Source organism: Micromonospora sp. WMMD964, assembly GCF_029581455.1.
Classification (GTDB): Bacteria; Actinomycetota; Actinomycetes; order Mycobacteriales; family Micromonosporaceae; genus Micromonospora.
This window is the reverse complement of sequence record NZ_CP120860.1, coordinates 3483887-3541557: the sequence shown is the minus strand read 5'-3', so window position 1 is coordinate 3541557 and position 57671 is coordinate 3483887. Positions and strand designations below refer to the sequence as shown.

The window sequence follows — 57671 nt, the reverse complement described above, 5'->3', positions numbered from 1 at the left end:
AGGCGGCGTCCCAGCGCAGCAACGCCTGCACCGGGGCGAGCGCGCCGTCGGCGACCACCACCACCCGCCCGGCCGGAGCCGGTCGGGCCAACGCCGCCGCAGCCAGCCAGCGACGCAGCGCCTCCTCACCGGCCCGCAGGTCGGCCCGGGTCAGCAGGGCCCACGAGTCGAGCAGCAGCACCGCTCCGTAGCCGCCCTCGGCGACCGGCTCGGCACCGGGGGTGGCCACCACCAGGGCCGCGCCGCCGGGAACGTCGGTCAACACCTCCTCGCGCCCCGAGGTGCGTACCGGCACACCGGCGAACGCCCGGCCCAACTCCTCGGCGGTCCGCCGGGCGCCGGTCACCGCGGCCCGCAGCCGCCGCCCACCGCACTGCGGGCAGGCGTACGCGGCGGCCACCCGGGCGCACCACCGGCAGGCCGGGGTGCCACCGGCCGACGGCAGCGCGAGCGGGCCGGCGCAGTGCGCGCAGCGGGCCGGGGTGCGGCAGTCGGCGCAGGAGATCGACGGCAGGTAGCCGCGCCGGGGCACCTGCACCAGCACCGGCAGGTCCTGCCGCAGGGCGTCGCGGGCCGCCGTCCAGGCCAGGCTGGGCAACCGGGCGGTGGCGGCCCCGGGGTCGCGGGCCAGTTGAGGGTCGTCACCGGTCGGCGCGATGGCCGGGATGCGGGCCCGCACCGTCGCCCGGTCGGCGACCACCTCGCGCGCCCAGCCGGTCTCCAGCAGCAACTGCGCCTCGGCGCTGCGGGCGTGACCGCCGACCAGCGCACCGGCCTCGGCGAGCTGGGCGCGGGTGAGCAGCACGTCGCGGGCGTGCGGATAGGGCGCCCGGGGCTCGGAGTGCAGGTCGTCGCCGTCGTCCCAGACGGCGACCAGACCGAGGCGGTCCACCGGGGCGAACATCGCCGCCCGGGTGCCGATCACCACCGGCACCCGCCCCCGGCGGGCGGCGAGGAACGCGCGGTAGCGGCGCGCCGGCCCGAGCGCGGCCGTGAGGCTGACGTGCCGTCCCGGCCCGAGGACGGCGGTGAGCGCGGCGTCCAGCCGGTCGAGGTCGCGGGCGTCGGGCACCACGACGACAGCGCCGCGCCCGCCGGCCACGGTGGCGGCCACCGCGTCGGCGTAACGGGCCGCCCAGTCCTCCCCCGGCAGCGCCGACCAGACCGCACGGGGAGCCCGCCCGTCGGTGAGCGCCCGCAGCAGCGCCGGGCCGGTCGGGTAGTCCCGCCATCCGCGCGGGTCGACCGGCGCGTCCTCGGCGGTCGCGGTCGCCGCGGGCTGGTCGTCGCGGGGTTCCTTCTCCACCCGCGCGTGCCGGGGCGGCACGGCGAGCCGGAGCACGTCGGCGAGGTTGCCCGCGTACCGGTCGGCGACCGCACGGGCCAGCCGGGCGATCTCGGGCGCCAGCACCGGCTCCGGGGAGACCACCTTCTCCAGGTACGCGAGGCGGCCGGTGTGCCCGGAGTCGTCGGCGCGGGACAGCAACCACCCGTCGACGAGCTGCCCGGCGAAGCGCACCTTCACCCGGGTGCCGGGCACCGCCACCTCGTCCAGCTCGGCGGGCACCAGGTAGTCGAACGGCCGGTCCAGGTGCGCCAGCGGAACATCCACGCAGACGCGCGCGACCGGCGACCCGTCCGCGGGTCGCCGGTCGCTACGCCTGGTGGCGGTCAGGCTCCCGCGGCCGACTTGAGGTCGGCGGCCCGGTCGGTGCTCTCCCAGGTCAGGTCCGGCAACTCGCGGCCGAAGTGGCCGTACGCGGCGGTCTGCTGGTAGATCGGGCGGAGCAGGTTGAGGTCCCGGATGATCGCGGCCGGGCGCAGGTCGAACACCTCGGTGACGGCCTTCTCGATCGAGGAGACCGGCACGGTCTCGGTGCCGAACGTCTCGATGAACAGGCTGACCGGGTGGGCCTTGCCGATGGCGTAGGCGACCTGCGCCTCGCACCGCTCGGCCAGGCCGGCGGCGACGACGTTCTTGGCGACCCAGCGCATGGCGTACGCGGCCGACCGGTCCACCTTCGACGGGTCCTTGCCGGAGAACGCGCCACCGCCGTGGCGGGCGTACCCGCCGTAGGTGTCGACGATGATCTTGCGCCCGGTCAGCCCGGCGTCGCCCATCGGGCCGCCGATCTCGAACCGGCCGGTCGGGTTGACCAGCAGCCGGTAACCGTCGGTGTCCAGACCGAGGCTCTCCAGCTCCGGGGCGATGACGTGGTCACGCACGTCCGGGGTGAGCAGCGAGTCCAGGGAGATGTCCGCGGCGTGCTGGCTGGACACGACGACGGTGTTCAGCCGAACCGGGCGCAGCCCTTCGTACTCGATGGTGACCTGGGTCTTGCCGTCCGGACGCAGGTAGGGGATCGTGCCGTCCTTGCGGACCGCGGCGAGCCGGCGGGCCAGTCGGTGCGCGAGGGCGATCGGCAGCGGCATCAGCTCGGGCGTCTCCGAGCAGGCGAAGCCGAACATCATGCCCTGGTCGCCGGCGCCCTGCGCGTCCAGCGCGCTCTCCGACGCCCCGGTACGCAGCTCGAAGGCGTTGTCCACGCCCTGCGCGATGTCCTCGGACTGCGCGCCGATGGAGACGCTGACGCCGCAGGAGGCACCGTCGAAGCCCTTCTTCGACGAGTCGTAGCCGATGTCGAGGATGGTCCGGCGGACGATCGTCGGGATGTCGGCGTACGCCTTGGTGGTCACCTCACCGGCGATGTGCACCTGGCCGGTGGTGATCATGGTCTCCACCGCCACCCGGCTGTGCGGATCCTCGGCCAGCAGCGCGTCGAGGATGCCATCGCTGATCTGGTCGGCGATCTTGTCCGGGTGGCCTTCCGTGACCGATTCGGACGTGAAGAGACGGCGTGTCACGGCACTCCTAAGCGTGTGAGGTCGTTCCGCGGCAGTCTAATCACCACTGCGGCCGGTGTCGGGATCGGTCGCGCCCTTTACCACCCGTCAGGAACTGCCGGGTAGCCGCGCCACGACGAGATCCCACACCGCGTCGGCCACGGACTCCTTGGCCTGCTCGGGCAGACGGACGACCGAGCCGTCCGCGCCGACGATCGTCACCGTGTTGGTGTCGGCGCCGAAGACCAGGTCCGGACCGACCTCGTTGATCACGATCAGGTCGGCCCGCTTCCGGGCCAGTTTCGCCCGGCCGTTGGCCTCGGCGTCGCCGGTCTCGGCGGCGAACACCACGAGCAGTTGCTCCGGTCGCTTGCGCTGGCCGAGCTCCGCCGCGATGTCGGGGTTCGTGACGAGGTCGATGGTGGGCGCGACACCATCGTCCGACTTCTTGATTTTGCCAGGCGCGTACGTGGCCGGCCGGAAATCGGCCGGAGCCGCCGCCATCACCACCGCGTCGGCCTCGACGGCGGCCTTCACCGTTGCCTCCCGCAACTCGGCAGTGGTGCCGACCCGCACCAGGTCGACGCCGGCGGGGTCGGGAAGGGACACGTTGGCCGCGATCAGAGTCACCTGGGCGCCCCGGGCGACGGCGGCGCGGGCGAACGCGTACCCCTGCTTGCCGGAGGAACGGTTGCCCAGGAAGCGGACCGGGTCCAGCGGCTCCCGGGTGCCGCCCGCGGTGACGACCAGCCGGCGGCCGGCCAGGTCGGCGGGGGCGGAGTCGCCCCGAGCCAGCAGCCGACGGGCGACGGCGAAGATCTCCGCCGGGTCGGGCAGCCGCCCCTTGCCGGTGTCGGCGCCGGTGAGCCGACCGACGGCGGGCTCGATGACCCGCACCCCCCGGGCGCGCAGCGTGGCGACGTTGGCCACGGTGGCGGGGTGCTCCCACATCTCGGTGTGCATGGCCGGGGCCAGCAGCACCGGGCAGCGGGCGGTCAGCAGGGTGTTGGTCAACAGGTCGTCGGCCAGCCCGTGGGCGGCCTTCGCGAGCAGGTCGGTGGTGGTCGGTGCGACCACCACCAGATCGGCCTGCTTACCGAGGCGGACGTGCGGCACCTCGTGGACGTCCGTCCAGACGTCGTCGGCGACCGGCTGCCCGGAGAGCGCCGCCCAGGTCGGCGCCCCGACGAACCGGAGCGCCGACGCGGTCGGCACGACCCGAACCCGGTGACCGGATTCGGTGAAGAGTCGCAGCAGCTCGCACGCCTTGTAGGCGGCGATGCCGCCGCCGACCCCGAGGACGATCGAGGCGGACATCGGCCGGCGAGTGCTTACGGCTGGTCGGTCGGCTCGGCGGTGAGCAGGCCCGAGTTGATCTCGCGCATGGCGATGGAGAGGGGCTTCTCCTGCGGAGTGGTCTCCACGAGCGGGCCGACGTACTCCAGCAGACCCTCACCGAGCTGGCTGTAGTAGGCGTTGACCTGGCGCGCGCGCTTGGCGGCGAAGATGACCAGCGCGTACTTCGACGTCGTCTTCTCGAGGAGCTCGTCGATCGGCGGGTTGGTGATGCCTTCGGGGTTGGCGATGGATCCCACGAATTAACCTCTGCGTCTTTCGAGCCGCGCGGACGCGGTGCTGAGTCTCAACGGCGGCCGACCGTCAGCCACGCACGCGCGACCAGGTCGGATCCGGATAAGAAGAACCGAGTAAGCCTACCAGCTCGTCCACGACCCGCTCGGTGAGGTCGTGGGTCAGCGTGTGCTCGAAGACCGCCGCCACCTGGGCGTCGGGGCGGTATCCGGGTGGGCTCAGCAGCACCAGCCGGGAGTCCGGCAGACGCGCGCGCACCAGCGGAGCGCCGGGTAGGTCGAGCGGGAGCAACACCGGCTGCCCGGCGTCGAGGCGGGCGCGCAGCGGTGGATACGGGGTGCCCCTGCGGTACGAGCCGATCCGGGACCACTCCAGCAGCTCGCCGGCGGCGAGCAGGCGTTCGAACTCGGCCGGCGCGAGGAAGACGCGGTCAACCCCGTCGATCTCCGACTCGCGGCGCGGCCGCGTGGTCGCCGGTACGGGCAACCACACGGACGGAGAACGCGCCCGGACGAGCTCGACGACACTCTCCCTGCCGGAACCCGAAGGTCCAGCCAGGACAGTGAGCCGAGCCGCCGGGCGCGCCTCGTCATCCGTGCTCACTGCTTGTTTCTACACGCTGCCAGGTTCAGTTGGCGGCGAACTCTCCAAGCAGTGCCTTGCGCTGCTGCTCGCCGAGGCCACGCAGGCGACGGCTGTCGGCGATCTTGAGCTTCTCCATGATCTGGGTCGCCCGGATCTTGCCGATGCCCGGCATGGCCTGCAGGACGGCCGAAACCTTGAGCTTGCCGACGACGTCGTCGCTCTCGGCGCGCTCAAGGACAGCACCGAGGGTGGTCTTGCCCTGCTTGAGCTGCTCCTTCAGCTGAGCACGGGCCTTGCGGATCTCCGCGGCCTTCTCGAGCGCGGCAGCGCGTTGTTCGGGGGTCAGTGACGGGAGCGGCACCAGTTCTCCTCAGGTCCCTATCGCGGCGGGCGGGGCGCACCACCGCATCTGTGAAACGTGGTGTCGCTGTGAACCAAGGGGTCCGTGGTTCCCAGCGCGGGGAAAACTAGCGGTCAACGGAGCTTTCGGCAACGTGGGGGGCCCATGATCAACGGAAAGTGACCGACCCGTCAGTCAGTCAGAGGGCAGGCAGGACGGCCCGGCAGTCGGCCGACACCCGGTCCGCGGCGGCCCGCAGGGCAGCGACGTCGGGGCCCGCCGAGAGCACCTCCCGGGAGTACGACGGGAGCACCGAGGCGAGGCTGGAACCGAAGACGGTCCGCAGATCGGCAGCCCCGGCACCCTGCGCGCCGAGGCCCGGTGCGAGCAGTGGACCCCCGACACCGGAGAGGTCGTGACCGGTGTCACCGATCGTCGCCCCGACCACCAGACCGAAGCTCCCGAGCGGGGTCGCACCCCTGTTGAGCTGGGAAATCTCGTCGATCACGGTTTGCGCCACGGTGCGGCCGTCGGCCGTACGGGCCTGCTGCACGGCCGCGCCCTCGGGGTTGGAGGTGAGCGCCAGCACGAACACGCCGCCGCCGTGCTCGGCAGCCAGTTCGAACATCGGCGCCAGCGAACCGACGCCGAGGTAGGGGCTCGCGGTGACCGCGTCGACATACATCGGGCTGGATGGATCAAGGTACGCGGAGGCGTACGCGCTCACCGTCGAACCGATGTCGCCACGTTTGACGTCGAGGAGAACGAGCGAGCCGGCATCTCGTAACTGTCGGATAGTTGACTCAAGAATGGCCACGCCCTGGGACCCGAAACGCTCGAAAAAGGCCGACTGAGGCTTGACCACCGCAACCCGGTCACCGAGGGCTTCCACGACGGTCCGGGTGAAGCGGTCAAGACCCTGGACGTCGTCGGCGAGGCCCCAACGGGCCAGCAGACCGGGATGCGGGTCGATGCCCACACAGAGCGGCCCCCTCTCGGTGATCGCCCGGTGCAGCCGGGTTCCGAAGCTCTCCATCCGGTGCTCCCTCTCTCTTGTCGTCCGGGCGGCGGCTCGCCTCCCGGTGTATCCGTGTGGTCAGCCGGCGGCCACGGCCGCCGCCACGCCGGCAGCGATCCGGGCCAGGTCGGCGTCGTCGGTGACGTACGGCGGCATCGTGTAGACCAGGTCGCGGAACGGGCGCAGCCACACCCCCCGCTCGGCCGCGGCGGCGGTGGCCGCCCCGAGGTCGACCTCGTGGTCGAGCTGGACCACCCCGATCGCGCCCAGCACCCGCACGTCGGCGACGCCCGGCGTACCGCGCAGCGGCTCCAGGCCGGCACGTAGGCCGGCGCCGACCCTGGCGACCTGCCCCTTCCAGTCCCCGCCCCGCAACAGGCCGATGGAGGCGTTGGCCACCGCACAGGCCAGGGGGTTGCCCATGAAGGTGGGTCCGTGCGCCAGCACACCGGCGGCGGAGATGCCCCGGGCGATCTCCGGGGTGCAGAGCGTCGCCGCGAGCGTCAGGTAGCCACCGGTGAGCGCCTTACCCACGCACAGCACGTCCGGGGTCACCCCGGCGTGCTCGGCGGCGAACATCGCACCGGTACGGCCGAACCCGGTGGCGATCTCGTCGAAGATCAGCAGCACCCCGTGGGCGCGGGTCACCTCGCGCAGCACCCGGAGGTAACCCGGGTGGTGGAAGCGCATCCCGCCGGCGCCCTGGACGACCGGCTCGACGATCACGGCGGCCAGTTCGTCGGCGTACCGCGCGACGGTCTGCTCCAACGCCGCCACGTACGCGTCGTCGGGCGGGTCGTCGAAACCGCCCGGCGGCACCGGGGCGAACACCTGTCGGGGCAGCACGTCGCCCCACAGGTGGTGCATTCCTCCCTCCGGGTCGCAGACGCTCATCGGGTGGAAGGTGTCACCGTGGTAGCCGCCCCGCCAGGTCGCCAACCGACGCCGCTGCGGCCGCCCGAGGGCCCGCTGGTACTGCAGGCACATCTTCACCGCCACCTCGACGCTGACCGACCCGGAGTCGGCCAGGAACACGTGCTCCAAGCCCTCCGGGGTCAGCTCGACCAGGGTGCGGGCGAGGTGCACGGCGGGCTCGTGGGTGAGCCCGCCGAACATCACGTGGCTCATCCGACCGAGCTGGTCGGTGACGGCCGCGTCCAGCACCGGGTGTCGGTACCCGTGGATCGCCGCCCACCAGGACGACATCCCGTCCACCAACTCACGGCCGTCGGCCAGCCGCAGCCGGACGCCCTCGGCGCTGCGCACCACGTACGGCGGGTTCGCCGGTGGCAGTGCCGCGTACGGATGCCAGACGTGGGCCCGGTCGGCGGCCAGGATCTCCTCGGGGGTCACGCGTACTCCTCTCGGGGCGCGAAGGGGCCGCACGGCGGACGCTGCGCGGCCCGGTCGAGCCACTCCTTCGCGGCCTTTGCTCTGCACCCACCGATGCGACACGCCGCACGGCGCGATCCCGGACGGCGCGATCCCGGTCCGCGCGATCCCGGACGGCACGATTCCGGTCCGCGCGATCCCAGACGGCGCGATTCCGGTCCGCGCGATCCCGGACGGCGCGACCTCGGCGACGCAGCCCCGGACGACGCGCCCCGGACGGCGCGACCTCGGACGGCGCGATCTCGGACGGCTGGTGGCGGACGCCGGGTGGTGCACCCGCAGGTGCAGAGCAAAGGGCCGACAGCGGGGTCGGGTACCCCGGCGCGACGCCGACCCGGGGTCGGCCCGGCTCCAGATCGGGCCGGGCCGGCACCGGGTCGTCGGACGGTCACCGGCCGGCGACCGGATCCGGTGTCACCGCCGTGGCACTCGCCCGGGCGGCGGCCCGGACCAGGGCCGGGCCCCGGTAGATGAAACCCGTGTAGAGCTGCACCAGGGAGGCACCGGCGTCGAACATCCGGGTGGCGTCGTCCGGATCGAGCACCCCACCGACCCCGATGACAGGCAGCCGACCACCGGTCTCGCGATGCACGAAGGCCACCACGTCCCGGGCCCGGCCGGTCAACGGTCGACCGGACAGGCCGCCGGCCTGCTCGCCACGGTCGGCGTCCACCGCCGCGAGCCCGGCGCGAGACAGCGTCGTGTTGGTGGCGATCACCCCGGCGGCGCCCCGGGCGAGGCAGACCTCCAGCAGTTCGGCGATCGCCGCCTCGGTCAGATCAGGCGCGATCTTGACCAGCACCGGCTTCTCCCCCACCAACGCGCCGAGCAGCGCGTCCAGGTGGGCGCGGTCCTGCAACGCGCGCAGGCCCGGGGTGTTCGGTGAGGACACGTTGACCGCGAAGTAGTCACCGTGCCCGCGCAGCGCCCGGTACGAGGTGAGATAGTCCTCGACCGCCTCGTCCAACGGGGTCACCTTGGACTTGCCGAGCGAGATGCCCAGCGGGACCCCGAGCGGGCGCGGCAGCGCCGCCAGCCGGACGGCCAACGCGGCGGCACCGGCGTTGTTGAAGCCCATCCGGTTGACCACCGCCTCGCTGGCCGGCAGGCGGAAAAGCCGTGGCCGTGGGTTGCCCGGCTGGGCGTGCGCGGTGACCGTGCCGACCTCCACGAAGCCGAAGCCGAGCGCCGGCCACGCGGGCAACGCCGCGCCGTCCTTGTCCATCCCGGCGGCCAACCCCACCGGGTTGGGGAACCGCACACCGAACACCGTGCGCGGCGCGTCGACCGCGTACCGGGCCCGCAGCGCGGCCAGGGCGGCCGGCCGCCGCGACAGGGCGGCCAAGCGCCGCAGCGTCCACTCGTGCGCCGCCTCGGCGTCCCCGCCGCCGATCCGGAACAACCCAGGTCGTACGACCCGCTCGAACACCGTCACTGGGCCGCCCGCAGGGTGGCGTGCAGGTCCTGCAAGGGACGGACCCGCATGTCGCCCCGGATCCGCGCCTCGATCCCCATCACGGCCGCCGCGGCTCCGGGGACCGTGGTGATGCAGGGGATGTCAGCGGTGACGGCCGCGCTGCGGATCTCGTACCCGTCGGAGCGGGCGCTGGCCCCCGAGCCCTGCGGCGTGTTGATCACCAGCGCCACGTGGCCGCCGCCGATCAGCGACACCGCGTCGTCGCCCTCACCCGCCTGGTAGTGCTTGCGGATCTGCTCACAGGCGATGCCGTGCCGACGCAGCACCTCGGCCGTGCCGGCGGTGGCGACGATCTCGAAGCCGAGGTCGGCCAGCCGCTTGATCGGGAAGATCATGCCGCGCTTGTCCCGGTTGGCCACCGACACGAAGATCTTCCCGCTGGTCGGCAGGGAGCCGTACGCGGCCGACTGGCTCTTGGCGAACGCGTGCCCGAAGTTGGTGTCGATGCCCATCACCTCGCCCGTCGACTTCATCTCCGGGCCGAGCAGCGAGTCGATGCCCTTGCCGGAGCGGGTCCGGAAGCGCTTGAACGGCAGCACGGCCTCCTTGACCGCGACCGGCGCGTCGGCGGGCATCGTGCCCCCGTCACCGGTGGCCGGCAGCAGACCCTCGGCGCGCAGCCCGGCGATGCTCGCACCGAGCGCGATCCGGGCCGCCGCCTTGGCCAGCGGCACCGCCGTCGCCTTGGAGACGAACGGCACGGTCCGCGACGCCCGCGGGTTGGCCTCCAGGACGTAGAGCACGTCGTCCTTCAGCGCGTACTGCACGTTGAGCAGGCCACGGACGCCGACGCCACGCGCGATGGCCTCGGTGTAGCGGCGGACCTCCGCCAGGTGCGAGCCCGCCAGGGTGATCGGCGGCAACGCACAGGACGAGTCACCGGAGTGGATGCCGGCCTCCTCGATGTGCTCCATCACGCCACCGATGTAGACCTCGCCGTCGGCGTCGCAGAGCGCGTCCACGTCGATCTCGATGGCGTCGTCGAGGAACCGGTCCACCAGCACCGGGTGATCCGGGGAGATGTCGGTGGCCCGCCCGATGTAGTCGCGCAGCGTCGGGTCGTCGTAGACGATCTCCATGCCCCGGCCGCCCAACACGTACGACGGCCGGACCAGCACCGGGTAGCCGATCTCGTCGGCGATCGTCTTGGCCTCGTCGTAGGAGGTGGCCATGCCGTGCGCCGGCGCGCGCAGCCCGGACCGGGCCAGCACCGCGCCGAACGCGCCCCGCTCCTCGGCCAGGTGGATCGACTCCGGGGAGGTGCCGACGATCGGCACGCCCGCGTTCTTGAGTCGCTGCGCCAGCCCCAGCGGGGTCTGACCGCCGAGCTGCACGACCACACCGACCACGCCCGGCCCGCCGGCCGCCCGGCCGGACGAGTCCTCGGCGTGCCAGACCTCCAGGACGTCCTCGAAGGTCAACGGCTCGAAGTAGAGCCGGTCGGCGGTGTCGTAGTCGGTGGAGACGGTCTCCGGGTTGCAGTTGACCATGACCGTCTCGTAGCCCGCGCCCCGCAACGCCTGGACCGCGTGCACGCAGGAGTAGTCGAACTCGATGCCCTGGCCGATCCGGTTCGGGCCGGAGCCCAGGATCAGCACCTTCGGCCGGTCCGACGGCACGACCTCGGTCTCCAGGTCGTACGTCGAGTAGTGGTACGGCGTGGTCGCCTCGAACTCGGCCGCGCAGGTGTCCACCGTCTTGTAGACCGGACGTACGTCGAGACGGTGCCGCAGGGTCCGTACGCCGTCCTCGGCGGCCAACTCCGGGCGCAGCGCGGCGAGTTGCCGGTCGGACAGGCCGGCCCGCTTGGCCTGGCGCAGCAGGTCGGCGTCGAGCACCGGCGCGTCCACGATCTCCGCGCGCAGCTCGATCAACGCGGCGATCTGGTCCAGGAACCACGGGTCGATCCCGCCGGACGCCTCGGCGACCTCGGCGATCGACGCGCCGAGGCGCAGCGCCCGCTCCACCGTGTACAGCCGCCCGTCGTGCGGGATCCGCAGCGCGGCGAGAGTGTCCGCCAGCGTGACGCCCTCCGGGTCCGGAGTGGTCCAGAAACCGCCGGACTTCGTCTCCAGCGAGCGCATCGCCTTGTTCAGCGCCTCGGTGAAGTTGCGCCCGAGGCTCATCGCCTCGCCCACCGACTTCATCGTGGTGGTCAGCTCCGGGTCCGCGCCGGGGAACTTCTCGAACGCGAACCGGGGGATCTTCACCACCACGTAGTCCAGGGTCGGCTCGAAGGCCGCCGGGGTCTTCAGGGTGATGTCGTTGGGGATCTCGTCGAGGGTGTAGCCGATGGCCAGCTTCGCGGCGATCTTCGCGATCGGGAAGCCGGTCGCCTTGGAGGCCAGCGCCGAGGAACGCGACACCCGCGGGTTCATCTCGATCACGACGATCCGGCCGTCGACCGGGTTCACCGCGAACTGGATGTTGCAGCCGCCGGTGTCCACCCCGACCTCACGGAGCACGGCGATGCCCAGGTCACGCAGGCGCTGGTACTCCCGGTCGGTGAGCGTCATGGCCGGGGCCACGGTGACGCTGTCGCCGGTGTGCACGCCCATCGGGTCGACGTTCTCGATCGAGCAGACCACCACCACGTTGTCGTGGCGGTCGCGCATCAGTTCGAGCTCGTACTCCTTCCACCCGAGCACGCTCTCCTCGATGAGCACCTCGTGCACCGGGCTGGCGGCGAGGCCGTCGCCGGCGATGCGGGCCAGGTCCTCCGGGGTGTGCGCCATGCCGGAACCCAGGCCGCCCATGGTGAACGACGGCCGGATCACCACCGGCAGGCCCAGCTCGGCGACCGCCTGCTCGACCTCCTCCATCGAGTGGCAGACGCGGGAGCGGGGAACCAGCCCGCTCGGGTCCTCGACACCCAGGCGTACGCCGGCCTTCGCCACGATCTCCTTGAACAGCTGCCGGTCCTCGCCGCGGTTGATGGCGTCGATGTTCGCGCCGATCAGCTCCACGCCGTACTTCTCCAGGACGCCGTTCTCGTGCAGGGCGACGGCCGTGTTCAGCGCGGTCTGCCCGCCGAGGGTCGCCAGGATCGCGTCCGGGCGCTCCTTGGCGATGACCAGTTCCACGAACTCCGGGGTGATCGGCTCGACGTAGGTCGCGTCGGCGAACTCCGGGTCCGTCATGATGGTGGCCGGGTTGGAGTTGACCAGGCTGACCCGGATCCCCTCACTGCGCAACACCCGGCACGCCTGGGTGCCGGAGTAGTCGAACTCGCAGGCCTGCCCGATGACGATCGGCCCGGAGCCGATCACCAGGATGTGTTTGAGATCGGTCCGCTTAGGCATTGCTGCGCCCCTTGCTGTGGGTCCGGCCGCTGTGGGTCCGGCCCTCGATCAGTTCGGCGAAACGGTCGAAGAGGTAGTCGGCGTCGTGCGGGCCGGCCGCCGCCTCCGGGTGGTACTGGACCGTGAACGCGGGTACGTCCACGGCCCGCAGCCCCTCGACCACGTTGTCGTTGAGGCAGACGTGCGACACCCGCACGCCACCGAAGTCGGTGTCGATCACCTGGTCGGGGACCACCGCGCCGGTGCCCGGCACCTCGACCGCGAAGCCGTGGTTGTGGCTGGTCACCTCGACCTTGCCGGTGGCCCGGTCGAGCACCGGCTGGTTGATCCCCCGGTGGCCGTAGCCCAGCTTGTAGGTGCCGAACCCGAGCGCCCGGCCGAGGATCTGACTGCCGAAGCAGATGCCGAACAGCGGCACCTCCCGCCGCAGCGCCTCCCGGGCCACCGCCACCGGGCCATCGGCCGTGGCCGGGTCGCCCGGACCGGGCGACAGGAAGATCGCGTCAGCGCCGGTGGCGAGCAGTTCCTCGATGCTCGACGACGCCGGCAGCACGTGGGTGGTCACCCCGCGCGCGGCGAGCCGACGCGGCACGTTGCGCTTGATGCCCAGGTCGAGCGCGGCCACCGTGAACCGGTGCTCGCCGATCGCGTCGACGACGTACGGCTCGGGGGTGCTCACCTCGTCGGACAGGTCCGCGCCGACCATCTGCGGTGACTGCCGGACCCGGGCCAGCAGGCTCTGCGGGTCCTTCTCGACGCTGGAGATGCCGACCCGCATCGCGCCGCGCTCACGCAGGTGCCGGGTCAGCGCCCGGGTGTCCACCCCGCTGATGCCCACCACACCCTCGGTGGCGAGGCGGTCCTCGAGACCGCCGGTGGCCCGCCAGTTCGAGCCGATCCGGGCCGGGTCGCGGACGACGTAGCCGGCCACCCAGATCCGGCCGGACTCGTCGTCCTCGCCGTTGACGCCGGTGTTGCCGATGTGCGGTGCGGTCTGCACCACCACCTGCCGGTGGTACGACGGGTCGGTGAGCGTCTCCTGGTAACCGGTCATGCCGGTGGTGAAGACCGCCTCGCCGAAGGTCTCGCCGACGCTGCCGTACGCCTCACCGGGGAACGTGCGCCCGTCCTCGAGGACGAGGATCGCGGGCCTGCGCTTGACCATTACCGTGCCCGCCCTTCGTTCGCGACTGCGGGACTCCGCCGCGCTGCATTCCTCGCGCTCACTTGACTGCCTTTCCGTCCAGGACCGTCGGCTCGCCACGCAGGAAGGTCGCCACGATGCGACCCGGCAGCGTCATGCGGGCGTACGGGGTGTTGCGACTGCGACTGGCCGACTCCGCCGGTTCGATGGTGCGGCGGGCGGCCGGATCGACGACTGTCAGGTTGGCCGGCACACCGGGTGCCGGGTCGACGCCGTGCCCGGTCAGCCCCGCGATCCGGGCGGGGGTACGCGACATCCGCTCGGCGATCAGGTCCCACTCGGGGCCGAGCACGTCGAGCGCGATGGACAGGGCCGTCTCCAGGCCGAGCATCCCCGGCCGGGCGTACGCCCACTCGCACTCCTTGTCCTCCACGGCGTGCGGGGCGTGGTCGGTGGCGATGATGTCGATCACCCCGTCGGCGAGCGCGGCGCGCAACGCGGCGATGTCCGCGGCCGTCCGCAGCGGCGGGTTGACCTTGAAGACCGGGTCGTAGGTCTCCGCACGCTCGTCGGTGAGCAGCAGGTGGTGCGGGGTGACCTCGGCGGTGACGCGTACCCCACGGGCCTTCGCCTGACGCAGCACCTCGACGCTGCCGGCGGTGGAGACGTGGCAGACGTGCAGGCGGCTGCCGACGTGTTCGGCGAGCAGCACGTCCCGGGCGATGATCGCCTCCTCGGCGACCGCCGGCCAGCCGATCAGCCCGAGCCGGGTGGAGACCTCACCCTCGTGCATCTGGGCGCCCTCGGTGAGACGGGGCTCCTCGGCGTGCTGGGCGATGACCCCGTCGAACGCCTTGACGTACTCCAGGGCCCGGCGCATCAGCAACGGGTCGGCGACGCAGTGCCCGTCGTCGGAGAAGATCCGCACGCGGGCCGCGGAGTCGGCCATGGCGCCCAGCTCGGCCAGGCGCTCGCCGGCCAGCCCGACGGTGACCGCGCCGATCGGCTGCACGTCGACCAGGCCGGCCTCGCGGCCGAGCCGCCAGACCTGCTCGACCACACCGGCGGTGTCCGCGACCGGGGAGGTGTTGGCCATGGCGCAGACCGCCGTGTAGCCGCCCATTGCCGCCGCCCGGGAACCGGACTCGACGGTCTCGGCGTCCTCCCGGCCGGGCTCGCGCAGGTGGGTGTGCAGGTCGACGAGGCCGGGCAGGGCGACCAGCCCGGTGCCGTCGACGACCGTGGCGTCCGGCGCGGACAGCCCGTCGGCGATCTCGGCGACCACGCCGTCGCGGATCAGCAGGTCGGTCGGCGGGCCACCGACGACACTCACGTTGGTGATCAGGTACGCGCTCACCGGTTGTTCCCTCCGAGCAGCAGGTAAAGGACAGCCATCCGCACGGAGACCCCGTTGGTGACCTGTTCGACGATCGTGGAGCGGGGTGAGTCGGCGACCTCCGGGGTGATCTCCATGCCCCGGTTCATCGGGCCGGGGTGCATGACGATCGCGTGCTCGGGCAGGCGGCGCATCCGGGGGCCGTCCAGACCGTAGCGGCGGGCGTACTCGCGTGCGGAGGGGAAGTAGGAGTCCTTCATGCGTTCGCGCTGCACCCGCAGCATCATCACCACGTCCACGTCGGGCAGCACGCAGTCGAGGTCGTAGGAGACGTCGGTGCCGGGAGCGAGGGCTCCGGCGATGTCGACCGGGATCAGGGTCGGCGGGCCGACCAGGGTGATCTTGGCGCCGAGGGTGGAGAGCAGCAGCACGTTGGAGCGGGCGACCCGGGAGTGCAGGACGTCGCCGACCACCGCGACCGACAGGCCGGCCAACCGGCCCAGCCGGGACCGCATCGTGTACGCGTCCAGCAGCGCCTGGGTGGGGTGCTCGTGGGTGCCGTCGCCGGCGTTGACGACCGACCCGTCGACCCAGTTGGCCAGCCGGTGCGGGGCGCCGGAGGCGGGGTGCCGGACGACGACGGCGTCGGCGCCCATGGCCTGGAGGGTCAACGCGGTGTCCTTCAGGCTCTCGCCCTTGGCGACGCTGGACCCCTTCGCCGAAAAGTTGATCACGTCGGCGCTGAGTCGCTTCGCCGCCGCCTCGAAGGAGATCCGGGTACGGGTGGAGTCCTCGTAGAAGAGGTTCACCACGGTACGGCCACGCAGCGCGGGCAGTTTCTTGATCTCCCGGCCGGCGACGGTGGCCATCTCGGCGGCGGTGTCCAGGATCTCGGTGGCGGTGGCGGCGTCCAGGTCCCCGCCGGAGAGCAGATGCTTGATCACTCTGCTGGCCTTTCGTTCGCGACTGCGGGGCTCCGCTCCGCTGCACTCCTCGCGCTCACCGGGGCTGGCCCGTCGTTCGCGACTGCGGGGCTCCGCTCCGCTGCACTCCTCGCGCTCACCGGGGCTGGCCTTTCGTTCGCGACTGCGGGGCTCCGCTCCGCCGCACTCCTCGCGCTCACCGGCCGGCCTCTCCGTACAACCTGACCTCGTCGAGGCCGTCGGTCTCGGCGAGGGTCACCTTCACGCTCTCGGCGAGGGAGGTCGGGATGTTCTTGCCGACGTAGTCGGCGCGGATCGGCAACTCCCGGTGGCCCCGGTCGACCAGCACGGCGAGCTGCACCGAGGCCGGGCGGCCGACGTCGTTGAGCGCGTCGAGCGCGGCCCGGACGGTGCGCCCGGAGAACAGCACGTCGTCGACGAGGATGACCCGCTTGCCGTCGATGCCGCCGGACGGCAACTCGGTCGGGCCGACCGCGCGGGTGGCGTGCCGACGCAGGTCGTCGCGGTAGAGGGTGATGTCGAGCACACCGACGGGAACGGCGACGTCCTCGAAGGTGGTGATCCGGTCGGCGAGCCGCCGAGCCAGGGGGGTACCTCTGGTGGGAATCCCAAGAAGCACCGTGTCGGCGGCACCCTGGGTCTTCTCCAGGATCTGGTGGGCGATGCGGTCGACCACGCGTTGCACGTCGGCGCTGGCGAGGATCACCTTCACCGAGGGTTGTCGCGGTGGTGACGAGCGGGCAGCCGGTGGGGACGCCACGGCGGACCTCCTTCCCCGCCTCACGGGACGGGTCGTTAAAGGATGTCGGGCACCTCCGGCCGGACCGACGAGCGGACCCGGGCCGGGGCTTCACGCCACGTTACCAGTGGTCACCGGGCCGATGGACGGCGGCCGCTGACCACCTGATCAGGACCACGAAAAGGCGATAACTTCCCGGACGCTCCCCAACGGTAGGGTCACGACCACTTGACCAGGTGTCGCATTCCCCGTACCGTCACGCTCCGTAGCGATCGACGGGAGAACCCCGAGCAGCACTGGGAGTGTCCGAATGCCCTCTGAATACGCCAAGTCGCTGGGCGCCCGCCTGCGCTCCATCCGCCAGCAGCAGGGTCTCTCCCTGCAGGGTGTGGAGGAGAAGTCGAACGGGCGGTGGAAGGCCGTGGTGGTCGGCTCGTACGAGCGCGGCGACCGGGCCGTGACGGTGTCCCGTCTGGCCGAGCTGGCCGAGTTCTACCGTGTTCCCGTCTCGGAGTTGCTGCCTGACGGCAGTGGCGTCCGGCACGAGCCCACCAGCAAGATCGTCCTGGACCTGGAGCGGCTCTACGACGAGGCCTCCGAGGACCTGGCCTACGTCGCGCGCTACGCCCGCGCCATCCAGCAGCAGCGTGGTGACTACAACGGCCGGGTGCTCTCCATCCGCGCCGACGACCTCCGGGCACTCGCGATCGTGTACGACGCCTCACCGTCGGGCCTGATCGAGCGGCTCACCGAGCACGGTGTGCTGGTGGCCGACCCCCGGGCGTTCTTCGCCTCCTGAGCAGTAGATCCACCCGAAAGGGCCCGTGCCGGACGGCACGGGCCCTTTTCGATGGTGCTGCCGGATCGATCAGCGGGTGGTGTACTCGGCGATCCGGCCGAGAACCCCGTTGAGGAAGCGCGGCGAGTCGTCGGTGGACATCTGCCGGGCCAGTTCCACGGCCTCGCTGATCGCCACCGCGTCGTCGATCTCGTCGACGTAGAGCAACTCGTAGACGGCGATCCGGGCCAGATTCCGGTCGACGACCGGCATCCGCTCCAGCGTCCAACCCTCGGCGTAGCTGGCGACCAGCTCGTCGATCCGGTCGAGGTGCTCGGCGACACCCTCGACCAGGCTCACCGCGTAACCGAGGTGCTCCGGTCGGGGCTGCTCGATCCGCTGCACGTAGCCGGCGAGCACCTCCACCGGGGGCTTGTCCCGTAGATCGGCCTCGTAGAGGACATCCAGCGCCCGCTTGCGCGCCTTGCGGCGCGCCGGCATCTGCTGCTTGGAACCCTCAGCCATCAGGCGCGGCCGAGGTAACGGCCGTCGCGGGTGTCGACCTTGATCTTCTCACCGGTGGTGATGAACAGCGGCACCTGCACCGTGGCGCCGGTCTCCACGGTCGCCGGCTTGTTGCCACCGGTCGAACGGTCGCCCTGCAGGCCCGGCTCGGTGTAGGTGACCTCCAGCACGACGCTGGTGGGCAGCTCGATGTAGAGCGGCACACCCTCGTGCTGGGCGACGGTCGCCTCCGCCTCGGGCAGCAGGTAGTTGGCTGCCTCGCCGACGGTGCCGCCGGGCACGGTGATCTGGTCGAAGGTCTCCAGATCCATGAAGACGAAGTCCTCGCCGTCGGCGTAGAGGTATTGCATCGTGCGCTTGTCGACGGTCGCGGTCTCGACCTTGGTGCCCGCGTTGAAGGTCTTGTCGACCACCTTCCCGGACAGCACGTTCTTCAGCGTGGTGCGCACGAAGGCACCACCCTTACCGGGCTTGACGTGCTGGAACTCGACGACGGCCCAGAGCTCGCCGTCCAGGTTGAGTACCAGGCCGTTTTTGAGGTCGTTGGTGGAGGCCATTTCCTGCCTTGATCATCAATTGGCGGACAGACCCTGCGAGTCTACTGCCTGCGTCTAATCGGCTGGTCGCCGCTTCCGGCGACCCCTCAGCGGGTGGCCAGATGGTGCAGGGCGAGACGATAGCCGTCGATGCCGAGGCCGCAGATCACCCCGGTCGCCACCGCCGACACGACCGAGTGGTGCCGGAACTCCTCGCGGGCGTGGATGTTGGAGAGGTGCACCTCCACCAACGGCCCGCGCAGCATGGCGCAGGCGTCCCGTACGGCGTACGAGTAGTGCGACCAGGCGGCCGGGTTGAGCACCACCGCGGCGCCCTCGTCGGCTGCCGTGTGCAGCCAGCCGAGCAGCTCGTGTTCGGCGTCGGTCTGCCGGACCGTCACGTCCAGCCCCAACTCCCGACCGGTGGCCTCGCAGAGCGCGACCAGATCGGCGTAGGTGGTCGCCCCGTACACCTCGGGCTCGCGGGTGCCCAGCCGACCCAGGTTCGGCCCGTTCAGCACAAAGACCTTCACGGGTGGGAAACCTCCCGGTAGGCGGCCTCCAGCAGCGCGTCGTCCGGGCCCTCCAACATCGCCGGGCGGGCCAACCCGTCGAGCACCACGAACCGCAGCCGGCTCCCCCGGGCCTTCTTGTCCACCCGCATGGTGGCCAGCAGTCGCGGCCACGCGTCGGCCGGGTAGCTCACCGGCAGGCCGAGCGCGGTCAGCGTGACCCGGTGCCGGTCGGCGGTCGGCGTGTCCAGTCGCCCGGCGAGGCGGGCCAGCGCGGCGGCGTACACCAGGCCGACGGCGACGGCGTGGCCGTGCCGCCACCGGTAGCCCTCGTTCTGCTCGATCGCGTGGGCGAGGGTGTGGCCGTAGTTGAGCACCTCCCGCACGCCCGACTCACGCAGGTCACCGGCGACCACGTCGGCCTTGACCCGGATCGCCCGCTCGATCAGCTCCCGCGTCACCGGCCCGCGCACGTCGGTGGCCGCCGCCGGGTCACGCTCGACCAGGTCGAGGATCGCCGGGTCGGCGATGAACCCGCACTTGACCACCTCGGCGAGCCCGGCCGCCAGGTCGACGGCGGGCAGGCTGTCCAGGGTGGCCAGGTCGGCGAGCACCCCGACCGGAGGGTGGAACGCACCCACCAGGTTCTTGCCGGCGGCCGTGTTGATGCCGGTCTTGCCGCCGACGGCGGCGTCGACCATGCCCAGCAGCGAGGTCGCCACCGGAACCCAACGCACCCCGCGCAACCAGCAGGCCGCGACGAACCCGGCCAGGTCGGTCACCGCGCCGCCGCCCACCCCGACCACCGCGTCGGTACGGGTGAACCCGGCCTCCCCGAGCCGGTCCCAACAGGCGGCGGCGACGTCGATCTGCTTGCCCGACTCGGCGTCGGGCACCTCGATCGGCAGCGGCTCGACGTCGGCGGCGCGCAGCCGCTCGCCGACCGCGTCCGCGAGAGCCTTGAGCGGGGGCGTGTGCAGCACCGCCGCCCGACTCGCCCCGGGCAGCAGGCCGGGCAGCGCGCCCAGCAGGTCACGTCCCACCAACACGTCGTACGGCCGCTCGCCGCCGACCGGAATCCGGGTCACCTCGTCCATCGCCGGCAGCCTAGTCCAGCGGGCGGCGCGGCGACGGTGTCTGTCCACCTGCTGGCCGGGCGGCCCAGTCCGCGAGTCGACGGGCGTGCTCGGCCACGGCGGCGCGCAGCGCGTCCGGCTGCCGCACGGTGAAGGGGCAGCCCAGACCGGAGAGCAGCGCGGCCATCCCGGGCAGGCTCTCCGCCCGCGCCCGCAGCAGCACCCCGTCGGTGGTGGCGGTCAACTCGGCCACGCTGGGCGGGATGCGGCGACGGGCGGCGACCAGGTCGGTCTCCAGCAGCACCTCCACCTCGTGCTGGTACGGCACACCGGCGAGGGACCGGGTCACCCAGGCGACCGCCTCGAAGCCGTCCGGCACGGTGAACGTCGCCTCGCCCGGTGTGACGGTGCCGATCCGGTCCAGCCGGAACGTGCGGACCTCCCCGCGCCGGTGGTCGTGGCCGGTGACATACCAACGGCCGGCGTGGAAGACCAGCCCGTACGGGTCGAGCTCCCGGTGCGAACGCTCGCCCCGCCAGGAGCGGTAGTCCAGCGCCACCCGCTGTCGGTGCCGGGCCGCCGCGGCCAGGGTGAGCAGGGTGCCCGACGCCGGCCCGCGCTCCTGCTCCGGGCGACGCAGGGTGAAGCCGAGGTGCTCCTGCACGGCGGCGAGCCGGTCGGCGAGCGCCGCCGGCAGCACCCGGCGGATCTTCGCCAGGGCGGTGGCGGTGGCCGGCTGCTCGGTGGCGAGCCCGACCCGTTCGGCGACGACCAGGCCGAGCAGCACGGCCACCGCCTCGTCGTCGGTGAGCATCAGCGGCGGCAGCTTGAACCCGGGATGCAGCCGGTAGCCGCCGTAACGGCCTCGGTCGGCGGTGACGGGAATGCCCAGCTCGACGAGGGTGGCCGCGTAGCGGCGCACGGTCCGCTCGTCGACGCCCAGCCAACCGGCCAGCTCGGCGGCCGTCGCGCGGTGCCGGGCCTGCAGCACCTCGAGGAGGGCCAGCACCCGACCGGCTGGATGTGACACGGGCCACTCCTTCAAACCGGGCGGATTATGTCCGCATTCGATCGTACGGTCTGTCGGTAACCGGAAAAAGGAGCGACAGATGGCGACGTTCGTACTGGTTCCGGGGTTCTGGTTGGGTGCCTGGGCGTGGCGGGAGGTGACCGCGACCCTGCGGGCGCAGGGCCACGAGGTCTACCCGATGACCCTGACCGGGTTGGCCGAGCGCGACCACCTCGCCGGGCCGGAGGTCGGCCTGGAGACGCACACCGCGGACATCGTCCGGCTGATCGAGGTCGAGGACCTGCACGACGTGGTGCTGGTCGGGCACTCCGGTGGCGGCATGCCGGTCGCCCAGGCCGCCGACCGCGTCCCGGACCGGATCGCCCGGGTCGTCTACGTGGAGAGCGGGCCGCTGCCGGACGGCACCGCGCAGTTCGACACGGTGCCGCCGGAGGAGCAGGAACGGCTCCGGGCCGCGATCGGCGACGGTGCCCTGCTGCCACCGCCGGCCTGGGATCCGACCGCCGACCCGACCAACCTGGCCGGTCTGGACGAGCCCACGCTGGCGGCGCTGCGCGCCCGGGCCACCCCGCAGCCGCTGCGCGCGGCCGCCGACCCGGTCCGCCGCACCGGCGGCCGTCCGGTGCCGACCGCACTGGTCGCCAGCACCTTCCCGCTCGCCGTGGTCCGGCAGATGATCGACGAGAAGCACCCGTTCTTCACCGGCCTGGCCGACGGTCAGCTACACGAGCTGCCCACCGGGCACTGGCCGATGCTCAGCGAGCCGAAGGCCCTGGCGGACGTCCTCGACCTGATCGCCCGCACCTGAGCCCCGCTCCCGTCGGGGCGGGGCGGGCGTCAGCGGGGCAGCAGCGCGGCGACCTCGGCGACGACCTGGGCCGGGGTCCGGCCGTCGGTCACCACCGTCTCGGTGGCGACCTCGGCGTAGAGCGGCCGACGCTGGTCCAGCAGGTGTTTGAGGGTGGCTCGCGGGTTGATCGCCAGCAGCGGGCGGCCGGCCCCGAGCCCGACCCGTTTCACCGCGTCCGGCAACTCGACCGAGAGGTGCACCACCCGGTGCCCGACCAGGGCCGCCCGGGTCTCCTCGGCCAACACCGCGCCGCCGCCGAGGGCGAGCACGCCCGTGCCGCCGGCCAGCGCCGCGGCCACCGCGGCGCGTTCCAGGGTACGGAAGTGAGCCTCGCCCTCGTCGATGAAGATCTCCGGAATCGGCTTGCCAGCCATCTGCTCGATGTCGACGTCGGTGTCGCGGAACTCCACCGAGAGGGTGTCGGCGAGCGCCCGCCCGACTGTGGTCTTGCCGCAGCCGGGCGCGCCGACCAGGACGACGACCGGTGCCATCAGCGGATGACCAGCGCGTCGAGGTAACCGGCCAGGTTGCGACGGATCTCGGCGATCGAGTCGCCGCCGAACTTCTCGGTGGCCGCCTCGGCGAGGACCAGCGCCACCATCGCCTCGGCGACGACGGCCGCGGCCGGCACCGCACAGACGTCGGAACGCTGGTTGATCGCCGTGGCGGGCTCGCCGGTGGCGACGTCCACGGTGGAGAGGGCCCGGTTCAACGAGGAGATCGGCTTCATCGCGGCACGGACCCGCAGGGGCTCGCCGGTGGTGATGCCACCCTCCAGGCCACCCGCCCGGTCGGTGACCCGGCGGACGCCGGTCGCCGACGGAATGATCTCGTCGTGTGCCTCCGAGCCACGGGACCGGGCCTGCTGCCAGCCGTCGCCGATCTCCACGCCCTTGATCGCCTGGATCGACATCAGCGCGGTGGCCAGTCGGGCGTCGAGCTTGCGGTCCCACTGCACGTGGCTGCCCAACCCCGGCGGCACCCCGTACGCCAACACCTCGACCACGCCGCCGAGGGTGTCGGCGGCCTTCTTCGCGGCGTCGACCTCGGCGACCATCAGGGCGCTCGCCTCCGGATCGAGGCAGCGCAGCGGGTCGGCGTCGATGCGGGCGGCGTCCGACGGGACCGGACGCAGGCCCGGTTTCGCGGCCACCGGGCCCAACTCGACGACGTGCGAGACGATCTCGATGCCGAGAGCCTGGCGGATCAACGCCTTGGCGACCGCACCGACGGCGACCCGGGCGGCGGTCTCCCGGGCGCTGGCGCGTTCCAGGATCGGCCGCGCGTCGGTGTGGCCGTACTTCTGCATGCCCGCCAGGTCGGCGTGACCGGGACGGGGTCGGGTCAGCGGGGCGTTGCGGGCCTGCCGGGCCAGCTCGTCGGGGTCGACGGGGTCGGCGGCCATCACGGTCTGCCACTTCGGCCACTCGGAGTTGCCGACCCGGATGGCCACCGGGCTGCCCAGGGTGACGCCGTGCCGCAGGCCGCCGAGCAGCTCGACCTCGTCCCGCTCGAACGACATCCGGGCGCCCCGGCCATAGCCCAGCCGCCGACGGGCCAGCTCGTCGGCGATCACGGAGGTGGTCACCTCGATGCCGGCCGGCACCCCCTCCAGCATCGCGACGAGGGCGGGACCGTGCGATTCACCTGCAGTCAGCCAACGCAACACGGTGCTCAGTCTGTCACGCCCGGTCGCCGCCCCGCCGTGCCGCCCGGCGCGTCCCGCCCTGCGGACGCCCCCGCGCGGCCGGGCCGGGCGGCGGCAGCTCAGATCCCCCGGCCGCGCTTGTGCAGGGTGCGCAGCACCGCGTCGGCGCGGACCACCCGGCCGGCGACGGCGAGGGCCAGGTAGGCGCGCGGCTCGCGGGGATTGCTCCGCAGGGTGCGGCGCGCCCAGCGCAGCGCGCCCCGCCGGTCACCGGAGGCGGCCTGGGCGAACGCGATCTGCCCGGCGACGCGGGCCGCACCGGCCGGTTGGGTGGCGAACTCGGGGTAGCGCCGCAGCAACCACTGCAACGCCTCGGAGATGGTGTCCCAGCGCTGCGCGAAGTACGAGCGCTTGTGCCAGCGGACCAGCACCGACGGCGTCCGCAGGTTGATCAGCGGCGCGCTGCGCGCGGCCCGGAGCAGGAACTCGTAGTCCTCCGCGTAGCTGCCCGGGATCTCCTCGTCGACCAGACCGAACCCGTCGCGCAGCGCGGTCGCGCGGATCAGGAACGTCGACGGGTGCAGCTCCGTCATCCGGTCGCGCAGCAGGTCGTCCAGGGTGATCCGCTCCTTGTCGAGCACGCGGTCGACGGTGCTGCCGTCGTAGCTGACCCGGATGCCGCAACAGACGAACTCGGATCCCGGGTCGGCGGCGAGCGCGTCGACCTGGGCGGCCAGCTTGCCGGGCAGCCACTCGTCGTCGTCGTCGCAGAACGCGACCAGCTCACCCTGCGCCGCGAGGGTGCCGCTGTTGCGCGCCCCGGCCAACCCCGGGGTACGGACGTTGCGGATCACCCGCACCGCCCGATCCGGGCCGCTCGTCAGGCCGGTCAGCGACTCGTCCGGAGTGGACTGGTCGAACACCACGACGACCTCGATCGGGCCCGGGTAATCCTGGCCCAGGACCGCGCGCACCGCTGCCCGCAGCAGCTCGGGACGGTCCCGGGTGGGCACCACGACGCTGACGCTCGGCTGCGGGGTCATCGGGAGGTCTCCTTCGGGTCCGGACGCGGGCGGGACCGGACCCGCCAACGGGACAGGCGCGGGGTCGAGCCGGCGACGAGGTCGTCGACGATCCGGCCGACCCGGGCCACCGCCGCCCGTCGCGCCTCGTGTGCCTGCGGGTCGGTGGCCACCGCGTAGCGGCTCGGATCGGCCAGCCCGGCGGTCAGCGCGTCGTGCAGCGCCTCCCGGGTCTCGCAGAGCGCCACCAGCCCGGCGGCGCCGAGACGGCGGGCGAACAGGAGCTGGTGGTCGTCGACGTGCTCACCGCGCGCCGGGTTGCGGGGCACCACGATGGGCAGGTGACCGTGCCGGCGGGCCTCCAGGATGGTCGCCGGGCCACCGTGGCAGACCACCAGGTCGGCGTCGGCCATCGCCTGCTGGAGCGCGTCGTGACCGAGGAACGGCACCGCGCCGGGCAGCGGCGGCACGGCGGTGTGGCCGTGCTGCACGGTCAGCCCGACCGGGGCGGTGGTCTGCGCGTGCCACTGCGCCAGCCAGTCGACGAGCCGGTCGAAGGGGTGCTTGTCGGTGCCGACCGCGACCAGCACCCGGACCTGGGCCGTCGACTGACTGTCCCGCTGGCGGGGAAGGCGGGCCGCCTCGGCGGTCGGCTGCGGCTGACGACGCCGGGCGGTGCCCGTCTCGCCCGTCACAGCAGCGTCCCGACGACTGTCGCCTCGGGGTACTGCCGGCGCTGCTCGTCCCACTGCACGAGCATCGCGGACAGGAACGGGCGGCAGAGGCGGGCAGTCAGGGTCGGGGTGTCGATCCGGTCGTACACCTCGATGTAGACGGTCGGGATGCGCCGCAGCCGGGCCAGCACCACGAACGGGACCGCCACCCCGGCGCCGGTGGTGACCACCGCGGCGACCCGCCGCGCCCGCAGCACCCGCCAGGCCAGCAGCGCGTTGCGCAGCAGGTTCGGCACGTTACGGGTGGTCGGGTGGTGCGCCGGCACCAGGTCCTCACCGGCCAGCAGGGACAGCGCCTCCGGGGTGTCGAAGGTGACCCAGCACCGCCGCCACTGCTCGTACCAGGACCGCAGGGCGAGTAGTTGGGCCAGGTGGCCGCCGCTGGAACCGACCAGCAGCAGCACCGGCTCCGCACCGTCATCGTTCTTCGTGTCCACGCGACTCCCCACAAGTTCGCTTGGAATTTCAGTTCACGCCACGCAGAAGCAGATCACACGTTCTCCGGTCGTTGAATAGCGCGACCGGACGAGATGTCGATCTCCACATCGAGCCTTCGGGCACACCGATCGTCCGAGGTCCATCGATCGTCATCACCACCTGCGATTTCGTCGTCACTCTACGACGTACCCCCGACGTCGTGATTCCCCCGGATCAGCCGCTATGTCGTTTCTCGATGACATCCAAGAGTGCGGGATGCAGCGCCGGGTTCCAGCCCGCACCCGCGTCCGCCAGCCGCCACGTGCGCAACCACATCTCCACCAGGTACGCGTCGGCGACCAGCCGGCGCTGCGCGGCGTCGAGGCCGAGCCGCTCGCCGTGCAGACCCAGGTGCCCGTCGACGGCCGACGCCGCCGCGTCGGCCGACTCCCCCCGCAGCACCAACGACCGCTGGAACGCGTCGTGCGCCAGGTCGAAGCCGACCGGCACGTCCGGGGCGCTGTGTTCCCAGTCCCAGGCGACCAGCCGGCCGGCGTGCCGGCCCAGGTTCCACGGCACCCAGTCACCGTGCCAGTGGCCGAACTCCACACCGGTGTCGCCGTGCCGGCGGGCCAACGCGGCGACCGCGTCGACCGCCCGCGCACCGGCCGGCTCGACCGCGGCGGCCCGGGCGGCCAGCCCGGCCAACCGGGCCAGGAAGGTCGACCCGGCCAGTGGTCGGGGCGTACCCGCCGGGCCGCCCCGCCGTGCGACGGCGAGCAACGCCGCGATCCGCGGCGGGTCGTCGACCGGCACACCGCGTACCGCCGGCGGCAACGGCTCGATCACCGCGACCACCTGACCCGCCCACGCCGTCTCGGTGAGCAGCCTCGGCGGCGTCGGGTGATCCGCCACGCCGGTCACCGCGCCGAGCGCGCGCAGGGCCGCCGCCTCCGCGGTGACCAGAGCACGGGTCGCGTCGTTCCAGCCGATCTTCGCGTAGCCGCGCGGACGACCGTCGACGGTGAAGAGTTGCAGGGTCGGTTTGCCGTTCGGGTCGGGCGGCCGGACCCCGCACGCGGCCAGCAGCGGCGTGCCACCCAGGTCGGCGGCGAGCCGCTCGGTCAGCAGCACCTCGGCCGCCGACACCCCCTCGGGCACCGAGACGGTGAGCGTCGGGAAGGCCGCGAGCCCCACCGGACCGAACCGGGCCAGCCCACCCAGCGCCGCCCGCACCGCACGCACCTTCGGTGGCCGCAACGCGTTGTACGCCAGCAGCGACGCCGCCCCGGCCCGGGGCGCGCCCAGCGGCACCAGGAATCGGGCCCGGGCGACCGACGGCACCACCGCGTACCGGGCCACCTGCCGGTGACCGGCCGGCGGGGCGCCACCCACGGTCAGGCCCACCCGGTCGTCCGGGAAGACCGCGCGGCTCACCCAGCCCAGACCGTCCACCCGCGAGCGCGGGTCGGCGTCCGGGCCCACCCGCGTCGTCACGCCGCCCGGTCCGCCCAGTCGAGGTCCAGCCCGAGGCGCTGACGCAACGCGTCGTTGTACGGCCGGTAGTAGTCGGTCAACTCGGCCCGCACCGACGGCTCCAACGGCGCCGACCGCCGGTCGTTGTAGACCTTGAAGTCGGGCAGGTCGTACGCGGGCAGCCCGAGGAAGTCGAGGGTGCGCCGGTAGGTCGCGCGGGCGTCGCGGTACAGGTCCTCGCTGGGCAGGAAGAGGATCTGCTCGGAGTCGAAGCGTTCCAGCCACGGCTCCAGGTGCTCCAGGTAGCGCCCCCGGGCCCGGTACGTGTACCAGTCGTACGCCTCGCTGAACGACTCCGGCTCGGCGATCAACCGCTCCCGCTCCCCCGCCGTGCGCTCCGGCTCGGCGGCCAGCGCGGCGGCGAAGTCCAGCGGCTCGATGCCGTGGGTGCGGCGTTCCTTCCAGTGCGAGTACGCCCGCTCCACCGGGTCACGCAGCAGCACGATCAGCTTCACCGTCGGCATCAGCGCGGCGACCCGCTGCGCGGCGAGCGGGTGGAACATGTACAGCGGCGCGGCCTCACCGACGCGCACCGGCCCGCCGTGCCGCCGGGCCAGCGCGTCCCGCTGCCGCTCGGTCGGGAAGTGCGAGCGGTACCACGCCTCGCCGCGACCCCAGTGCTCCTCGAAGTAGTGCGCCGACTTGGTGTTCCACGCGGGGAACAGCCGGGGCACCAGCGGATGCTGGATGAGGTAGTTCCACAGGGAGGTGGTGCCGCCCCGCTTGGTGCCGATGATCAGGAAATCCGGCAGCGGCCGGCGATCACTGGTGCGTACCCCGTAGTCGACGAGCGACTCCTTCACCCGGGTGGTCACCTGGGTCGGCACCAACTGCTTCACCCGGTCACGGATGGACGCCACGACGGACCTCACCTGCCTCTCGTCGATGCCGGGGCAGGGTCGGCGGCCGTGGCCGCCCCGTCCCCTCCACGGATCTGCCTCATGGTCCCCCGGATGCCGGCGCGCACCCGGGGCAACGTCAACATGCCGACGCAGCCGGCCACCAGCACCGCCAGCGCCACCGCCAGGCCGGGCAGGTCACGACCGCCCGCCACCACACCGGCGGCGGCGGCGAGCCCCACCCCGGCGACCGTGACCGCGGCGGCCTTCACCATCGCCGCGTCGAACAGCCGCTCCCGGACCACCGAGCGGGCGAACCCCGCCGCGGTGAGGTTCTCGGTGGCGATGCCGGCGGCCCAGGCCACCGCCGCGCCCGTGGCGCCGTGCTCGGGAATCAGCCAGAGGCCCAACGACACCGTCACCGTCAACCCGGCCACGGTGGCCACCAGGTGCAACCCGCTGCGCCCGCCCATCAACAGCAGGCTCTGCACGTTGCCCACCCCGGTGTTGACGAGCATCGCCAGCGCCAACACCGTCATCGCCGGAACCCCGGCGGTGAACTCCGGCCCGAACAGGTGCAGGAAGGCCGACGCGAACACCGCGAGCAGCAGATACACCGGCCAGGACAGCACCAGCCCCCAGGTGGTCAACTGCCGGTGCACGGCCGCCGCCGCCGCCCGCTCGCCGCGACCGAGCAGCCGGGACAACTGCGGCGACACCGCCACCCGCAGCCCCTGCATGGCCAGTTGACCGGCCAGCACGTACCGGCCGACCGCACCGAACACACCCGCGTCGGCCGGCCCGGCCAGCGCCGAGGTGAGCAGCACACCCACCCACATGCTGCCCGCGTCGATGGCCGCCGAGGCGGCCCGGGGCAGCGCGAACCGCCAGAACGCCGACCAGTCCGAACGCCTCGGCGCGAGGGTCGCGCCCCGGCCCAGCCCGAGCGGACCGGCGACCAGGGTGAGGCAGGCCAGCAGCGCCAACGCCGCCGGCACCAACCAGCCGGTCATGCCGGCGAGCAGGCCACCACCGGCCAGCGCGGCGGCGCCCACCAGCACCGGGCGGGCGACCGGCAACAGGAAGAACTGCACCCCGACGTACGCCCGGATGGGTCGCACACAGCGCAGCGCGGCCAGCAGCAGCGTCATCGCGACCACCACCGGCACCGCCGCGAACGTGACGGTGAGCAGCGCCTCGCCGCTCGCGCCGGAGCCGCCGAGCAACCGGGGCGCGAGCGCGTCGGCGACCAGCACACCGGCGCCGGCGACCAGGAACCCGGCCAGCAGCGGCGGGATCAGCGCCACCGGGAGCATCCGGGCCGCGTCCCCGCGCGCCCCGAGGGCCCGCCGGGGCAGCGCCCACATCAGACCCGTCTCCGCGCCGAGCGTGCAGACCGCCGTGGCCACCGTGACCACCCCGATCGCGGCGAAGAACGCCCCCGAGCCGGTCGTGCCGTACCCCCGGGTGATGACCACGGCCAGCACGAACCCGAACAGCCCGCTGGTGGCCGCGCCGAGCAGCCCGGCCACACCGCTGCGCGCGCTGCGGCGGGTCTCCGCGGAACCCGCGTCCGCCGCCGTCGCGGCGACCGGCTCGTCCGGGACGGCCGGGGGTCGGGTGGCGGCGGTCATGCGGGCACCGCCACGTCGCGCCGGGCCGGTGGGCGAGGCCCGGCCGACCGGGTCAGCCGTTCCCGTTCGCTGAGCGCCATCGCGAAGGCGACGGCGAAGAACGCGACAGCCAGGTTCTGGTTCGCCATGCCGTAGAACGGGATCTGCACCAGGCAGACCACCGGCACCACCGCCAACCACTGCCCGGCCGCCGAGGTCGCCCGCGCGCAGATCACCGCGGCGGCCACGAACCAGGCCAGGAAACAGATGAGCGCGGGTACGCCGTGACTGAACAACACCATCCACAGCTGACCCTGGGTGCCGATCGGCGCGGCCGCCGACACCGTGTCGACGTTCACCGGCGCGCCGTAACCCAGCCACGGCGACTCCTGCACCCGGCGGATCACCTCCGTGTAGAGCGACAGCCGGTCGGTGTTGGTGTCACTGGAGTCGACCCGCTGGCTGATCAGGTCGGTGATCGGGATGAACAACGTGGCCAACGCCCCGATCACCACGACCCCGACGATGGACGCGGCGACCCGGACGTTGCCGCGCAGGCTGGCCCGCACCCCGAGCACCGCCAGCCCGGCGCCGAGGCTGAGGAACATCGCTCGGTTGAGGGTGAGGAACGCCGGTGCGAGCGACAGCGGCAGCGACGCCAGCAGCGCCCAGCGCAGCACCCCCTGCCGGCGCAGCATCGCGTACGCCACCACACAGGGCAGCGTCATCGCGTACGCGCTGCCGTAGTTGTTGGTGTACGCGAACGGCGCGGCCGGACGGTAGATCGGGTTCAGCGAACGGGCGCTGTACTCCGCGGTGGTCAGGTGCACCATGTCCTGGATGAACGGGGTGCCGGCCACCCCGCCGGGTAGCAGCACCTCCATCGGCGTGGTCATCGCCAGTCGGGGCACCAGCACCCCGAGCCAACCCAGCGCCACCAACCCGAACCAGAACGCACAGAGCGGGGTGAGCACCGCCACCAGACCGGCCCGTTCCCGGGCGGCGGCGTAGACGTAGACCCCGACCACCAGCGCGGTCAGATAGAAGGCCAGGCGCAGGGCGAACGTCAGCAGCGACGCGGGCGACGCGAGCTGGGTGGCGCTGACCAGCACGATGGCGAGGAACAGCAGCCAGATGCCCGCCGCCGGTGGCAGCGGCACCCGCCCCCGGGTGAACAGCAACGCCAACAGCAGCGCGCCCAGCAGGGGCCACCCGAGGTAGAACGCTCCGAGCAGCCACCAGAGCGGCACCAGGCCGAACATCAGCCACAACGGCCAGAGCGGCAGCCGGGGCGGCGCGGGCCGGGGCGCCGGGGCGGCCGCGACCGGATCGCCTCCGGGCGGTGGCTCGGTCGCCGGGGCGCGGGTGACCGACACGCTCAGGCCCGGCCGTTGCGGGTGAGCACGAAGCCCAGCGGGGTGACGCCCGCGGCCCGCAGCCGCTCCACCAGTCGACGCAGGTCGCTCTGCCGGGTGCGGTCCCGTTCCACCACCACCACCGCGCTGCCCTGCCGGGCGACCGCGACACCGCGCTCGTCGGACTCCGCCGGTGGGGCGTTGAACAGCACCAGGCCGTGGTCCGCGCCCTGCCGCCAGGTGCCGAACCGGACGCTGCCCACGCCCACCGTCACCTCGTCCGGGTCGGCGACCCGACCGTTCTCCGGACGGGCCGACGCCACCCGCGGCAACGTCAGGGTGGCGTCCGGATCGGTGGACGGGCGGGCGCCGGGCGGGTGCGGGGAGGGTCGGCGGGTGGCCGCGCCGTCCGCGCCCCCGGCGACTGTCGAGGTGCTGCCGGCCGGGCGGGGCTTGGGCACCAGCGGCCGGGACGGGTCGATCGGCAGCCGCCCCCGGTCGGCGAGCACGGCGGCGCGCAGCCGCTCGACGCGCCCGTTGTCGTCGGCGACGAAGACCTCACGACCGTCGGCGGCGAGCGCCACCGCGAGCCCGGCGGTGAGCGCCGTGGCGTCCTCCCGGGCGGTGACCAGTGCCACCCGGGCCGGTTGGCGGACCCGCTCGGCGACCGCCATCGCCACGTACCGGATGTCGGCGTCGACCGCCCGTGGGCTGCCGCGCAGCGGCGGCCGACGCACGGTGCCGAGCAGCGGCAGGCCGGTGGCGTCCCGGCCGTCGACGACCGAGCGGACCCGGCGGTCGGTCGACTCCCAGGCGTACGCCAGCACGATGCCGATCAGCGCGCCGCCGAGCAGACCGGCGACCAGGTAGAGCGGTCGGTGCCCGGCGGAGGTGACCAGTGCCTTCTCGGCGGTCTGGGTGACCCAGCCGGGGTTGACGTCGACCGCGGCGATCTCGGTGCGGGCGGCGTTGAGCTGGGTGAGCTGGTTGTTGATCCCGGCCAGTTCGGCGACCACCGCGTCACCGGCGGCGGTGTCCTTGACGGTGCTCGCCCGCTTCTGGAGCGCGGCCTGCTGAGCGACGACCTTGGTGATGCTGGCGTCGTAGGACCGCAGCATCTCGGCGCGCTGCTGCTCGTACATGGTGCGTCGGACGTCCAGGTAGGCCTGAGCCGCCATGTTGGCGCTCTGCACCGCCCGCTGCGCGTCACCGGCCTGATAGGTGAAGCGCAGGATCTGCCCGCCGGTGGGCACCTCGACCTCCAGCGCGTTGCGGATGTCCCGCGGGTCACCGCCGGCGGAGTCGGCGAGCCGCTGCACCACCTCGGTGCCGGTGGCGATGCCGCTCTCCACGTTCATGTTGACCGCGCGGTCGGCGCCCGCGCCGCTGGGGGTGAACGCGTCGGTCACCACCGGCCGGACCGCCACCACGGCGCTCGCGCTCATCGCCGCCGGCACCAGCAGCACGTAGCCCAGCGCGGCGAGCAGACCGACCATCGCCACCGCCGCCACCAGCCGTAACCGGTGCAGCGGCACCCGCAGCAGGTCGGTCAGTGTCACGGTGCCGGGTGCCGTGGAGGACGAACCTTCCGGGGGCCAGGGGCCGGGCGTCGCATCAGTCATGGAACTTCTTCACCGTCTGTTGAGGATTGCCGACGACCACGACACCGGGGGGTACGTCGGTGCGGACGACAGTGGCCGCACCGACGACGCTGTCCCGGCCGACCCGCACGCCCTTCAGCACCAACGCGTGCGCGCCGACCCACACGTTGTCCTCCAGGACGATGGGCGCACGGGTGGCCGGGCCGGGCGGGTCGTGCCGCTGCGCGGGCGGCAGGTTGTGGAAGTCGTTGTCGAGCAGTTCGCAGTCTGACAACAGGCACCGGTCGCCGACGGTCACCGACGTCCAGGTGCCGATCCAGGTGGCGTTGAGCAGACAGTCGGCCCCGACGCGTACCTCGCCGGGGCCCGCGAAGCGGACGAGCTTGTTCAACCGGGTGCGGTCGCCGATGGTCACCCGTACCCCGCGACGCAGCCGGATCCGACCACGGATCTCCACGTCCCGGCCGAGCGTCAACCGCCGATAGCGGAGCTGGTACCAGCCGCGCTTGACCGCGAAGACGAGACGCACCGCGCGTCTTTTACGGATGCCAGCGGCGCCGAGCAACGATCCTCCCCACATCGTGGGGCCGGCGGCGGATACACCACCGCCACCGGCCCAACGTGAACAATCTACCGATGCTTCGTTACGAACGGTTGACCGTTACTGTACGGAGAAGAATGTCGATGGGGTAGACCAGGACAACTCGGGCGTCGCCGTGGTGATCACAGTCGCCCCGGCACCGTTGACCGCCGCGGTCGGCGCGGCCGTCGGGTCGAACGGCACACTCCGCAGAGAACCGTCCGTGGCACCGTAGACGATCCGGCCGCCCACCCACGCCATGCCACGCACCGTGGACCAGGTCACGCCCGTCGTCGGCAGGGTGAACTCGGTGGCGCCGAGGTAGTTGCCGTCGATCTCGAAGTAGCGGTAGTAGAGGTTGTTCGCCCCGGTGCGGGTGTAGTAGAGCCGGCCGTCGAGGAAGAACGCGCCGGTCAGCAACGCCGGGTTGTACCAGTCGTTGTAGCCGGACGCCTCCCACGGCGAGCCGATCGCCCCGCCGTTGAACAGCGACACGTCGATCCGGCTGCCGGTGGGGGTGCCGGCCACCGTGTGCGACCAGTAGATCCGGTCGTCCACCCGCCAGGTCGCACCGGCCGACGTGTACGCGGGCTGGCTCACCGTGACCGGGGTGCCCAACGCGGCACCGTCGAACGGCACCTTCGCCAGGGTGCCCGGAGCGGTGTTGACGTAGAGGTTGCCGGTGGTCTCGGCGGGCGGGTTCTTCGGGGTGAAGGTCCGCCCGCCGGAGAGCGGGAACATCCCGAGCCGACCGTGGTACTCCTCGCCCATGCCGTCGGAGTTGTGCCCGAAGTAGAGGCCGTCCGACCCGCGCCAGAGCACCGGCACCGAGGAGCCCCAGTTGCTGGTGCCCGAGGGCATCGAGGCGCTGCCGCTGCGCCGCGGGTTCCAGTTCACCGGCATGCCGGTCGCGGGGGTCACGGCGGCGATGCCGAGCCGGTCGATCGCGCCGTTGCCCGCGTTGTCGCTGGCGTTCGGGTTGTTGAGCCAGCGGAAGTGCCCACCCAGGTAGATCACGTTGTCCGCGACCTCGACCGAGGTGATGGTGTCGTTGCCGGTGAAGTCGACCCAGGTGGCGATCTGGCCGCTGCCCCGGGCGGCGGTCTCGAAGCGGACCAGCGCGTCGCAGTACGCCGCCGGCCAGCCGCCGCCGCCGTTCGTGCCGACCACGAACCACGTGCCGTCGCCGCCGAACTTCACGTCCTGCACGTAGTGCACGAAGGTCGCCGGCGACGCGCACGGCGCGACGAACTTCTCACTGCTCCAGTCGATCAGCGTGGGCGTCGCGGAGACGTCCACCAGCGCGATCTGGTTGCGGGCCAGGCCGTTGACGAGGGTGAAGTTGCCGCCGACGACGAGCGTGTCGCCGTCCGGCGCGACGTCGATGGTCCAGACGTACGACGTGGTGCCGTGCCGCCCGACGGTCGCGTCGATGACGAAACTCGGGTCGATCGCGCCGGTGGTCGCGTTGAGCCGGCCGAGGCCGACGTGCGCGGTGCCGTTGAGCCAGTTGAACGCGCCGGCGACGTACAACCAGTTGCCGTGCAGCACCAGGTCGCGGACCGTGCCGCCGTCGGAGCGCCCGACCCAGCTGTCGATGATCGCGCCGGTCGACGGATCGAGCGCGACCAGGTTCTTCCGCGAGACGCCGTTGACGTTCTTGAAGGCACCGCCCACGATCAGCGTGCCGCCGGGGCCGGCGATGAGCGTGTTGACCGCACCGTCGAGCACCGGCAGGAAGGTGGTGGACATGGTCCCGGTGGTCCGGTCGTACGCGAAGAGGTAGCGCTGCGTCACCCACGCGGAGGCAGCGGTCTGCCGGAGCTGGGTGAAGCTGCCGCCGACGAAGACCGTGTTACCCACCTGCGCGAACGCGCGGGTCTCACCGTCTCGGGCGTGCGGGGTCGTGTCGGCGGGGTTCGCCGACACCAGGGTCGCCGTCTCCGGGACCGGCACGATCGCGGCCGACGAGGTGGTAGGCACGCCGAGAACCGCGGCGACGATCGCCAACGCGACCACCCCCGCCCGAGCACGACGTCGTCCTGCGAAACGCCACAAGTGCGAGAGTTTGGGCACGCTGCGCCTCCAGATTGGATGAGAACCCGAGGTAGCGTGCCTCGTCCAGCCTGGTTAACAAAATCCGCCGATTGGGCGGTGCCTCAATCCGCTAGCCGACAGAACGCCGGGAGGTCGGGTGGGACCGACCTCCGGCGAACGGCGTTCCGTCAGCGCGTCGTGGTGACCGTCAGCGGCTCCCTCCGGTGGGCTGCCGCAGGTACGGGTCCTGCCCGGCCTTCGCGAAGCCGGCGACCGCTGCGGCGTCGTGGTTCATCGTCATGTCGCAGGTCGACGTGCGGCTGGTCATGCCTGCGGAGTTGAAGTAGATGGCTGCCTTGATCTTCGGGTGCGCCTTCAGCGCCGCCGGGAACTCCTGGAACCAGCGTTGCTTGGCGCCCGGGTCGGCGGCGTCGAAGTTGGTGCCGAACTCGGCGAGCATCCGTGGCTTGCCGGCGCCGATGCCGTTGTCGTCCAGCCAGCGGTAGAAGCCGCCGACCGTCGTGCTCGGGCTCTTCCACACTGTGCTGCCGTTGCAGACGTGGAAGTTGTACGGGTCGTAGGCCACCCAGTCGACGTACTGGTCACCGGGGTACAGCCCGGCGTAGCGCGAGTAGTGCCCGGACCAGCCCATCATCGTCCAGACCCAGACCGCGTTGCTCGCACCGGCCCTGGCGAACCGTTCGTGGACGTAGCGCCACGCCCGGACGAAGTCGGCGTCGCTGCCCTTGTTCGGCTCGTCCTCGGGCTCGTGGTCGAAGCCCATGAAGACGGGCACGCCGGCGGCGCGGATGCGGCCCGCGACCGCGTCGATCGTCTCGTCCTGCCGGCCGCTGTAGACGTCGGACCACTTCAGGGTGGTGCCGGTGGAGAAGTTCCGGGACTCCCAGGCGAAGAACATCAGCCGGCCCTCGCGCATCTGCTGCTGCTCGTACATGTCAGGGAAGGCGCCGTTGCTGCCGGTGTTGGAGAAGTCGTGGTAGCGGTGCACGATGTCGAACTTGCGGCCGACCTGCGCCTCGACGTCGGATACGGCCTTGCCGTGGTCCCAGCCGCCGGCCGCACCGGCGGGCGAGTACATGCCCCACCAGGCCCCGCAGGAGGGGACGAGCTTGTCCGACACGGACCCGCACTTCCCGGCGGGCAGCGTGCCGCTCGCGCTCGGGGTGGCCGTCCGGGTCGGTGCCACGGTCGGCGAGGGCCTCGGCGAGGCGGTGGTCGGCGAGGCGCTCGGCGTCGGCGGCGACGCGGGTCTGGTGGTCGTCACCGGCGACGGCCGGGACCCGAGGTCGTAGCTGATCATCAGGCTCGGACGGAGATCCGGGCTGCGGTTCTCGACCGACGCCCAGTAGGTCCGGCTCTCCAGGCCGGACTGGACCAGCGAGACCGTCCAGACCCCGTTGCCGGTGACCAGCTTGGAGACGTCCCACTCGTTGAAGCCCTTGGACACACTGTTCACGCTGTCCAGCAGGTCGCCCGCCGGGCCCAGGGCCGGCCGCGCCTCGCGGGCGCTCAGCGGTGACGCGTGGGCCGTCACGGTCGCGGCGAACTTCTGCCAGGCGTGCATCCGCAGCGTCGCCCGGACGTTCACCGCGGCGGCCGGGATCGTGGTCACCGCGAATTCGACGACCGCCTGGCGACCGCCACGCGGGTTACCGTCGCAGCGCGTCGCGCAGGTGGCCACCGTCGTCTTGACGGAGTTGTCGCCGTCCTGCGACACCATGGTCGCCGTGGTGTCCGCCGCCGCCCGGATCGACAAGTCGTCGCTGGCCAGCAGCGGCATCATGGTGGCCACGATGCCGGCCACCACCGATCCGCCGATGACGCCGATGGCGATCGCCTTGCGCCGGGGCCCGGAGCGGAACCGGGTGATGCGGTGCAGTCCGTGCCTGGTCAAGGAAACTCCCTGTGTCTGCGTCCGTAACGGTGAGCAGCGTATCGATGACCAGGGCAGGTCGCCGGAAGGACAGTTTTCCGTAAGCGCGTCTTAACCGTCAGCTAAGGAAATCGACTGACGTCGCCTCTCCCAGCGCTCGACGCATCGCCTCGACCGGGGCGGTCACCCCGGTGAACTGCTCGAACTGACCGACCGCCTGCGCCAGCAGAAGGTCCAAACCGGACACCAGCCGCAGGCCGGCCGCAGCGGCGGAGGCGGCCAACGGCGTCGGCCACGGGTCGTAGATCGCGTCGAAGAGCACCGTCCCCGCACGCCACGACACCGCCGGAGCCAGCGGGTCGGCGACCCCCTTCGGCACGGTCGAGACCGCCAGGTCGGCGGTGGACAGGTGGTGGTGCGCGTCGGCCCAGCCGGCCGGGGTCAGCACGACGCCCAGGGCGTCGGCCACCGGCCGCAGCTCGTCGACCGCCACCGGTCGGCGGGCCACCACCGTCACCGCGGGGCAGGCCAGCTGCGCCGCGGCGGCCAACGCGGCGCGCGCCGTCCCACCCGCGCCGAGCACCGTCACGGCGGCACCCGCGCCCACCCCGGCGTCGGTGAGCACCCGCACCATCCCGGCGACGTCGGTGTTGTCGGCATACCAGGAGCCGTCCTGACGGCGTACCAACGTGTTGGCCGCGCCGACGGCGGCGGCGACCGGCGACGCGGCGTCGGCCACGGCGAGCGCCGCCTCCTTGCCCGGCATGGTCACCGACAACCCGGCCCACTCCGGCCCCAGGCGGGCGACCAGATCCGGCAGCTCCGCCGCCGCGCACTCGACCCGGGTGTACGACCACCCGGTCAGCCCGGCGGCGGCGTAACCGGCGGTGTGGATCACCGGGGAGAGGGAGTGCGCGATCGGCTTGCCCACCACCGCGGCCCTGCGGGTCGCCTCGATCACCCCGCACCACCCAGGGCTCCTGCCGTGTTCCGCATCACTCTCCGCCCTCCCGGGGAACTCGGATCGACAGTACCCAGCATGCGGGCCAGGCCACCAGGGAACCGCAGCCTTCCACGACGCTCGGAGGCCGGACCATCGCTTGACGGCCATCGATGGGAGTGAAAGCATTCCGGCGACGGTACGACCGATCTGGAAAATGGGGGGAACGGCGAGTTCGGCTCCAACACCGCCGCCAAGACCCGGACCTGGCAGGACGTGATGAACATCGGCGTCGACGGTTCGGTCGGCCCGCAGACCTGGGGCGAGGCGTACGGAGCGGTCAACCGGAACACCGGTTACGACACCAGCACCCAGACCGGCTACTTCTATTACGGCTACAACCGCACTTTCGCCCTGCGCAAGCAGAACAGCAACGGCGTGTGGACGTTCCTGAACCCGCGCACCGGTTCCTGGACGGGCACGAGTCACTGACAATGGCGCCCTGACCGCGTCACGGTAAAGGCTCCCTTCCCCCGACCCGACCACATTTCTGGTCGGCGGGAAGGGAGCCTTTACCGTCGGCTGTCGGGCCGGTCAGATGATGCCGGCCTCCCGGGCCTTGGCCTCGTTTCGCTGGTGCTGCTCGTACGTCTCGGCGAACTCGGAGTGGCCCTCCTTGTCGATCGCCACGAAGTAGAGCCACTTGCCCGTCGGCGTGGCCATCGCCCCTTCCAGGGCCTGCTTCCCCGGGTTGTTGATCGGGGTGGGGATCATGCCGCGCAACTTGCGGTTGTACGGGTTCTTCGGGTCGTCCAGCTCGGCCGCCGTCATCTGCTTGGACGACTTGGTCGGCTTGCCGATCGACTCCAGGTAGTAGTTGACCGTGACGTCCATCTCCAGGCAGTTACACGGGAAATCGCCGTACGCCCGGTTGTAGGCCACCCGGGCGACCTTGCCGAGGTCGTCCTTGTTGCCCGCCTCGGCCTGCGCCAGCGACGCCACGATCAACGCCTCGTAGGGGCTGACCTTGCGTTCCTTCTGCACCCGGTCGGCGAACTTCATCTCACCGGTCACCGAGAGGAAGTTGTCCACCATCAGCTTGAGGATGCTCTCCGCGGTGGCCTTCGGCGGGATCTCGTACGTGTCCGGGAAGAGGAAGCCCTCGACGGACTTGACGATCTTCTTGCCGTCATCACGCTTGAACCACCAGTCCGGGACGCCGAGCGCCTCCGGGTCCTTCGCGGCGGCCTCGAACTCCTTGACCGGGATCTTGGTCTTGTCGGACAGCAGCTTGTAGATGTTCTTCGCGGTACGGCCCTCGGGGATGGTGAGGCCGTTGACGATCTTGTTCTTCAGGTCGAGCATCGCGGTGACGGCGCTCTCGCCGCTCATCTGCTTGCGCAGCTTGTACGTGCCCGGCTGAATGTTCTTGCTGCGCGAGTTGGCCTCGGCCGCCTCGATGAACGCCTTCTGGCTCTTCACCACGTCGGCCGCGACGAGGGCGTCGGCCATGTCGGCGAGCAGCGCCCCGTTCTTGATCTCGACGGTGATCTCACCCGACCCGGCGCCGTCGTAGTCGGGGGTGACGAAGTAGTTCTGGATCCGGTCGAAGCCGTAGAACGCCGCGCCGCCGATGCCGCCCAACAGGACCAGCGCCATCAACAACGCCAGGAACGTCTTGCCCCGGCCACCACCGGACTTGCCGTTGCGCTTACGGAAGCCGCGCCGGTGCCGACCCTTCTCCCCCCGCTCCGGCTCGTCGAACCCAAGGTCCAGATCGTCGATCATTACGTCCGCCTCCGCTGCGCGTCCAGCCAGCTCTGCAGAATCTCCACCGCGGCCGCCTGGTCGACAACCGCACGTTGACGCTTACCTCGGACGCCACGCTCGGCAAGCCTACGAGAAGCCACCACTGTCGACATCCTCTCGTCAGTGAGCGTTACCGGGACGGGCGCTATCACATCGACCAGTCGGTCAGCGTACGCCTTCACGTGGACTGCCGCCGGGCCGTGTTTTCCCGCGAGATTGACCGGAAGGCCGACGACAACCGCGACGGCCTCATGTTCGGCCACCAACGCGGCCAACTCGGCGACATCGCTCGGCACCGTGTCCGGCGTCGCGGTGAGATCACGAGCGAGCGTGACCAGCGGAGTTGCCAGGATCCCGTCCGGATCCGAGCGGGACACCCCCACCCGCACCTGACCGACGTCGACCCCCAGTCGCACACCACGCGTCAGCTCAGCCACCGACGGTCACCACCGGGCGGGTACGAACCAGGGCGGGCCGAATGGCCCGCCCTGACCGACAGTGATCGTTCATCACGCCTCGGTAATCGCCTTCTCGACGGTGAGCAGCAGGTTCGGCGCCTCGGCCGCCGGCAGACCGCCGCCCTGGGCGAGGTCGGGGCTACCTCCGCCGCGCCCGGAGAACGCCGCCTTCACCAGATCCGAGGCCGCCAGGCCCCGACCGCGCGCGGCCGCGTTGACCGCGACGACCAGAGACGCCTTGCCGTTCGACCGGGCGGCCACCGCGACCACCGCCGGCCGCGCCGGGTCGATCTTGCCGCGGATCTCCTGGGCCAGGGTCCGCACGTCGTTGCCGGCCGCACCCTCCGGCGCCTCGGTGCCCACGTACGCGACCCCGCGCACCTCCTTGGCCTGCGCCGCGAGCGCCGCCGCCCCGCCCAGCACCAACTGGGCGCGGAGCTTCTCCAGCTCCTTCTCCGCGTCCCGAAGCTGGGTGACGGTCTGCTCCACCCGGTCGGCGACCTGGTCGTTGGGCACCCGGTACAGCTCGGCCAACCGGGACACCAGCAGGTGCTCGCGGGCCAGGAAACCGAACGCGTCCATGCCGACCAGCGCCTCGACCCGGCGGACACCGGAACCGATCGACGACTCGGAGAGGATCTTCACGAGGCCGAGCTGGGCCGACCGGGCCACGTGCGTGCCGCCGCACAGCTCCCGGGCGTAGTCGCCCACCTCGACGACCCGCACCTCCTCGCCGTACTTCTCGCCGAACAGCGCCATCGCGCCGATCCGCCGCGCCTCGTCCAACGAGGTGATGAAGGCGTGCACCTCCAGGTCGGCCAGCAGCACCTCGTTGACCTGCTGCTCCACGTCACGCAGAACGCTCGGCGACACCCCCGTCGGGGTGTTGAAGTCGAACCGGAGCCGACCGGGCGCGTTCAGCGACCCCGCCTGGGTGGCCGACTCGCCGAGGAAGTTCCGCATGGTCTGGTGCACCAGGTGGGTGGCGGTGTGCGACCGGGAGATCGCCCGACGCCGGGTCGTGTCGATCTCGGCGAAACCCGCCTCACCGGCACGCACCTCACCCCGGATCACCCGGGCGCGGTGCACGATCAGGCCGGGCACCGGCTGCTGGACGTCGAGCACCTCGACCTGCCCGCCACCAACGGTGATCATGCCCTGGTCGGGCTGCTGACCACCGCCCTCGGCGTAGAACGGGGTCGTGTCGAGGACCAGCTCGATGGTGTCACCCTCGGTGGCCGCCTGGCGCGGGCCGTCCGCGCCGAGCAGCGCCCGCACCGTCGACTCGCGGGACACCTCGCTGTAGCCGGTGAACGTCACCGGGCCGCCCGCGTCGAGCACCGACCGGTACGCCGACAGGTCGACGTGGCCGGTCTTGCGGGCCTGCGCGTCGGCCTTCGCCCGGGTGCGCTGGTCCGCCATCAACCGGCGGAAGCCCTCGTCGTCGACGGTCAGGCCCTGCTCCGCGGCGATCTCCAGGGTCAGGTCGATCGGGAAGCCGTACGTGTCGTGCAACTGGAACGCCTTCGCCCCGGACAGGGAGCTGCCACCCGCGGTGCGGGTCTCCGCGATCGCGGTGTCCAGGATCGTCGTGCCCGCCCGCAGGGTGGACAGGAACGCCTCCTCCTCCGCGTACGCGTAGTCCGCGATCCGGTCGAAGTCGGTCGCCAACTCCGGGTACGACGGGGCCATGCAGTCCCGCGCCACCGGCAGCAACTCCGGCAACGCCCGGTCCTGCCAGCCCAGCAGCCGGATCGACCGGATCGCCCGGCGCATGATCCGGCGCAGCACGTACCCGCGACCCTCGTTGCTCGGGGTCACCCCGTCGCCGATCAGCATCAACGCCGTCCGCACGTGGTCCGCGATCACCCGCAGCCGCACGTCGTCCGGGTGCGACTCGCTCGCCACGTGACCCGAGTGCGCGCCGTAGCGCTTGCCGGTCAGCTCCGCCGCGCGGGTCAGGATCGGCCGGACCTCGTCGATCTCGTACAGGTTGTCGACACCCTGCAGGATCGAGGCCATCCGCTCCAGGCCCATGCCGGTGTCGATGTTCTTCGCCGGCAGGTCACCCAGGATCGGGTAGTCGTCCTTGGTCGTGCCCGGACCCCGCTCGAACTGCATGAAGACCAGGTTCCAGAACTCCATGTAGCGGTCCTCGTCGACCGCCGGGCCGCCCTCGCGGCCGTACTCCGGACCCCGGTCGTAGAACAGCTCGGAGCACGGACCGCACGGGCCGGGAATGCCCATCGACCAGAAGTTGTCCGCCTTGCCCCGGCGCACGATCCGCTCCGCCGGCACCCCGACGGACCGCCAGATCTCGAACGCCTCGTCGTCGTCGAGGTACACCGTCGGCCAGACCCGCTCCGGATCCAACCCGAAACCGCCGTCGGCCTGCGACTTCGTCACCAGATCCCAGGCCAGGGGGATCGCGCCGGCCTTGAAGTAGTCGCCGAAGGAGAAGTTGCCGTTCATCTGGAAGAACGTGCCGTGCCGGCTGGTCTTGCCGACCTCGTCGATGTCCGGGGTGCGGATGCACTTCTGCACACTCACCGCACGCTGGTAGGCAGGCGTCTGCTGACCCAGGAAATACGGTACGAACTGCACCATGCCGGCGTTGACGAACAGCAGATTCGGGTCGCTGATGGCGGGCAGCGGAGCGGACGGCACCACAGTGTGACCATTCGCCTCGAAATGGGCGAGGTACCGCCGCTTGATCTCCGCCGTCTTCATCGCTGATGTTCCTCCGGAAAGATGTTTCGATCGCCGATCCGCGGGTCTTCCCGCAGCTCGGCGAACTGATCGTCGAACGTCTCGCCCTGGGCGAACGCCTGGTGGATCTCCTGCTCGCGTTCGGCCATCCCGATCCGGACGTCCTCCACGAAGTTACGCAGCGACTCGACCAGGCCGCCAGCGGATTCCGTCACCGAGCTGGCGATGCCCGCCGGTGTGTACGCCTGGGCGGTCCGGGTCGCCTTGCGGACCACGATCACACCGACGGCCACTCCGATACCGAGCCAGAACAGACGCCTCATGTCTCGCTACCCTCCTGGTGCCTCGGCCGGTCAGTGATTGCCGCGCCGCGCGGCCCGTCGCTGCTGCTTGATGGTGTCGCGGACCTCACGCTCGGTCTCGGCGTGCCGGCGGCTCGCGGCGGCCTTACGCATGCCGTAGCCGAACGCGGCCACCTTGACCAGCGGATTGGCGGCCGCGGCGGAGACGACGGTGGCCAGGTTGGCGACGTTGGCGGTGACGTTCTGCGCGTGGCTGGTCATCGTGTCGACCTTCGCCAGTTGGAGGTTCACGCCGTCGAGGGAGGTCTGCACCTGCTCCAGCGCCGTGTTGACGTTCTTCACCGTCGTGTTCACGTCGCCGAGCAGCGGCGCGGTCCGATCGTTGAGGTCGTTGATCATCCGGGTGGTGGCGTCAACCGTGTGCCGCAGCCGCAGGATGGGCAGCGTCAGGATGAGCACCAGCACCGCGAACGCGGATGCCGCGATCAGCGCCGCGATCGCTCCAATGTCGCCCACGCCTGTCCTCCTCAAGCAGAATTCCGCAGGACCCGACGTCCCCGGAACGCACAACCGTGGTCCCCGTACCGGCCGCCACGCCGTCGGCGGTCACCGGCGGCGGGCGTGCCCGCCAGCCCCAGACCCTACCGTCCGTGATGGAGCCCGGCTCACGACGGTGAGGGTGTCAGCTCACCAAGCGGATCGCCGCTGACCGTCGGGTACGGATCCTCTCCGGTCAGTGACGGGTCGGTGGACGGCTGTGGCCTGGTCCGCTCGTCGTCGATCGCGTTACGCACCTTCACCGACACCAACGAGCCGGTGCACTCCGTCGCAGCGGTCGACGGGTCGGCGGACGGCACGGCCGGCTCGCCGTCTACCGGCGGCGGCACGCAGGTCGGCTCGCGTACCCACAGGTCGAGCGTCAACTCGTCACGCCGCCAACAGGTGTAGCTGCCCTTCGTCTCCTGCTCCGGGCAGCGGCTCACCTTCCACGGCTGCCAACCGTCCTGCCGCAACGCCTGCTCGTACGCCTGCGCCGTCTCGGCCGGGGCCTTCTCCGAGGTGACGGTGCGCTCGCGCAGCCGACAGTCGAGCAGGCACCATCGGCTGCCGCTGACGTCGTCGACGGTCTTCGCGGCCGCCCAACCCGGCACGTCGAGCTGGTCCAGGTTGTCGAAGACCGGATCCCGGCTCAGCGTCCGGAGACCGAAGAAGAGCGGCACCGCGCCGAGCAGCACGACGCTGACCAGCACCAGCACCGCCGCACGCAGGCGTCGCCGTTCACGCGACTCCCGGTGCGCCTCGGACCGGGCGCCCGCCGCGTCGGCGTCGCCGGGCGTGCCCTGGTCGGCCGGACGCAGCGCGGGGCCGCCGGGCGGCTCCGGCGCCGGCCGGTCCGCCGGCCCGGACGGGGAGGGCACCACGGCGGCGGCCCGGGCCACTCCGACGGGGTCACCGGGACGGCCGGGCGGCGGCACCGGGGCGACGCCACTCGGCTCGGCGCGGCCGGGCTCCCGATGAGGTGGCAGGGCACGGCCGGCGGCACGGTCGGGGGGCGCGGGCCGACCGACCGGCGGACCACCCGCCCGGTCCTCGGCGAGGGGCGGCTGTGCTGCGCCCGGTGGGCGGACGGCAGCCCGAGCAGGACCATCCGGACGCGCACGCGGCGGGCCGTCCACACCCGGCGGCACCGCGGCCCGAGCCGGACCATCCGGACGGGCGGTGCCGCGGGGTTCCGCACCGGGTCGTGGTGGGCCGTCGGCGCCGCCACGCCCGGCGACCGGCGCCTCCCCCGGGCCGGGCCGGGCCCGCCCGGGTGGGGTGGAGCGGGCAGCGCCCCGAGGCGGTGCGGCGGGGCCGCCGGACGCGGGACGTCCAGCGGCGTACGGTTCGTCGCCACGGCCTCCGGGTCGACCCGGAGCAGCCGAGCCGTCGGGACCGGACTCGGCCGACGGACGACGTCGCCGACCGGTCGGATCCGGCGCGAGCGCCCCGTCCGGACCGGGCACAGCCGCCGCACGACCCCGCCGACCGGTCGGATCCGGCGCGGGCGCCGCGGCACCCCGACCCCGACCGGGTCGGTCGCCGGGCGACGGCGGATAGGGCAGGGCCTGTTCACCGGTGGAACCTGAGGCGTCCGGCCGGACGGCACGACGACCGGTCGGCGCGTCCGCCCCCGGGTCGGTCGGCGGACCGGCCGGTCGACGGGCGGCAGGGCTCTCGGCGGCCGGGTCCGGTACGCCGAGTCGACCGGACGGGTGGTCGACGATCTCCCCCGTGCCGGTAGGCGAAGCGGATCGTCTACCCGTCGGCGGCGGGGTGGCCCCTCGACGGTTGACGACCTGCAGACCCGGGTCGGTGTGCGGCAGGCGACCGGCCTGGCGCAGCCAGTCGGCGGGCCGCTCCGGTCGCTCCGCCCGAGGTTCGCCGCCGGTCGGCGTACGCCGCTCCGGCTCGTCGGGGGCGGCCCGGCGGCGACCGGCGCCGTCGGCCGGGGCGACGGTGGGCGTCGCGCCGCTGTGGCCGCCCGAGGCCGCGGGCACCGGCGGCGCGTTGCCCGAGCGGGGCACCACCGGCTCGTCGGGCTCGGCGGCACGGCGACGGCCGCCGCCGACCGGGCGGGCGGGCTCGGCGGCACGGCGGCCGGCAGGCTCCGGCGCACCGGGGTCGACCGGGCCGGGCCGACGCCGAGCGGTACGCGGGTCGTGGTCGACGGCGGGGTCGGGCCGCAGGCCGTCCCCGACCTGTGGAATCCCGCCGGACGGCGTGCCGTCGACGCGGGCCACGCCGGGAGCGGACGGTCCGGCGGCCCGCGCCGGACCGGCGGACCGGCGACCGGCGGGCGTGCCGTCGCCCGGCGGGCGTGCACGCCCCGGCTCGACGGACTCCGGGCCCGGCCGACGGGCCGGCGGGCCGGCGTCCGGACGGCGCAACGGGGGTACGGCCTCCGGGTGGCCGCCCGCGGCGGCGGGATCCGGACGACGACCGCTCGGCACGGTGGCGTCGGGACGGCGACCGGTCGGGACGCCGGACGGCGCCGGGCCCCCGGGTGGGCCGGGCGGAACCGCTGCGGGGCGCGAACGGACCGGACCGCCGGGTGCGTCCGGAGTCGAGGGCTGAGCCGGTGGGCCGGCCGGATCACCGCCGACCGGACGGGCGGCGGGTGGCGACTGGGGAACGGCGGCGCGGGCACCGGGGGCCGGCTGCACCCCGCGACGTACGGGCTGAGCCGGGGCGGGAGCGCCGGGGTTCGCCACGGGAGGACGGCCGTCCGGCCGGCGGCCCGCCGGTGGCGCCTCACCCGGCCAGGGGCCGTCGACGGGTCGACGCGGGCCGGCACCGCCCGGGTCGCCCGGCCGCGCGGCGGGCGGTGTCGGGGCGTCCGGCGGCACCGGCGCACCAGCGCGCGCACCAGCCGGCCGCGGTCCGGTCGGCGCACCCCCGGCGGGGCGGTGCGGCTCTGCCGGGGCGCCGTCCGGGCCGAGCTCGGTGCGCTGCTGCTTGGCCGAGCGGAGGTCGTCGATCCAGCCGAACTCCTCGCCGGCGACCGGCTCCTCCGGCTCGGTCTCCGCCGCCCGGCCCCGACCCCAGCGACGCGCCTTGGCGCGGGGATCGCGCCGCTCGTCCGGGCCCTCGTCCGGGCGGTCCCCACCACGCGATTTCACTGTTGACCCTCTCCTGCGGCGTCGGTGCCGCTGTCCTGCATCGTGCCGGGGGTGCCCGTGCCCGTCGCCGGGCGACCGGTCTCGCTGGGAAGCGCCGACGCGGTGGGCGTCGTTACAGGTGGCTCGGCTGTCGGACCGTCCGGCCGGGTGGCTGGGGCCGGCAGACCACGCACGATCCGGCGCAGCAGCGGGAGCCGACCGGCCACCGCCCGTTCCGCGCCGTGCGAGCTGGGCTGGTAGTAGTCGGTGCCCACCAGGTCGTCCGGGACGTACTGCTGAGTGACCACGCCACGGTGGTCGTCGTGCGGGTAGCGGTAGCCGGTCCCGTGACCCAACCCCCGGGCACCGGCGTAGTGCGCGTCGCGCAGCCCACGCGGCACGGGCCCACCACGCCCGGCCCGGACGTCGGCGATCGCCGCCCCGATGGCGGTGGTCGCCGAGTTCGACTTCGGGGCGGTGGCCAGGTGGATCACCGCCTGGGCCAGGTTGAGCTGCGCCTCGGGCAGCCCGACGTACTCGACCGCGTGCGCGGCGGCGGTGGCGACGCTCAAGGCCCCGGGGTCGGCCATGCCCACGTCCTCGCTGGCGAAGATGACCAGGCGGCGGGCGATGAACCGGGCGTCCTCGCCGGCGACCAGCATGCGCGCCAGCCAGTGCACGGCGGCGTCCACGTCCGAGCCGCGCATGCTCTTGATGAAGGCACTGACGACGTCGTAGTGGGCGTCGCCGTCGCGGTCGTAGCGCACCGCCGCCACGTCGACCGCCTGCTCGGCGGTGGCCAGGTCGATCCGTCCGGTGCCGAGCGCCGTGGCGGAGGCCGCCGCCGCCTCCAACGCGGTGAGTGCCTTACGGACGTCACCGGAGGCGAGCCGGACCAGGTGGTCCTCGGCCTCGGTGGTCAGGGCGAGCGTGGCGTCCAGGCCGCGCTTGTCGGCGACCGCGCGTCGCAGCAGCCCCCGCACCGCCTCGTCGTCCAACGGTTGCAGGGTGAGCAGCACACACCGCGACAGCAGCGGGGAGATGACCGAGAAGTACGGGTTCTCGGTGGTCGCCGCCAGCAAGGTGACGGTACGGTCCTCGACCGCGGCGAGCAGCGAATCCTGTTGGGTCTTGCTGAACCGGTGCACCTCGTCGATGAAGAGCACGGTCTGCGGGCCGCCCGAGCGGCGCTGGCGGCGGGCCGTCTCGATCACCGCCCGCACGTCCTTGACGCCGGCGGAGAGCGCCGACATGGCGACGAAACGACGGTCGGTCGCACCGGCCACCAGGTGCGCGATGGTGGTCTTGCCACTGCCCGGCGGCCCCCAGAGGATCACCGACATCGGAGCGCCGCCGGAGACCAACTGCCGCAGCGGGGCGCCCGGTGCGAGCAGGTGATCCTGCCCGACCAGCTCATCGAGGCTCGCCGGGCGCATCCGAACGGGCAGGGGCGAGTCGTCGGCCACCGCGGTGAAGCCGTCGACACCGGCGGGACCGTCGGGCGCGCTGCGCGACCCGGCGGGTTCACCGAGGGAGAAGAGGGCGTCGGACTCCATCACGAAGACAGTACCGGGCCGGGCCCACGACGCCGGAATCGCGCCGGGGGCCCGCCACCGGTGATCGGTTCCGGTCAGCCACGACCGGGGCGCCGGCCCCGGTACCAGCGACCGCCGCCACCGCCGCGCGGGCCGCTGCCCACGCCACCCAGGTAGAGCGAGAGCAGAAGGAGCCCGATGAGCACGAGAGTGTTCCAGTTGAACAGGTCCGGTGCTCCGAAGTCTGTGTTGAGCAGGTCCAGCAGCAGGGCGAAGCCAAAGACGATGGCCGCGAGAATGGCGAGCATGTCGGTCCTCCGGTGGGGGTTCCCAGTAGGTCGGCGCGTGATGTACCCAATCGGTCGGCTCGCCAATCTCCACGGTGGATCGGGGCCACCGAGCGCGGGCGTTCCGCCGGCGGCTCCTAGGCTGAGTCCATGATCATCGAAGACCAGGAGCTTGCGGACCGGGACGCGATCCTGGGCGCTGTCGGCCACCACCCGTTCGCCCGCCACGCGCTCGGACGCGCCACGCCGACGGCCGCGTACCACCGTGACGGCGCCGTGCTGTGGTTGACGTCGGCCGAGCCCGGACCGGCCGGCTGCGCGATCGGTCCGGCCGGCCCGGCGCTCGACATCTGTGTCAGGCTCGCCGACAGCGCGACGGTGCGCCCAGGGCAGCGGCTGCACCTCCCCCGGCACGATCGCGGTCTGCTGACCGGCCGGCTCGCGGTGGACGAGCACAGCGACTGGGACTTCCACTGGACCGACACGCCACCACCGCTCCAACCGAACGAGCAGCCGGTGGTACGCCTCACCGACGCCGACCTCCCCGCACTCGCGGCACTGGTCGACGAGGCGTTCCCCAGCAGCACCTCCCGCCCCGGCGACCCTCGGGTCGTCGACTGGTACGGCATCCGAATCGGCGACCGGTTGGTCGCGTGCGGCGCGGACCGCAGCCAGGGCGACATCGGCTTCGTCGCGGGCCTCACCGTCGCCCCGGACCAGCGCGGGCGCGGCCTGGGCGCGTCCCTGACCGCCGGGATGACCCGGGCGCTGCTGGCGCGGCACGACACCGTGGGGCTCGGCGTCTACACGCACAACGTCGGCGCGGCCCGCCTCTACCGTCGGCTCGGCTTCACCGACACCCTCGCCCTCAGCTCGATCCGCCTCGCCTGACCCGCCGGACGCGTTCGCTCATCCCCGGATGGCTTTCCCTCATCTCTCGGCGGCGGGCACGGGAGCCGTGGTCGGCTCGACGGCCGGGGCCGCGCCCGGTTCACCGGGTACAGGGGCAGCGAGCGGCTCGACGGCCGGGGCCGCGCCCGGTTCGCCGGGCACGGGGGCGGCGGTCGGCCCGACGGCCGGAGTGGCCCGACGGCCGGCCAGCCAGGCGGGCAGGTAGAGCGGGGCGGCCACGGCCAACACCACCGCGCCGACCACCATCGCGGTCCCCACGCTGGTGGCCGCCGCCAGCGCGGTCAGCACCACCCCACCGAGCGCACCGGCCGGTTGCGCCATCATCGAGTTCAGCGAGAGCACACTGGTCCGGTACGGACCGTCGACCTGCCGGTGCAGCAAGCCACTGTGCAGCGGGTTGGACGCGCCGTGCACCGCGTAGCAGGCCAGGTACGCCACGAGCACCCCGACCGGCCCGGCGAACAGGCCCATCCCGACCACCGTCACCCCCTGCAGGATGCGCAGCACAGCGGCCCCCGGAGCGGCGCCCAACCAGCGCAACAGCAGCGGCGTCATCGCCGCGCCCGCAGCCGAGGCGAGCCAGGCCGCCGAGTTGGCCGGTCCGAGCAGCGCGGCGGCGCGTTCCGGATCGCCGATCACCTCGGCAAGCCGGACCGGCAGCAGCGACTCGAAGGTGACCATGCCGAAACCCCAGAACAGCTCCACCGCCACCAGGGCCAGCAGCACCCGGGAGCGACGAAGCAAACCGACCGCCTCGCCGATCATCCGGGGTGCCTGCACCACCGAGGACCGCAGCGCCGCGACCCCGGTGGCCGGCCGCTCCTCGACCAGCAACACGACCAACGCGACCAGGGCGATCACCTGCGCCAGGATGGCGGCCAGCACGGGCACCGTCAGCGCGGTGACCGGCCCGATCGGACCGAGCGCGATCAGACCACCGCTGACCAGCGCACCCCCGGCGATCGCGCCGCCGATGACGGTGCCCGCGTACCCGAGGCCGCGCTCGTACTCCGCGTCCGGGTCGGCGGCCAACGTGGCATCGACGTACCAGGACTCCAGCGGGCCACTGTCCAACGCCCGGTAGACCCCCTGCAACGCCCAGACCACGAAGAACAGCACGAACGAGTCGGCCACCGCGAACAACGCCAACGACGCCAGGTTGAGTGCCCCGGCGGCGATCAGCACCGGCCGGCGACCCAGCGCGTCGGCGAGCCCACCCGTGGGCAACTCCAACGCCAGCACCAACAACCCCTGCGCGGTGCTGACCAGGCCGATCTGCGGCAACGACAAACCGCGCTCCTGCATCAGCAGGATCATCACCGGGATCATCAGACCCGTCGGCAGCCACCGCAGGCCGTAGAGCGTGAGATAACGACCCCGAACCTGACGTACGGTCAACGCGCTCACGACTCCACCTCTGCTCTCGACTGCGGGGCTCGCGAACCCGGCTCACTCCTCGCGCTCACCGAACCGCCGTCCGTTCGCGACTGCGGGGCTCGCAAACCCGGCTCACTCCTCGCGCTCACCGAACCGCCGTCCGTTCGCGACTGCGGGGCTCGCAAACCCGGCTCACTCCTCGCGCTCACCGAACCGCCGTCCGTTCGCGACTGCGGGGCTCGCAAACCCGGCTCACTCCTCGCGCTCACCAGCGATCGTCCAGCCGTGGGAAGCCGGCCAGGAACACGTGCACCGGCTTGACGTCCGGGGCATCGACCTCGGCGTCGTCGCGGTGACGCATCTCGGCCGCCGCTTCGTCGCGGTAGCGCATCAACACCGCCCACAGGTCGTCGTTGAGAGCACGTAGCCGGTCCGGGGCGAGCGGCAGCACCAGGTCACTCATCCCCGCGGCGTCGCGCCACGCCCGCGACTGGTGGTGCTCGACGGCCATCCAACGCTCAGCCAACTCGCCCATCAGCCGCACCTGATCCGCCTGGATCCACTGGACCGCGGCGCGGGCATCCGGGTCCTCGTCGAAGTCGGTGGGCTCGAAGTGACTCATGTCGTGCGCCGACTGCCACCAGCGCTGCCGCCCGCTGCCCCGGTCGGGATCCTCGGCCACGAGCCCCACCTCGGCGAGTTGCCGCAGGTGGTAGCTGGTCGCTCCGGTGTTGGTGCCCAACCTCTCGGCGAGGGCAGTCGCAGTCGCCGGGCCGTCGACGCGCAGCGAGCCGAGCAGTCGCATCCGCAGCGGGTGGGCCAGCACGCGAACCTGCCGGGCATCCAGATCAACGCGGCGTTGCTCAGTGCGGCCGTCGGGTGGCTGATTCTCCATGAGTGCACACTATCTCTGCACACTTACTGTGCACAACTCTTATGCAAAGGAAGTGTGCAACAACGTCACGCTGTCAGGAGTTCGCGCACCCCCCGTAGACGCGTTCGCAGCAAGCCCCTCGCCCGGGTGGAGTCGAGGCGTACGTCGAGGGGGCGGGACAGCCCGGTGGAGGCAGCGGTGGTGGTCTTCAGCGCGGTCGCGTCCACGCCGTCCCGCTCGGCGACCAGCAGACCCAGCTCGGCCCGGGTCACCGCGTCGGGGCCGGCCACGTTGAGCAGACCGGCGTAGGACGAGGCGACCACCTCCAGTACGGCGTCGGCCAGGTCGGTGACGTCGACCGGGCACCGCAGCTCGTCGGAGAACAGGACCGCCCGGCCGGCGAGCGCGTCCCGGCAGAGCTGGATCTGTTTGCTGCCCTCCCCCAGGATCAGCGAGGTACGCACCACTGCGGCGCCGGGATCGATCGCCCGCACGGCGGTCTCGGCCGCGGCCTTAGCGGCACCGTACGCGTGCACAGGTGTGGGCGGGTCGTCGTCGGCGTACGGGGTGGGTCGGCCGGCGTGCAGCGCGTCGCTGGACACGTGCACCAGGCGGGCGCCCGTCTCGGCGGCGGCTACCGCCACGTTCGCGGCCCCGTCGGCGGTGACCGCCCAGTCGTCGTACCGATAGGGGGTCCCGACCACGGCGTCCGGCCGCACCTCGGCGACCAGCGCGCGCACCGCGGCGCGATCGGTCACGTCCACCCGCCGTGCGTCCACCCCCGGCACGCCTATCCGACCGGAGTGGAAGGTCCCCACGACCGACAGTCCGGCGTCGACGCCCAGGGAACACACCGCACGCCCCAGAAGCCCGCTACCCCCGACGACAAGCACCCGCACCTGAGCCCACTCCCCCGCCGACGATCAAGAGGTTTGCGTCATCTCGCGGGGCGATGATGACGCAAACCTCTTGATCGACCAAGCAGGGGTCGGGGGTGCGGTCAGACCGGGTCGGCTACCGGGGCGGCCGGGCCCGCGGTGCCGGTGTGGGCCGTCGCCGCCGGCTTGGGCTTCGCGTCGATGCCCGCCTCGGTGCGCTGCTGGGCGGTGATCGGGGTGGGGGCGCTGGTCAGCGGGTCGAAACCACCACGGGTCTTCGGGAAGGCGATGACCTCGCGGATGGAGTCGGCCCCGGCGAGCAGCATGCAGACCCGGTCCCAGCCGAAGGCGATGCCGCCGTGCGGCGGGGCGCCGTACTTGAACGCCTCCAACAGGAAGCCGAACTTGTCCTGCGCCTCCTCGGGCGTGATGCCGAGCAGGTCGAAGACCCGCTTCTGCACGTCCCCCCGGTGGATACGGATCGACCCGCCGCCGATCTCGTTGCCGTTGCAGACGATGTCGTACGCGTACGCCAGCGCCCGGTCCGGAGCCTCCTCGAACCGGTCGACCCACTCGGCGTTCGGCGAGGTGAACGGGTGGTGCACGGCCGTCCAGCCGCCCTCGTCCGTGCGCTCGAACATCGGCGCGTCGACCACCCAGCAGAACGCCCAGGCGCTCTCGTCGATCAGCCCGGCCCGCTTCGCGATCTCGACCCGGGCCGCGCCCAGCAGCTCCTGCGCCTCGCGGGTGGTGGCACTCGCGGCGAAGAAGACCGCGTCGCCCGGCTTGGCGCCGACCGCGTCGGCGAGCCCGCCCAGGTGCTCGGCGGAGAGGTTCTTCGCCACCGGGCCGCGCGCCTCGCCGGTCTCGGCGTCCAGCACCACGTACGCCAGGCCCCGGGCACCGCGCGCCTTGGCCCAGTCCTGCCAGCCGTCCAGCTCCTTGCGGCTCTGCGCCGCGCCGCCCGGCATGACGACCGCGCCGACGTAGCCGCCCGCGTCGATCGCTCCGGCGAAGACCCGGAACTCGGTGCCGCGCAGGTAGTCGGTCAGCTCGGTCAGCTCGACGCCGTAGCGCAGGTCCGGCTTGTCGGAGCCGTACCGGGCCATCGCGTCGTGCCAGGTGATCCGCGGGATCGGGCGGCTGATCTCGTGCCCGGCCAGGTCCTTCCAGAGCGCCGACACGATCGCCTCGCCGAGGTCGATCACGTCGTCCTCGGTGACGAACGACATCTCGATGTCGAGCTGGGTGAACTCGGGCTGCCGGTCGGCCCGGAAGTCCTCGTCGCGGTAGCAACGGGCGATCTGGTAATACCGCTCCATGCCGCCGACCATCAACAGCTGCTTGAACAGCTGCGGTGACTGCGGCAGCGCGTACCAGCTGCCCGGCTGCAGGCGCACCGGGACCAGGAAGTCGCGGGCGCCCTCGGGCGTCGAGCGGGTCAGCGTCGGCGTCTCGATCTCCAGGAAGTCCCGCTCGTGCAGCACCGTCCGGGCCAGGTGGCTGGCGCGCGAGCGCAGCCGCAGCGCGTTCGCCGGGCCGCTGCGGCGCAGGTCCAGGTAGCGGTACCGGAGCCGGATGTCGTCGCCGGCCTCGATCTGGTCGTCCACCGGCAGCGGCAGCGGGGCCGCCTCGGAGAGCACCTCCAGCTCGGCGGCGGTCACCTCGACCTCACCGGTGGGCAGCTCCGGGTTCTCGTTGCCGTCCGGCCGGCGGGTCACCTCGCCGACGACCTTCACGCAGAACTCGTTGCGCAGCGCGTGCGCATCCTCCTCGCGGAACACCACCTGGACAACACCGGAACCGTCGCGCAGGTCGACGAAGATGACCCCGCCGTGGTCGCGCCGGCGGGCCACCCACCCGGCGAGCGTCACCGTCGAGCCGGCGTCCGCGGCGCGCAGGCTTCCGGCATTGTGGGTACGGATCACGGCTGGCAACTCCTCATCGTGGAACAGTCCTCACCGGCATTCTGTCAGGGGTGGCCGCCCCACCTCCGGGGCACCCGGCAGGCCGGCGCGATTCGCAGGTGGGCGGACCGGCGAACCCGGCCCGACCGACAGCCCCGCCGGTTAACGTGGCGAAATGCGCGCCGTACCGAACTGGGCCGTCGCCACGGCGGCCGCCGCACCCCTGTTGCTGGTGTCCGGATGGACGATCGCCCAGGCGCGGCAACCCGCCGGTTACGACCCGGTGCGGGACACCATCAGCGAGTTGGCCGGGCACGACGCCGCCGACGCCTGGATCATGATCACCTGCCTGGTGCTGCTCGGCTGCTGTTATCTGGCCGTCGCCGCCGTGCTGCACGCGGCCGGGTTACCCAGTCGTTTCCTGCTCGCCGTCGGTGGGGTGGCGACCATCGCGCTCGTCGCGTTCCCCCGGCCCACGGTGGGCGGTTCGCTGAGCCACGGCATCGTCGCGACGGTGGCGGTCCTGGCGCTGGCGCTCTGGCCGGCCGGGTCGGCACTGTGGCTGCCGCGCGGGCACGACACCGCGCACCCGAGCCGACCCGAACCGCCGTGGGCGTTTCGCCGGGCCGTCGGGCTGAGCGCGACGGTGGTGCTGCTCGCGCTCTTCGGTTGGTTCGCGTTCGAGGTGACCAGTGGATCCCGTACCGGACTGGCGGAACGGGTGACGGCGGTGGCGGTCTCCCTGTGGCCGCTCTTGGCGGTCCTCTCCGCCCGGCGGGCGCACCTCGCCTGGGCCGCCGGTGGCGCGACACCTGTCGGCACGGTTCCACCGGTCGCCGGAGTCGTACCCCCGGATCCCCTGCGACCGGCGGACGGTCCGGACCGGCTCGCCTGAGCCGGGCCACCACGTGGCGCGTCCGCCCTCCCCGAACGGCTCGCCCCAGCCGGGCCGCACGGACGGCGCGGCCGCCGTGCCCGACCCGGCCACACACGCGGCGCGGGCCGCCGGAATCCTCCGGCGGCCCGCGGTCGGTGAATCGATCAGAAGACGCTGACGCCGTAGCGGCTGAGCGCCTCGGTGACCGGCTGGAAGAAGGTCGTGCCGCCGGTGCGGCAGTTGCCACTGCCACCGGAGGTCAGACCCAGGGCGGTGCTGCCGCTGAACAGCGAGCCGCCACTGTCGCCCGGCTCGGCGCAGACGTTGGTGCGGATCAGGCCGGAGACCGAGCCCTCGGCGTAGTTCACCGTGGCGTTGGTCGCGGTCACCGAGCCGCTGCGCAGGCCGGTGGTGCTGCCGGAGCGCTGCACCGACAGACCGACCGACGCGTTGCCGGCACCGGTGATGTCCCGGTAGCTGCCGTTGTAGAGGTAGACGTTGCCGGCGGCGTTGGCCGAGTTGTTGTGCCGCACGATGCCGTAGTCGTTGCCCGGGAAGCTGGTGCCGGCGCGGGAGCCGAGCAGCGCGGTCTGGGCGGAGTTCGAGTACCAGCTGGCCGAGATGTTCGTGCAGTGCCCGGCGGTGAGGAAGTAGTAGGTGCTGCCGCTGCGCACGTTGAAGCCGAGCGAGCAGCGCCCGCCGCCACCGGCGTAGATGGCCTGGCCACCGGAGATCCGGGTGCTCAGCACACCGGCCTCGGCCTCGATCCGGACCGCGCCGTTGGCCCGCGCCGCGGCGGCCTTGACCCGCTCCAGCTTCGCCCCGGTGACGGTGCTGTCCACCGAGACGACGACCTGGTTGGTGACCGGGTCGCTCCACCAGGCGGTGCCCGGGATCTTGGCCGAGCGCTCCAGCTCGGCGGTGGCCCGGTTGAGCTCGGCGGCGCCGCGGGTGACGTAGCGGACGACGGCGCCGGCCTTGCTCGCCTTGCTGGCGGCGGCGGCGTCGGTCACCGTGACGACGGACTTGCCGCTGGCGTCGATGTACGAGCCGGCCGAGCGGTCGCCGAGTTCCGCGGAGAGCGCGGCGGCGGCATCCGGCGAGGCTGCCGGAGCGGCCTGGGCGGGCGCGCCGATGAGCGCGCCGACGACCAGGGATCCGGACACGGCGACTGTGGCCGCGACGCGGAACGAGGACCTCGTGGGTCGCATGTAACAAACCTCCTGGGCGGGGGAGCGGGTCTCGCCGTGGGGGACGGCTGACCCGAGGACAACCCGGCCGATCTGCGAAAACCGGCCAGATGAACAGAAGTATTCACATACTTAAGATCATTGACAAGGCTTGGATTCGCCCGAATCTGCCGATCTTGATCGCCCACCTCGGCGCAACACCACTGACACGCTGGTGAACAACCACCGTCACACCGATGTCGAATTTCGCGAGCACGGTCATCGATGCCTTCCGGATGCGCGGACAGCGCCGGCGGATCACCTCAGGACGTACGGCGACGGGCCCCGGGGCCGGGGCGGGGCACGACGTCGCGCGCCCGCTCCACGACGTGCCCGTCGGCGCACCGCAACTCGACGCGTACCGGTGCGTCGCAGTCACGGTGCGCGACGGTGAGCGGCGGTCCCTCCGGGTCGGCGAGGTACCGGTCACCCCATCCGAGCACGGCGACCAGCACCGGCCAGAGGTCCAGGCCCTTCTCCGTCAGCCGGTACTCGTGGCGCAGCCGACTGCCGGGCTCCCGGTACGGCTCACGACTGAGCACGCCCTGCTCCACCAGCGTGGCCAGCCGGTTGGTCAGCACCTGACGCGGAATGCCGGTGCGCACCCGCATGTCGTCGAAACGGCGTACGCCGGTGAACACC

Annotated in this window: 52 protein-coding genes (2 of these 52 running past the window's edge); 5 read left to right on the top strand and 47 right to left on the bottom strand. The window is 72.5% G+C overall.

Annotation, left to right across the window (positions count from 1 at the left end):
- From O7616_RS16425 to pyrR, 14 genes are all read right to left on the bottom strand, one after another.
- Positions 1–1612, bottom strand: partial view of a primosomal protein N' gene (locus O7616_RS16425; protein WP_348773816.1) — the 5' portion only. The gene continues 305 nt to the left of window position 1, outside the view; 1612 of the gene's 1917 nt are visible here — the first part of the coding sequence; it begins with the start codon at positions 1610–1612; its stop codon lies beyond the left edge, outside the window.
- A 59-nt stretch (positions 1613–1671) separates the two neighbouring features.
- On the bottom strand, positions 1672–2865 hold the full coding sequence (gene metK, locus O7616_RS16420) for a methionine adenosyltransferase (protein WP_204944578.1): 1194 nt from the start codon (positions 2863–2865) through the stop codon (positions 1672–1674).
- 87 nt (positions 2866–2952) lie between these two features.
- The gene (coaBC, locus tag O7616_RS16415) at positions 2953–4161 is read right to left on the bottom strand and encodes a bifunctional phosphopantothenoylcysteine decarboxylase/phosphopantothenate--cysteine ligase CoaBC (protein WP_282302781.1); all 1209 of its coding nucleotides are present in this window, start codon (positions 4159–4161) and stop codon (positions 2953–2955) included.
- A 14-nt stretch (positions 4162–4175) separates the two neighbouring features.
- Positions 4176–4439, bottom strand: a complete 264-nt coding sequence (gene rpoZ / locus O7616_RS16410) for a DNA-directed RNA polymerase subunit omega (protein ID WP_030335666.1) — start codon at positions 4437–4439, stop codon at positions 4176–4178.
- Positions 4440–4503: 64 nt separating this feature from the next.
- Positions 4504–5037 carry a guanylate kinase gene (locus O7616_RS16405; RefSeq protein WP_282260847.1) on the bottom strand — a complete coding sequence of 178 codons (534 nt, stop codon included), beginning with the start codon at positions 5035–5037 and terminating at the stop codon, positions 4504–4506.
- A 25-nt stretch (positions 5038–5062) separates the two neighbouring features.
- On the bottom strand, positions 5063–5380 hold the full coding sequence (gene mihF / locus O7616_RS16400; protein WP_030335662.1) for an integration host factor, actinobacterial type: 318 nt from the start codon (positions 5378–5380) through the stop codon (positions 5063–5065).
- Positions 5381–5558: 178 nt separating this feature from the next.
- Positions 5559–6395 carry an orotidine-5'-phosphate decarboxylase gene (gene pyrF / locus O7616_RS16395; protein WP_282302780.1) on the bottom strand — a complete coding sequence of 279 codons (837 nt, stop codon included), beginning with the start codon at positions 6393–6395 and terminating at the stop codon, positions 5559–5561.
- A gap of 60 nt (positions 6396–6455) precedes the next feature.
- The gene (locus O7616_RS16390; RefSeq protein WP_282302779.1) at positions 6456–7730 is read right to left on the bottom strand and encodes an adenosylmethionine--8-amino-7-oxononanoate transaminase; all 1275 of its coding nucleotides are present in this window, start codon (positions 7728–7730) and stop codon (positions 6456–6458) included.
- Between the two features lie 427 nt (positions 7731–8157).
- Positions 8158–9204 (bottom strand): quinone-dependent dihydroorotate dehydrogenase, encoded by a 1047-nt coding sequence (locus O7616_RS16385; RefSeq protein WP_282302778.1) that lies wholly within the window; start codon positions 9202–9204, stop codon positions 8158–8160.
- Positions 9201–12548 carry a carbamoyl-phosphate synthase large subunit gene (gene carB, locus O7616_RS16380; RefSeq protein WP_282302777.1) on the bottom strand — a complete coding sequence of 1116 codons (3348 nt, stop codon included), beginning with the start codon at positions 12546–12548 and terminating at the stop codon, positions 9201–9203. Before carB ends, O7616_RS16385 begins: the two co-directional genes overlap by 4 nt.
- Entirely contained in the window at positions 12541–13713 is a 1173-nt protein-coding gene (carA, locus tag O7616_RS16375; protein ID WP_282302776.1) for a glutamine-hydrolyzing carbamoyl-phosphate synthase small subunit, read from the bottom strand. The genes carB and carA overlap by 8 nt, the downstream gene beginning before the upstream one ends.
- A 58-nt stretch (positions 13714–13771) precedes the next feature.
- Positions 13772–15049, bottom strand: a complete 1278-nt coding sequence (locus O7616_RS16370; protein ID WP_282302775.1) for a dihydroorotase — start codon at positions 15047–15049, stop codon at positions 13772–13774.
- Positions 15046–15972: an aspartate carbamoyltransferase catalytic subunit gene (locus O7616_RS16365; protein ID WP_282260859.1), complete on the bottom strand. Its 927-nt coding sequence runs from the start codon at positions 15970–15972 to the stop codon at positions 15046–15048. The genes O7616_RS16370 and O7616_RS16365 overlap by 4 nt, the downstream gene beginning before the upstream one ends.
- A gap of 175 nt (positions 15973–16147) precedes the next feature.
- Positions 16148–16732 (bottom strand): bifunctional pyr operon transcriptional regulator/uracil phosphoribosyltransferase PyrR, encoded by a 585-nt coding sequence (gene pyrR / locus O7616_RS16360; RefSeq protein ID WP_282302774.1) that lies wholly within the window; start codon positions 16730–16732, stop codon positions 16148–16150.
- 289 nt (positions 16733–17021) lie between these two features.
- On the opposite strand from pyrR, the gene O7616_RS16355 reads away from it, so the two are divergent.
- Entirely contained in the window at positions 17022–17510 is a 489-nt protein-coding gene (locus tag O7616_RS16355; RefSeq protein WP_007458348.1) for a transcriptional regulator, read from the top strand.
- Between the two features lie 69 nt (positions 17511–17579).
- Here O7616_RS16355 and nusB read toward each other — a convergent pair whose 3' ends face one another.
- From nusB to O7616_RS16330, 5 genes are all read right to left on the bottom strand, one after another.
- Positions 17580–17990, bottom strand: a complete 411-nt coding sequence (gene nusB / locus O7616_RS16350; protein WP_282264597.1) for a transcription antitermination factor NusB — start codon at positions 17988–17990, stop codon at positions 17580–17582.
- A gap of 23 nt (positions 17991–18013) precedes the next feature.
- The gene (efp, locus tag O7616_RS16345; protein ID WP_088990319.1) at positions 18014–18571 is read right to left on the bottom strand and encodes an elongation factor P; all 558 of its coding nucleotides are present in this window, start codon (positions 18569–18571) and stop codon (positions 18014–18016) included.
- A gap of 86 nt (positions 18572–18657) precedes the next feature.
- A complete protein-coding gene (gene aroQ, locus O7616_RS16340) occupies positions 18658–19083 on the bottom strand; it encodes a type II 3-dehydroquinate dehydratase (RefSeq protein WP_282302773.1) in 426 nt (141 codons plus the stop codon).
- Positions 19080–20159: a 3-dehydroquinate synthase gene (gene aroB, locus O7616_RS16335; protein WP_282302772.1), complete on the bottom strand. Its 1080-nt coding sequence runs from the start codon at positions 20157–20159 to the stop codon at positions 19080–19082. The genes aroQ and aroB overlap by 4 nt, the downstream gene beginning before the upstream one ends.
- A gap of 10 nt (positions 20160–20169) precedes the next feature.
- Positions 20170–21168, bottom strand: coding sequence for a YafY family protein (locus O7616_RS16330; protein WP_282302771.1), 999 nt, complete (start codon positions 21166–21168; stop codon positions 20170–20172).
- 79 nt (positions 21169–21247) lie between these two features.
- On the opposite strand from O7616_RS16330, the gene O7616_RS16325 reads away from it, so the two are divergent.
- Positions 21248–21976, top strand: a complete 729-nt coding sequence (locus O7616_RS16325; RefSeq protein WP_282302770.1) for an alpha/beta hydrolase — start codon at positions 21248–21250, stop codon at positions 21974–21976.
- A gap of 29 nt (positions 21977–22005) precedes the next feature.
- On the opposite strand, the gene O7616_RS16320 is transcribed toward O7616_RS16325, so the two are convergent.
- From O7616_RS16320 to O7616_RS16255, 14 genes are all read right to left on the bottom strand, one after another.
- Positions 22006–22509 (bottom strand): shikimate kinase, encoded by a 504-nt coding sequence (locus O7616_RS16320; protein ID WP_282302769.1) that lies wholly within the window; start codon positions 22507–22509, stop codon positions 22006–22008.
- Positions 22509–23687: a chorismate synthase gene (aroC, locus tag O7616_RS16315; RefSeq protein WP_282302768.1), complete on the bottom strand. Its 1179-nt coding sequence runs from the start codon at positions 23685–23687 to the stop codon at positions 22509–22511. Before aroC ends, O7616_RS16320 begins: the two co-directional genes overlap by 1 nt.
- 98 nt (positions 23688–23785) lie before the next feature.
- Positions 23786–24709 carry a glycosyltransferase family 2 protein gene (locus tag O7616_RS16310; protein WP_282302767.1) on the bottom strand — a complete coding sequence of 308 codons (924 nt, stop codon included), beginning with the start codon at positions 24707–24709 and terminating at the stop codon, positions 23786–23788.
- Positions 24706–25383 (bottom strand): glycosyltransferase, encoded by a 678-nt coding sequence (locus O7616_RS16305; protein ID WP_282302766.1) that lies wholly within the window; start codon positions 25381–25383, stop codon positions 24706–24708. Before O7616_RS16305 ends, O7616_RS16310 begins: the two co-directional genes overlap by 4 nt.
- On the bottom strand, positions 25380–25859 hold the full coding sequence (locus tag O7616_RS16300; RefSeq protein WP_282260872.1) for a UDP-N-acetylglucosamine--LPS N-acetylglucosamine transferase: 480 nt from the start codon (positions 25857–25859) through the stop codon (positions 25380–25382). Before O7616_RS16300 ends, O7616_RS16305 begins: the two co-directional genes overlap by 4 nt.
- 214 nt (positions 25860–26073) lie before the next feature.
- Positions 26074–27336, bottom strand: a complete 1263-nt coding sequence (locus O7616_RS16295; RefSeq protein ID WP_282302765.1) for a hypothetical protein — start codon at positions 27334–27336, stop codon at positions 26074–26076.
- Positions 27333–28235 carry a sulfotransferase domain-containing protein gene (locus tag O7616_RS16290; protein WP_282302764.1) on the bottom strand — a complete coding sequence of 301 codons (903 nt, stop codon included), beginning with the start codon at positions 28233–28235 and terminating at the stop codon, positions 27333–27335. The genes O7616_RS16295 and O7616_RS16290 overlap by 4 nt, the downstream gene beginning before the upstream one ends.
- Positions 28236–28243: 8 nt before the next feature.
- A complete protein-coding gene (locus O7616_RS16285) occupies positions 28244–29848 on the bottom strand; it encodes a lipopolysaccharide biosynthesis protein (protein WP_282302763.1) in 1605 nt (534 codons plus the stop codon).
- Positions 29845–31113 (bottom strand): O-antigen ligase family protein, encoded by a 1269-nt coding sequence (locus tag O7616_RS16280; protein ID WP_282307652.1) that lies wholly within the window; start codon positions 31111–31113, stop codon positions 29845–29847. The genes O7616_RS16285 and O7616_RS16280 overlap by 4 nt, the downstream gene beginning before the upstream one ends.
- A 92-nt stretch (positions 31114–31205) precedes the next feature.
- Complete coding sequence (locus tag O7616_RS16275) at positions 31206–32804, bottom strand: lipopolysaccharide biosynthesis protein (RefSeq protein ID WP_282302762.1); 1599 nt, start codon at positions 32802–32804, stop codon at positions 31206–31208.
- Entirely contained in the window at positions 32797–33363 is a 567-nt protein-coding gene (locus O7616_RS16270; protein WP_282260881.1) for a DapH/DapD/GlmU-related protein, read from the bottom strand. Before O7616_RS16270 ends, O7616_RS16275 begins: the two co-directional genes overlap by 8 nt.
- 81 nt (positions 33364–33444) lie before the next feature.
- Positions 33445–35382, bottom strand: a complete 1938-nt coding sequence (locus O7616_RS16265) for a hypothetical protein (protein ID WP_282307651.1) — start codon at positions 35380–35382, stop codon at positions 33445–33447.
- A gap of 226 nt (positions 35383–35608) precedes the next feature.
- Positions 35609–37315 (bottom strand): glycoside hydrolase, encoded by a 1707-nt coding sequence (locus tag O7616_RS16260; protein ID WP_282302761.1) that lies wholly within the window; start codon positions 37313–37315, stop codon positions 35609–35611.
- A gap of 97 nt (positions 37316–37412) precedes the next feature.
- On the bottom strand, positions 37413–38252 hold the full coding sequence (locus O7616_RS16255) for a shikimate dehydrogenase (RefSeq protein ID WP_282307650.1): 840 nt from the start codon (positions 38250–38252) through the stop codon (positions 37413–37415).
- 192 nt (positions 38253–38444) lie between these two features.
- Between O7616_RS16255 and O7616_RS16250 the strand changes: the two genes are divergently transcribed.
- Positions 38445–38726, top strand: a complete 282-nt coding sequence (locus O7616_RS16250; protein WP_348773882.1) for a peptidoglycan-binding protein — start codon at positions 38445–38447, stop codon at positions 38724–38726.
- A 102-nt stretch (positions 38727–38828) separates the two neighbouring features.
- Here O7616_RS16250 and mltG read toward each other — a convergent pair whose 3' ends face one another.
- From mltG to O7616_RS16210, 8 genes are all read right to left on the bottom strand, one after another.
- Positions 38829–40022 (bottom strand): endolytic transglycosylase MltG, encoded by a 1194-nt coding sequence (gene mltG / locus O7616_RS16245; RefSeq protein ID WP_282302759.1) that lies wholly within the window; start codon positions 40020–40022, stop codon positions 38829–38831.
- Positions 40022–40480: a Holliday junction resolvase RuvX gene (ruvX, locus tag O7616_RS16240; protein ID WP_282302758.1), complete on the bottom strand. Its 459-nt coding sequence runs from the start codon at positions 40478–40480 to the stop codon at positions 40022–40024. The genes mltG and ruvX overlap by 1 nt, the downstream gene beginning before the upstream one ends.
- A gap of 72 nt (positions 40481–40552) precedes the next feature.
- Positions 40553–43231 (bottom strand): alanine--tRNA ligase, encoded by a 2679-nt coding sequence (alaS, locus tag O7616_RS16235; protein ID WP_282302757.1) that lies wholly within the window; start codon positions 43229–43231, stop codon positions 40553–40555.
- On the bottom strand, positions 43228–43533 hold the full coding sequence (locus O7616_RS16230; RefSeq protein WP_282302756.1) for a hypothetical protein: 306 nt from the start codon (positions 43531–43533) through the stop codon (positions 43228–43230). The genes alaS and O7616_RS16230 overlap by 4 nt, the downstream gene beginning before the upstream one ends.
- 30 nt (positions 43534–43563) lie before the next feature.
- Positions 43564–44028, bottom strand: a complete 465-nt coding sequence (locus tag O7616_RS16225) for a DUF948 domain-containing protein (RefSeq protein WP_282302755.1) — start codon at positions 44026–44028, stop codon at positions 43564–43566.
- A gap of 149 nt (positions 44029–44177) precedes the next feature.
- Complete coding sequence (locus tag O7616_RS16220; RefSeq protein ID WP_282307649.1) at positions 44178–44870, bottom strand: hypothetical protein; 693 nt, start codon at positions 44868–44870, stop codon at positions 44178–44180.
- A gap of 2300 nt (positions 44871–47170) precedes the next feature.
- Positions 47171–48709 carry a replication-associated recombination protein A gene (locus tag O7616_RS16215; RefSeq protein ID WP_348773815.1) on the bottom strand — a complete coding sequence of 513 codons (1539 nt, stop codon included), beginning with the start codon at positions 48707–48709 and terminating at the stop codon, positions 47171–47173.
- 74 nt (positions 48710–48783) lie between these two features.
- Positions 48784–48996 carry a hypothetical protein gene (locus O7616_RS16210; RefSeq protein WP_030488373.1) on the bottom strand — a complete coding sequence of 71 codons (213 nt, stop codon included), beginning with the start codon at positions 48994–48996 and terminating at the stop codon, positions 48784–48786.
- Positions 48997–49125: 129 nt separating this feature from the next.
- On the opposite strand from O7616_RS16210, the gene O7616_RS16205 reads away from it, so the two are divergent.
- Positions 49126–49866, top strand: coding sequence for a GNAT family N-acetyltransferase (locus tag O7616_RS16205; protein WP_282302754.1), 741 nt, complete (start codon positions 49126–49128; stop codon positions 49864–49866).
- 39 nt (positions 49867–49905) lie between these two features.
- Here the strand turns inward: O7616_RS16205 and O7616_RS16200 are convergent, their stop codons facing one another.
- The 4 genes from O7616_RS16200 to aspS all read right to left on the bottom strand — a co-directional run bounded on the left by O7616_RS16200 (position 49906) and on the right by aspS (position 54944).
- Positions 49906–51294: an MFS transporter gene (locus tag O7616_RS16200; protein WP_282302753.1), complete on the bottom strand. Its 1389-nt coding sequence runs from the start codon at positions 51292–51294 to the stop codon at positions 49906–49908.
- Between the two features lie 235 nt (positions 51295–51529).
- On the bottom strand, positions 51530–52159 hold the full coding sequence (locus O7616_RS16195) for a helix-turn-helix domain-containing protein (RefSeq protein ID WP_282302752.1): 630 nt from the start codon (positions 52157–52159) through the stop codon (positions 51530–51532).
- Between the two features lie 65 nt (positions 52160–52224).
- Entirely contained in the window at positions 52225–53037 is an 813-nt protein-coding gene (locus O7616_RS16190; RefSeq protein ID WP_282302751.1) for a sugar nucleotide-binding protein, read from the bottom strand.
- A gap of 101 nt (positions 53038–53138) precedes the next feature.
- A complete protein-coding gene (gene aspS / locus O7616_RS16185; protein ID WP_282302750.1) occupies positions 53139–54944 on the bottom strand; it encodes an aspartate--tRNA ligase in 1806 nt (601 codons plus the stop codon).
- Between the two features lie 154 nt (positions 54945–55098).
- Here aspS and O7616_RS16180 point away from each other — a divergent pair, with 154 nt between their 5' ends.
- Positions 55099–55818 (top strand): DUF998 domain-containing protein, encoded by a 720-nt coding sequence (locus O7616_RS16180; RefSeq protein ID WP_282260901.1) that lies wholly within the window; start codon positions 55099–55101, stop codon positions 55816–55818.
- Between the two features lie 146 nt (positions 55819–55964).
- Here the strand turns inward: O7616_RS16180 and O7616_RS16175 are convergent, their stop codons facing one another.
- Together O7616_RS16175 and O7616_RS16170 are read right to left on the bottom strand one after the other, a co-directional pair.
- A complete protein-coding gene (locus O7616_RS16175; RefSeq protein ID WP_282260902.1) occupies positions 55965–57011 on the bottom strand; it encodes a S1 family peptidase in 1047 nt (348 codons plus the stop codon).
- A 281-nt stretch (positions 57012–57292) separates the two neighbouring features.
- Positions 57293–57671 carry the 3' portion of a helix-turn-helix domain-containing protein gene (locus O7616_RS16170; protein WP_282302749.1) on the bottom strand. It continues 98 nt past the right edge of the window, so 379 of the gene's 477 nt are visible here — the last part of the coding sequence; the start codon falls outside the window, past its right edge; it ends in the stop codon at positions 57293–57295.

What these genes read in the sequence shown, in the direction of transcription:
- carB (WP_282302777.1), bottom strand. Translation starts at nt 12,548, where the DNA reads ATGCCTAAGCGGACCGATCTCAAACACATCCTGGTGATCGGCTCCGGG.
- nusB (WP_282264597.1), bottom strand. Translation starts at nt 17,990, where the DNA reads ATGCCGGCGCGCCGCAAGGCGCGCAAGCGGGCGCTGGATGTCCTCTAC.
- O7616_RS16325 (WP_282302770.1), top strand. Translation starts at nt 21,248, where the DNA reads ATGGCGACGTTCGTACTGGTTCCGGGGTTCTGGTTGGGTGCCTGGGCG.
- O7616_RS16195 (WP_282302752.1), bottom strand. Translation starts at nt 52,159, where the DNA reads ATGGAGAATCAGCCACCCGACGGCCGCACTGAGCAACGCCGCGTTGAT.
- O7616_RS16210 (WP_030488373.1), bottom strand. Translation starts at nt 48,996, where the DNA reads ATGCTCGCCATTCTCGCGGCCATCGTCTTTGGCTTCGCCCTGCTGCTG.
- aroB (WP_282302772.1), bottom strand. Translation starts at nt 20,159, where the DNA reads ATGGACGAGGTGACCCGGATTCCGGTCGGCGGCGAGCGGCCGTACGAC.
- O7616_RS16310 (WP_282302767.1), bottom strand. Translation starts at nt 24,709, where the DNA reads ATGACCCCGCAGCCGAGCGTCAGCGTCGTGGTGCCCACCCGGGACCGT.
- mltG (WP_282302759.1), bottom strand. Translation starts at nt 40,022, where the DNA reads ATGATCGACGATCTGGACCTTGGGTTCGACGAGCCGGAGCGGGGGGAG.
- O7616_RS16270 (WP_282260881.1), bottom strand. Translation starts at nt 33,363, where the DNA reads ATGTGGGGAGGATCGTTGCTCGGCGCCGCTGGCATCCGTAAAAGACGC.
- O7616_RS16355 (WP_007458348.1), top strand. Translation starts at nt 17,022, where the DNA reads ATGCCCTCTGAATACGCCAAGTCGCTGGGCGCCCGCCTGCGCTCCATC.
- coaBC (WP_282302781.1), bottom strand. Translation starts at nt 4,161, where the DNA reads ATGTCCGCCTCGATCGTCCTCGGGGTCGGCGGCGGCATCGCCGCCTAC.
- O7616_RS16215 (WP_348773815.1), bottom strand. Translation starts at nt 48,709, where the DNA reads ATGGAGTCCGACGCCCTCTTCTCCCTCGGTGAACCCGCCGGGTCGCGC.
- pyrF (WP_282302780.1), bottom strand. Translation starts at nt 6,395, where the DNA reads ATGGAGAGCTTCGGAACCCGGCTGCACCGGGCGATCACCGAGAGGGGG.
- alaS (WP_282302757.1), bottom strand. Translation starts at nt 43,231, where the DNA reads ATGAAGACGGCGGAGATCAAGCGGCGGTACCTCGCCCATTTCGAGGCG.
- O7616_RS16275 (WP_282302762.1), bottom strand. Translation starts at nt 32,804, where the DNA reads ATGACTGATGCGACGCCCGGCCCCTGGCCCCCGGAAGGTTCGTCCTCC.
- O7616_RS16285 (WP_282302763.1), bottom strand. Translation starts at nt 29,848, where the DNA reads ATGACCGCCGCCACCCGACCCCCGGCCGTCCCGGACGAGCCGGTCGCC.
- O7616_RS16175 (WP_282260902.1), bottom strand. Translation starts at nt 57,011, where the DNA reads ATGCGACCCACGAGGTCCTCGTTCCGCGTCGCGGCCACAGTCGCCGTG.
- efp (WP_088990319.1), bottom strand. Translation starts at nt 18,571, where the DNA reads ATGGCCTCCACCAACGACCTCAAAAACGGCCTGGTACTCAACCTGGAC.
- carA (WP_282302776.1), bottom strand. Translation starts at nt 13,713, where the DNA reads ATGGTCAAGCGCAGGCCCGCGATCCTCGTCCTCGAGGACGGGCGCACG.
- O7616_RS16205 (WP_282302754.1), top strand. Translation starts at nt 49,126, where the DNA reads ATGATCATCGAAGACCAGGAGCTTGCGGACCGGGACGCGATCCTGGGC.
- O7616_RS16320 (WP_282302769.1), bottom strand. Translation starts at nt 22,509, where the DNA reads ATGGCACCGGTCGTCGTCCTGGTCGGCGCGCCCGGCTGCGGCAAGACC.
- O7616_RS16180 (WP_282260901.1), top strand. Translation starts at nt 55,099, where the DNA reads ATGCGCGCCGTACCGAACTGGGCCGTCGCCACGGCGGCCGCCGCACCC.
- O7616_RS16230 (WP_282302756.1), bottom strand. Translation starts at nt 43,533, where the DNA reads ATGAGGCGTCTGTTCTGGCTCGGTATCGGAGTGGCCGTCGGTGTGATC.